At 67.1% G+C, this 55046-nt stretch carries 56 protein-coding genes and 1 tRNA gene (2 of these 57 running past the window's edge); 25 read left to right on the forward strand and 32 right to left on the reverse strand.

From position 1 onward, the window contains the following. Positions 1-385: the 3' portion of a protein sorting system archaetidylserine decarboxylase gene (locus ABJD39_RS08140; RefSeq protein WP_348606902.1), read on the forward strand. 347 nt of this gene lie to the left of the window's left edge; 385 of the gene's 732 nt are visible here — the last part of the coding sequence; the start codon falls outside the window, past its left edge; its stop codon occupies positions 383-385. A 111-nt stretch (positions 386-496) separates the two neighbouring features. Further along, positions 497-985 carry a Holliday junction resolvase Hjc gene (hjc, locus tag ABJD39_RS08145; protein WP_348606905.1) on the forward strand — a complete coding sequence of 163 codons (489 nt, stop codon included), beginning with the start codon at positions 497-499 and terminating at the stop codon, positions 983-985. A 30-nt stretch (positions 986-1015) separates the two neighbouring features. Here hjc and ABJD39_RS08150 read toward each other — a convergent pair whose 3' ends face one another. Next, positions 1016-1816 carry an SWIM zinc finger family protein gene (locus ABJD39_RS08150; protein ID WP_348606908.1) on the reverse strand — a complete coding sequence of 267 codons (801 nt, stop codon included), beginning with the start codon at positions 1814-1816 and terminating at the stop codon, positions 1016-1018. 126 nt (positions 1817-1942) lie between these two features. On the opposite strand from ABJD39_RS08150, the gene ABJD39_RS08155 reads away from it, so the two are divergent. Next, positions 1943-2149: a DUF7472 family protein gene (locus tag ABJD39_RS08155; protein ID WP_348606910.1), complete on the forward strand. Its 207-nt coding sequence runs from the start codon at positions 1943-1945 to the stop codon at positions 2147-2149. A gap of 59 nt (positions 2150-2208) precedes the next feature. Here the strand turns inward: ABJD39_RS08155 and ABJD39_RS08160 are convergent, their stop codons facing one another. After that, positions 2209-3309: a DNA primase gene (locus tag ABJD39_RS08160; RefSeq protein ID WP_348606912.1), complete on the reverse strand. Its 1101-nt coding sequence runs from the start codon at positions 3307-3309 to the stop codon at positions 2209-2211. A gap of 182 nt (positions 3310-3491) precedes the next feature. Between ABJD39_RS08160 and ABJD39_RS08165 the strand changes: the two genes are divergently transcribed. Continuing rightward, on the forward strand, positions 3492-4517 hold the full coding sequence (locus tag ABJD39_RS08165) for a hypothetical protein (RefSeq protein ID WP_348606914.1): 1026 nt from the start codon (positions 3492-3494) through the stop codon (positions 4515-4517). Between the two features lie 100 nt (positions 4518-4617). On the opposite strand, the gene ABJD39_RS08170 is transcribed toward ABJD39_RS08165, so the two are convergent. Further along, positions 4618-5721 carry an aminopeptidase gene (locus ABJD39_RS08170; protein WP_348606916.1) on the reverse strand — a complete coding sequence of 368 codons (1104 nt, stop codon included), beginning with the start codon at positions 5719-5721 and terminating at the stop codon, positions 4618-4620. 168 nt (positions 5722-5889) lie between these two features. On the opposite strand from ABJD39_RS08170, the gene ABJD39_RS08175 reads away from it, so the two are divergent. The 4 genes from ABJD39_RS08175 (at position 5890) to ABJD39_RS08190 (ending at position 9711) form a co-directional block, all read left to right on the forward strand. After that, a complete protein-coding gene (locus ABJD39_RS08175; RefSeq protein ID WP_348613616.1) occupies positions 5890-6858 on the forward strand; it encodes a decarboxylating 6-phosphogluconate dehydrogenase in 969 nt (322 codons plus the stop codon). 96 nt (positions 6859-6954) lie between these two features. Further along, on the forward strand, positions 6955-7536 hold the full coding sequence (locus ABJD39_RS08180) for a 2Fe-2S iron-sulfur cluster-binding protein (protein ID WP_431357838.1): 582 nt from the start codon (positions 6955-6957) through the stop codon (positions 7534-7536). A gap of 135 nt (positions 7537-7671) precedes the next feature. Beyond that, positions 7672-7744, forward strand: a tRNA-Arg gene (locus tag ABJD39_RS08185). A 332-nt stretch (positions 7745-8076) separates the two neighbouring features. Further along, a complete protein-coding gene (locus ABJD39_RS08190; RefSeq protein WP_348606919.1) occupies positions 8077-9711 on the forward strand; it encodes a MarR family transcriptional regulator in 1635 nt (544 codons plus the stop codon). Between the two features lie 854 nt (positions 9712-10565). Here ABJD39_RS08190 and ABJD39_RS08195 read toward each other — a convergent pair. From ABJD39_RS08195 to ABJD39_RS08235, 9 genes are all read right to left on the reverse strand, one after another. Beyond that, a complete protein-coding gene (locus tag ABJD39_RS08195; RefSeq protein WP_348606922.1) occupies positions 10566-11849 on the reverse strand; it encodes a PQQ-binding-like beta-propeller repeat protein in 1284 nt (427 codons plus the stop codon). A gap of 219 nt (positions 11850-12068) precedes the next feature. After that, entirely contained in the window at positions 12069-12449 is a 381-nt protein-coding gene (locus ABJD39_RS08200) for a hypothetical protein (RefSeq protein WP_348606925.1), read from the reverse strand. Between the two features lie 175 nt (positions 12450-12624). Then, positions 12625-13767, reverse strand: a complete 1143-nt coding sequence (locus ABJD39_RS08205; RefSeq protein WP_348606928.1) for a hypothetical protein — start codon at positions 13765-13767, stop codon at positions 12625-12627. A gap of 23 nt (positions 13768-13790) precedes the next feature. Then, entirely contained in the window at positions 13791-14630 is an 840-nt protein-coding gene (locus ABJD39_RS08210) for a hypothetical protein (protein ID WP_348606931.1), read from the reverse strand. Next, a complete protein-coding gene (locus ABJD39_RS08215) occupies positions 14627-15220 on the reverse strand; it encodes a hypothetical protein (protein WP_348606934.1) in 594 nt (197 codons plus the stop codon). Before ABJD39_RS08215 ends, ABJD39_RS08210 begins: the two co-directional genes overlap by 4 nt. A 37-nt stretch (positions 15221-15257) precedes the next feature. After that, entirely contained in the window at positions 15258-17024 is a 1767-nt protein-coding gene (locus ABJD39_RS08220; protein ID WP_348606937.1) for a hypothetical protein, read from the reverse strand. 4 nt (positions 17025-17028) lie between these two features. Further along, a complete protein-coding gene (locus tag ABJD39_RS08225) occupies positions 17029-17541 on the reverse strand; it encodes a hypothetical protein (RefSeq protein ID WP_348606940.1) in 513 nt (170 codons plus the stop codon). Further along, the gene (locus ABJD39_RS08230) at positions 17538-17777 is read right to left on the reverse strand and encodes a DUF378 domain-containing protein (RefSeq protein WP_348606943.1); all 240 of its coding nucleotides are present in this window, start codon (positions 17775-17777) and stop codon (positions 17538-17540) included. The genes ABJD39_RS08225 and ABJD39_RS08230 overlap by 4 nt, the downstream gene beginning before the upstream one ends. Then, positions 17777-18190: a hypothetical protein gene (locus tag ABJD39_RS08235; RefSeq protein WP_348606946.1), complete on the reverse strand. Its 414-nt coding sequence runs from the start codon at positions 18188-18190 to the stop codon at positions 17777-17779. The genes ABJD39_RS08230 and ABJD39_RS08235 overlap by 1 nt, the downstream gene beginning before the upstream one ends. A gap of 116 nt (positions 18191-18306) precedes the next feature. Between ABJD39_RS08235 and ABJD39_RS08240 the strand changes: the two genes are divergently transcribed. The 4 genes from ABJD39_RS08240 to ABJD39_RS08255 all read left to right on the forward strand — a co-directional run bounded on the left by ABJD39_RS08240 (position 18307) and on the right by ABJD39_RS08255 (position 20402). Continuing rightward, positions 18307-18516 carry a hypothetical protein gene (locus ABJD39_RS08240; protein ID WP_348606949.1) on the forward strand — a complete coding sequence of 70 codons (210 nt, stop codon included), beginning with the start codon at positions 18307-18309 and terminating at the stop codon, positions 18514-18516. 237 nt (positions 18517-18753) lie between these two features. Next, on the forward strand, positions 18754-19017 hold the full coding sequence (locus ABJD39_RS08245; protein WP_348606952.1) for a DUF7386 family protein: 264 nt from the start codon (positions 18754-18756) through the stop codon (positions 19015-19017). 164 nt (positions 19018-19181) lie between these two features. Beyond that, positions 19182-19358 carry a hypothetical protein gene (locus ABJD39_RS08250; protein ID WP_348606955.1) on the forward strand — a complete coding sequence of 59 codons (177 nt, stop codon included), beginning with the start codon at positions 19182-19184 and terminating at the stop codon, positions 19356-19358. Positions 19359-19580: 222 nt separating this feature from the next. Then, a complete protein-coding gene (locus ABJD39_RS08255; protein WP_348606958.1) occupies positions 19581-20402 on the forward strand; it encodes an SDH family Clp fold serine proteinase in 822 nt (273 codons plus the stop codon). 45 nt (positions 20403-20447) lie between these two features. Here the strand turns inward: ABJD39_RS08255 and ABJD39_RS08260 are convergent, their stop codons facing one another. Then, on the reverse strand, positions 20448-20723 hold the full coding sequence (locus tag ABJD39_RS08260; RefSeq protein WP_348606961.1) for an RQC domain-containing protein: 276 nt from the start codon (positions 20721-20723) through the stop codon (positions 20448-20450). 680 nt (positions 20724-21403) lie between these two features. On the opposite strand from ABJD39_RS08260, the gene ABJD39_RS08265 reads away from it, so the two are divergent. Beyond that, entirely contained in the window at positions 21404-22450 is a 1047-nt protein-coding gene (locus ABJD39_RS08265) for a tyrosine-type recombinase/integrase (RefSeq protein ID WP_348606964.1), read from the forward strand. Positions 22451-22725: 275 nt separating this feature from the next. On the opposite strand, the gene ABJD39_RS08270 is transcribed toward ABJD39_RS08265, so the two are convergent. The 4 genes from ABJD39_RS08270 to ABJD39_RS08285 form a co-directional block, all read right to left on the reverse strand. Beyond that, on the reverse strand, positions 22726-23457 hold the full coding sequence (locus ABJD39_RS08270) for a GNAT family N-acetyltransferase (RefSeq protein ID WP_348606967.1): 732 nt from the start codon (positions 23455-23457) through the stop codon (positions 22726-22728). 84 nt (positions 23458-23541) lie between these two features. Then, entirely contained in the window at positions 23542-24585 is a 1044-nt protein-coding gene (locus ABJD39_RS08275) for a zinc-dependent alcohol dehydrogenase family protein (RefSeq protein WP_348606970.1), read from the reverse strand. Positions 24586-24731: 146 nt separating this feature from the next. Then, positions 24732-24923: a hypothetical protein gene (locus ABJD39_RS08280; protein ID WP_348606973.1), complete on the reverse strand. Its 192-nt coding sequence runs from the start codon at positions 24921-24923 to the stop codon at positions 24732-24734. Positions 24924-25002: 79 nt separating this feature from the next. Beyond that, positions 25003-26568, reverse strand: a complete 1566-nt coding sequence (locus tag ABJD39_RS08285) for an FAD-binding oxidoreductase (protein ID WP_348606975.1) — start codon at positions 26566-26568, stop codon at positions 25003-25005. 127 nt (positions 26569-26695) lie between these two features. On the opposite strand from ABJD39_RS08285, the gene ABJD39_RS08290 reads away from it, so the two are divergent. After that, a complete protein-coding gene (locus ABJD39_RS08290) occupies positions 26696-27082 on the forward strand; it encodes a hypothetical protein (RefSeq protein ID WP_348606978.1) in 387 nt (128 codons plus the stop codon). A 155-nt stretch (positions 27083-27237) separates the two neighbouring features. Here the strand turns inward: ABJD39_RS08290 and thsA are convergent, their stop codons facing one another. From thsA to eif1A, 4 genes are all read right to left on the reverse strand, one after another. Beyond that, the gene (gene thsA, locus ABJD39_RS08295; protein ID WP_348606981.1) at positions 27238-28887 is read right to left on the reverse strand and encodes a thermosome subunit alpha; all 1650 of its coding nucleotides are present in this window, start codon (positions 28885-28887) and stop codon (positions 27238-27240) included. Positions 28888-29082: 195 nt separating this feature from the next. After that, on the reverse strand, positions 29083-29646 hold the full coding sequence (locus ABJD39_RS08300; protein WP_348606984.1) for a KH domain-containing protein: 564 nt from the start codon (positions 29644-29646) through the stop codon (positions 29083-29085). A 105-nt stretch (positions 29647-29751) separates the two neighbouring features. Further along, on the reverse strand, positions 29752-30708 hold the full coding sequence (gene rio1 / locus ABJD39_RS08305; RefSeq protein WP_348606987.1) for a serine/threonine-protein kinase Rio1: 957 nt from the start codon (positions 30706-30708) through the stop codon (positions 29752-29754). A 77-nt stretch (positions 30709-30785) separates the two neighbouring features. Beyond that, the gene (gene eif1A, locus ABJD39_RS08310) at positions 30786-31076 is read right to left on the reverse strand and encodes a translation initiation factor eIF-1A (protein ID WP_222917723.1); all 291 of its coding nucleotides are present in this window, start codon (positions 31074-31076) and stop codon (positions 30786-30788) included. A gap of 199 nt (positions 31077-31275) precedes the next feature. On the opposite strand from eif1A, the gene ABJD39_RS08315 reads away from it, so the two are divergent. Then, positions 31276-31455 (forward strand): DUF7470 family protein, encoded by a 180-nt coding sequence (locus ABJD39_RS08315; RefSeq protein ID WP_348606990.1) that lies wholly within the window; start codon positions 31276-31278, stop codon positions 31453-31455. Positions 31456-31644: 189 nt separating this feature from the next. After that, positions 31645-33789: a catalase/peroxidase HPI gene (gene katG, locus ABJD39_RS08320; protein WP_348606993.1), complete on the forward strand. Its 2145-nt coding sequence runs from the start codon at positions 31645-31647 to the stop codon at positions 33787-33789. A gap of 64 nt (positions 33790-33853) precedes the next feature. Here the strand turns inward: katG and ABJD39_RS08325 are convergent, their stop codons facing one another. Further along, a complete protein-coding gene (locus tag ABJD39_RS08325; protein WP_348606996.1) occupies positions 33854-34870 on the reverse strand; it encodes a tyrosine--tRNA ligase in 1017 nt (338 codons plus the stop codon). Between the two features lie 100 nt (positions 34871-34970). Then, positions 34971-36101, reverse strand: a complete 1131-nt coding sequence (locus ABJD39_RS08330) for an ORC1-type DNA replication protein (RefSeq protein WP_348606999.1) — start codon at positions 36099-36101, stop codon at positions 34971-34973. Positions 36102-36456: 355 nt separating this feature from the next. Here ABJD39_RS08330 and ABJD39_RS08335 point away from each other — a divergent pair, with 355 nt between their 5' ends. Next, a complete protein-coding gene (locus ABJD39_RS08335) occupies positions 36457-37074 on the forward strand; it encodes a response regulator (RefSeq protein ID WP_348607002.1) in 618 nt (205 codons plus the stop codon). Between the two features lie 58 nt (positions 37075-37132). Here the strand turns inward: ABJD39_RS08335 and ABJD39_RS08340 are convergent, their stop codons facing one another. Then, a complete protein-coding gene (locus tag ABJD39_RS08340; protein WP_348607005.1) occupies positions 37133-39145 on the reverse strand; it encodes a MutS-related protein in 2013 nt (670 codons plus the stop codon). Between the two features lie 215 nt (positions 39146-39360). Here ABJD39_RS08340 and larE point away from each other — a divergent pair, with 215 nt between their 5' ends. After that, complete coding sequence (gene larE / locus ABJD39_RS08345) at positions 39361-40266, forward strand: ATP-dependent sacrificial sulfur transferase LarE (RefSeq protein WP_348607007.1); 906 nt, start codon at positions 39361-39363, stop codon at positions 40264-40266. A gap of 72 nt (positions 40267-40338) precedes the next feature. Here the strand turns inward: larE and ABJD39_RS08350 are convergent, their stop codons facing one another. Next, complete coding sequence (locus ABJD39_RS08350; RefSeq protein ID WP_348607009.1) at positions 40339-40986, reverse strand: histidine phosphatase family protein; 648 nt, start codon at positions 40984-40986, stop codon at positions 40339-40341. 166 nt (positions 40987-41152) lie between these two features. On the opposite strand from ABJD39_RS08350, the gene ABJD39_RS08355 reads away from it, so the two are divergent. Further along, positions 41153-41485 (forward strand): DUF5789 family protein, encoded by a 333-nt coding sequence (locus ABJD39_RS08355; protein ID WP_348607012.1) that lies wholly within the window; start codon positions 41153-41155, stop codon positions 41483-41485. Positions 41486-41551: 66 nt separating this feature from the next. Here ABJD39_RS08355 and ABJD39_RS08360 read toward each other — a convergent pair whose 3' ends face one another. Next, on the reverse strand, positions 41552-42823 hold the full coding sequence (locus ABJD39_RS08360; protein WP_348607015.1) for a twin-arginine translocase subunit TatC: 1272 nt from the start codon (positions 42821-42823) through the stop codon (positions 41552-41554). Positions 42824-43001: 178 nt separating this feature from the next. On the opposite strand from ABJD39_RS08360, the gene tatC reads away from it, so the two are divergent. Then, positions 43002-45779 (forward strand): twin-arginine translocase subunit TatC, encoded by a 2778-nt coding sequence (gene tatC / locus ABJD39_RS08365; RefSeq protein ID WP_348607018.1) that lies wholly within the window; start codon positions 43002-43004, stop codon positions 45777-45779. 198 nt (positions 45780-45977) lie between these two features. Here the strand turns inward: tatC and ABJD39_RS08370 are convergent, their stop codons facing one another. Together ABJD39_RS08370 and ABJD39_RS08375 are read right to left on the reverse strand one after the other, a co-directional pair. Continuing rightward, positions 45978-46415, reverse strand: coding sequence for a hypothetical protein (locus tag ABJD39_RS08370; RefSeq protein WP_348607021.1), 438 nt, complete (start codon positions 46413-46415; stop codon positions 45978-45980). After that, positions 46412-47257 carry a DUF2391 family protein gene (locus ABJD39_RS08375; RefSeq protein ID WP_348607024.1) on the reverse strand — a complete coding sequence of 282 codons (846 nt, stop codon included), beginning with the start codon at positions 47255-47257 and terminating at the stop codon, positions 46412-46414. The genes ABJD39_RS08370 and ABJD39_RS08375 overlap by 4 nt, the downstream gene beginning before the upstream one ends. Positions 47258-47529: 272 nt before the next feature. Between ABJD39_RS08375 and ABJD39_RS08380 the strand changes: the two genes are divergently transcribed. Both ABJD39_RS08380 and ABJD39_RS08385 read left to right on the forward strand, forming a co-directional pair. Continuing rightward, on the forward strand, positions 47530-47739 hold the full coding sequence (locus ABJD39_RS08380; RefSeq protein WP_348607027.1) for a ribbon-helix-helix domain-containing protein: 210 nt from the start codon (positions 47530-47532) through the stop codon (positions 47737-47739). Beyond that, the gene (locus ABJD39_RS08385) at positions 47736-48458 is read left to right on the forward strand and encodes a queuosine precursor transporter (RefSeq protein ID WP_348607030.1); all 723 of its coding nucleotides are present in this window, start codon (positions 47736-47738) and stop codon (positions 48456-48458) included. The genes ABJD39_RS08380 and ABJD39_RS08385 overlap by 4 nt, the downstream gene beginning before the upstream one ends. Positions 48459-48472: 14 nt before the next feature. On the opposite strand, the gene ABJD39_RS08390 is transcribed toward ABJD39_RS08385, so the two are convergent. Beyond that, the gene (locus ABJD39_RS08390; RefSeq protein WP_348607033.1) at positions 48473-49276 is read right to left on the reverse strand and encodes an RlmE family RNA methyltransferase; all 804 of its coding nucleotides are present in this window, start codon (positions 49274-49276) and stop codon (positions 48473-48475) included. Positions 49277-49416: 140 nt separating this feature from the next. Between ABJD39_RS08390 and ABJD39_RS08395 the strand changes: the two genes are divergently transcribed. Together ABJD39_RS08395 and ABJD39_RS08400 are read left to right on the forward strand one after the other, a co-directional pair. Further along, on the forward strand, positions 49417-50016 hold the full coding sequence (locus ABJD39_RS08395; RefSeq protein ID WP_348607036.1) for a hypothetical protein: 600 nt from the start codon (positions 49417-49419) through the stop codon (positions 50014-50016). Positions 50017-50115: 99 nt separating this feature from the next. Continuing rightward, complete coding sequence (locus ABJD39_RS08400) at positions 50116-50985, forward strand: DNA adenine methylase (RefSeq protein WP_348607039.1); 870 nt, start codon at positions 50116-50118, stop codon at positions 50983-50985. Positions 50986-51056: 71 nt separating this feature from the next. Here ABJD39_RS08400 and ABJD39_RS08405 read toward each other — a convergent pair whose 3' ends face one another. Continuing rightward, positions 51057-52775, reverse strand: a complete 1719-nt coding sequence (locus ABJD39_RS08405) for a DUF1508 domain-containing protein (protein ID WP_348607042.1) — start codon at positions 52773-52775, stop codon at positions 51057-51059. Between the two features lie 192 nt (positions 52776-52967). On the opposite strand from ABJD39_RS08405, the gene ABJD39_RS08410 reads away from it, so the two are divergent. Beyond that, positions 52968-53711 (forward strand): DNA polymerase sliding clamp, encoded by a 744-nt coding sequence (locus ABJD39_RS08410; RefSeq protein WP_348607045.1) that lies wholly within the window; start codon positions 52968-52970, stop codon positions 53709-53711. Between the two features lie 177 nt (positions 53712-53888). Here ABJD39_RS08410 and ABJD39_RS08415 read toward each other — a convergent pair whose 3' ends face one another. Further along, positions 53889-54512: a hypothetical protein gene (locus ABJD39_RS08415; RefSeq protein ID WP_348607048.1), complete on the reverse strand. Its 624-nt coding sequence runs from the start codon at positions 54510-54512 to the stop codon at positions 53889-53891. Positions 54513-54761: 249 nt separating this feature from the next. Continuing rightward, on the reverse strand, positions 54762-55046 hold the 3' portion of the coding sequence (locus ABJD39_RS08420) for a hypothetical protein (protein WP_348607051.1). The gene runs 27 nt beyond the window's last position; only the last 285 of its 312 coding nucleotides appear in the window; its start codon lies off the right edge, out of view; its stop codon occupies positions 54762-54764.

Raw genomic sequence — 55046 nt, forward strand, 5'->3', positions numbered from 1 at the left:
CCGCGGCGCCGCCCACCGGCCGGCGTTCGCCAAGGAGTCCGAGCGCAACGAACGGTTCGAGTACACGCTGCGGGAGGAAGTCGACGGGGCGGACGACGCCGCGGACGACGGAGCTTCCGCCGAGCCGGACGGCGGACCGGCCGCCGAGCTGGACGGCGACGCCGGGGGCGTCGACGGCGCGCTCATCGCGGGGTGGTTCGCCCGCCGGATCACCCCCTACGTTTCGCATGGAGATTCGGTCACACGGGGCGAACGGATCGGCTACATCGCGTTCGGCTCGCGGGCCGACGTGGTGCTTCCAACCGGCTACACCGCCGAGGACGTCCGTGTGAGCCGGGGAGAGGCGGTTCGTGCGGGCGAGTCGGTGATCGCACGGCGGGACTGACGATCCGCGAGCGCCGCCGCGCCGCGTCGCGCTCCGCCGCCGGCGTTCACTTACACTCCGGGGTCCCGCGCGACCGTGTGGGTTATGCCCGGCAGCGGTTCACCTTCTCCCATGCCGGGCAACCCGAAGGGCGACCGCCGGGAGCGCGAACTCGTCAACAGGCTCCACGACGCCGGCTTCGCGGTGATGCGCGCGCCCGCCAGCGGCTCCTCCACGGACCGCGAGCTGCCGGACGTGCTCGCGGGCGACGGCCGGGTGTTCTACGCGGTCGAGGCGAAGTCCTCCTCGGGTGACCCGATCTACCTCCGCGGCGAGGAGGTGGAGGCGCTCATCTACTTCTCGCGAAACTTCGGCGCCTCGCCGAAGATCGGGGTACGCTTCGACCGCGAGGACTGGTACTTCTTCCATCCGGGCGACCTCTACGTCACCGACGGCGGGAACTACCGGGTGAAGAAGGAGACGGCGCTCGACGACGGCGAGACGATCGACGACCTGCTGGCCGCCAGCGAGGACACCGAATCCGACACCAGCGTGAGCGAGGTGCTCAACGCCGTCGAGCAGGGCGTTCTCTCGACGGAGGAAGCCGAGGAGATGTTGTAGCTCCCGATTTCAGTTGCCACTCCGCGTCGTTTACATGCCGATCACGGGCGTCTCCGGCCGCTCCGCGGGGTCGAGCCGGCGGAGCCGCGAGGCCGGGAAGCCGTAGCGCTTGCGTCCGGACACGTCCAGCGGGCCGGGGCTGGCGGGGGCGTTGCCGGCGTACACCGCCTCGATTACCGGCTCGTGATTCCCGTAGTCGGCGTTGGTCTCGTAGTCGGCGATCAGCGTCCCCTCCTCGGTCGCGTACTCGTCCGCGCGGTCGGTCGTGACGCCCGTGACGACCAGCAGCTTGTCGGTCTCGCGATCGCGGACGAACGAGCCGACGGCGGGGCGGTGGTCGCCACAGAGGAACGTGCCCGTCTCGCGGGCGGGAACGAACACGCCGTCCCCGCAGACGGCGCAGGCGGCGACGCGCTCGCCGGGAGCCGGCACGCGGCCGATCCCGACCTCCATGTCGACGCGCCGGAGGTGCTTGCAGCGGCTCCCCCGGATCGCGTGGTCCGGGCAGGTGCAGGTGTCGCTCCCGAGGTCGACCACGTAGGTGCCGCCCTCGGTGTCGACGAGGTACCGGTCGTCGTCGCGGAGGGCGTACACCGCCATCGGCTCCGTTCTGGCGCGGGCGGTCCGCCCGGAGTCGCGGGGATCGGCGGCGGCGTCGGCGCCGTTCGGACCGCCCGGCCGGTCGGGTCCATCGGGTCCGTCCGGCGCGTCCGGCACGTCCTCGGGGAGGATACTCCGTCCGCGCGTTCTGTGGCCCCTGTGGCCGCCGACGTACCGGTCTCCGTCGTGGCTCCGGTCCGGCTGCTCGCCGGTGGTGAGTGGGGGTGTCATTGGTCAGTGAAACTACGCGTCGAGCGAACCTAAGGGCTCGGTCGGTGCTTCGCGGACGGTTCGCGGGATCCGGCGCCTGACGAACGCTTCGAAGCCCTTTTGCCGGGTCCACGGATACGGCGGTGCATGGAAATCGACGCCGAGATGCGCCGCATGATCGCCGTCTCCGTCGGCGCAGTCGTCGTCTTTATCGCCCTTCTGATCGCTATCGGGTTCCAGTACACCGACGGACACGACCTCTCGAGCGTCGGCGCGTACTACTTCGTCGCCGCGATCGGGCTGTTCGTCGCGCTGATGGCCGCGGCCGGTGTCCTCCTCGACCGGCGGGAGTAGCGACGCGGTCCGCACCGCCTCCCGCTTTCACCCGTGTTCGCACCACGAGCCGGTACCGCTCAGGCCGCGGCGTCGCCGGCGTCCGTTCGTTCCCTGTCGCGCCAGTCGACGACCTCGTCGGCCTCGCGGAGCTTCCGGCTGTAGTACTCGAGCGGGTGCGGCGCGACGCTGCGGTGGTTGTGCTCGTTCTCGCAGATCCCGTACTCCCCGAGCGTCCGGCACGACGGCGGCGGATACTGCGCGCCGGAGTCGTCGCGGAGGTACGCGAATCGGTCGGCGACGAGATCGGGATCCAGCCCCGACAGCGCGACGGCCTCCTCCGCGTCGAGGTTGAGCCCCGCGAGGAACGCGAGCAGCGAGAAGCGCTCGTACGGGTCGAGGTCGTCGCCGCCCTGGGCCCGGCCGAGCAGTTTCCCGATGCACGGCGGGAAGTACTCGGGCGCGACAACGTCGAGGTCGGCGGCCACGCTCCGATCCGCGAGCAGGTCGCGCAGGTCGCTTATCTCGGCTTCCAGTTCGTCCGCCAGTTCGTCGCCGACGCCCTCGAACGGGAGCCCCTCGGCGACGCGGTCCTCGACGGCCTCCCGGAGCAGACGGTACAGCTCCTCGCGCTCGGTGCGCACCTCGCCGTCGACGAGTTCGCGGTTGACGAGCCGCCAGTCGTCGCCCCAGCCGGGGTCGACGTACGAGAGGTACGCGCCGACGCCGAGCCAGAGCCACTTCCCCTCGACCTGTCCGGGTTTGGGCTCCTCGACGCGGACGGCGCCGTCGAGGTCGAACTCCCGGAGCAGGGCCGGCTGGTCGATTCGAGCGGGCTCGCGGCGGGCGCCGTCGTCGCGGGCGCGCTGGAGGTCCTCGGTGAAGCGACGGTAGGCGGTGGCCGCCTCTGCCTCGGCGTACTTCTCGACGGCCGCGCGGGAGTCGAGCAGCGAGACGAGGATCCGCGCGATGGGGTACGAGAGCAGCTCGTCGCGTGTGTCCCACTCGCGCGGCTCCGCCGCCTCGACGGTGCCCTCGGTGAGCGCGCGCTCGACCCGCTCGCGCCCGCGATCGACGGCGGGGTCGCCGTCGGCGACGAGCGCGGCGAGGTCGACGCCCGACTCGCGGACGGCCTCACGGGCCGACGCGAAGAAGGGGTAGCGGGCGTGGCGCGGCTCCATGGCTGCGTGTCCGTGACGGCGCGCGGGTGTTAAGCGCGACGGTGTCGAGCCCGACGGAACGCCTGCCCCGAGCAGCGCCGGCGCCTGCCACCGCCCGACTGCGGCCACGTCGCCGGTCGCCTGGCGGCCACGCCCGACGAATCGCCGTCGGCGGCGATTTCAGCGGTGGCGGAAACGGCCCGGTGGCTATTGATACGGCGCCCGTCCGACCGATCCGAATGCGCTTCGACTTCGGGAGGCTCGACGCCGACGACGACGTCCTCTCGCTCGACTGGTGGCGGCGGTGGGTGCTGCTCGACGGTTCCCGGACCGTACTCGCCGTGGTGATCGCGGCGGCGCTGTTCGCGTTCCTGGCCGCGGTGAGCCGCTCCGGGTTCACCCCGTTGACGGACCTCCAGCCGATCTTTTACATCTACGGCTCGCTGATATCGGGCAACCTCACGCTGATCACGGTCGTCGTGTCGATCAACCAGCTGCTCTTGGGGCGCCAACTGATGACGCCGGACCAGCTCCGCCAGCAGATCGAGGGGGCGATCGACTACCGCCAAGACGTCGAGGACTCCGCCCGGACGGTCGCGCCGGCCGAGCCGCTGGGGTTCCTCCGGCTCCTCACCGAAAACACCCGCCGGAAGGCCCAGCAGCTCGGCGGGCTCTCGACCACGGAGGCCGGCGAGGCGGTCGACGAGGAGATCGACAATATCGTCGAGGAGATCACCGAGAACATCGACGAGGTCGTCCGGCTGCTCAGCGAGTCGGACCCCTCGATGTTCAACGTCCTCTCGACGACGCTGAGCACGAACTATGCCCGCGAGATCAACCGGCTCCGCCGGCTCGACCGGGAGACGGACGACTTCCCCCGATACCTGAACGAGTGGCGCGAGGACCTCATCGCGAACCTCCAGAACATGGACATCGCTCGGCAGTACTTCAAGACGATCTACCTCCAGGAGGAGCTCGCGTCCCTCTCGAAGGTGCTCCTCTATACGGGACTTCTGTCGGTGTCGGCCATCTCCGCGACGTTGTTACTCTTCACCGGCCCCGGAGGAACGACCGTCACTCGCGGCGTCCTGGAGTACCTCGTGCCGGCGGTCGTCGCCGTTGGGCTGTTCCCGCTCGTCCTGCTCTTCACGTACATCCTCCGGACGGCGACGGTCACCCGCCGGACGGCGGCGATCGTTCCGTTCACGACGCCGACGCAGGAGCAGTGACGGCGATACGAACGGGTCCCGATCCGGCTTCAGGTCGACCGCCGGCCGACTGCCGGTCGCCTTCCGGCCGATTCCCGGTCGACTCTCGACCGATCCCGGATCAGGCCGATCCGAACCCGTCCTCCCACCGGAACGTCCCGTTCCGCTGCACGACCTCGCCGTCGACGAGCATCCGCGAGTCCTCGGCCATGTCCGTGATCATGTCGACGTGGACCGCCGAGTCGTTCCCCGACTCTCCTTCAGGGAGACACGAGTCGTACGCGCGCCCCAGCGCGAGGTGGACCGTGTCGCCCATCTTCTCGTCGAACAGGATCGAGTCGGTGAAGCGGTCGATGCCGCGGTTCATCCCGATCCCGAGTTCGCCCAGGCGTCGGGCGCCGTCGTCGGTGTCGAGCACGTCCGCGATGGCCTCCTCGCCCTGCTCGGCCGCGAAGTCGACCACCTCGCCGTCCTCGAACGTGAGCGACACGTCCTTCACGCGCGTGGCGTCGATGGTCATCGGCACGTCGAAGAACACCTCGCCCTCCGTGGCGTGCGGGGCGGTGAACACCTCGCCGGATGGGAGGTTATGGGAGTCGTACGCGACGCTGGCGGCGGAGTTGACCGCGGTCCGCCCCTCGATAGACATCGTGAGGTCGGTTCGCTCCTTCTCGATGCGGACCTCCGACCCCGCGTCGAGGATCTCCTTCATGTTCGCCATCTCCTCGGCGAGCGACTCCCAGTCGCGGAGGACAGCGTCGTACACGAAGTCCTGATACTCTTCGTGGGCCATCCCTGCCTGCTGGGCCAGCGATCGCGTCGGGTGAACGGTGGAGACCCAGTCGGTGTCCATCCGTGCCTCGCGGGTCGCCGTGGTCGCCTTCCGTGCCGCTTGCCGGCGGTCGCCGTCCACGTCCGCCAGCGCCGTGGTGTTTCGTCCGCCGCCGATGCGGAGGTACACGTCCGCCGCCTCCAGCATCGCCAGCTCCGGCTCGCTGTGGGCGAACTCGCGGTCGTCGTCGCCGGCGCGGAGGAACGCACGGCCCACCTCGCCGGACCCGTACGTCGTCAGCAGCGTCGCGTCCCGTTTCCCCAGTTCCGCGGCCACCGCGACCGCGAGGTCGTGGGCACCCTCGGCGACGTCCATCACGACCTGGTCGCCCGCCTCGACGCGGGCGCTCCAGTCGACGAGTACCTCGGCGTGCTCGCGCACTCGATCGTCCATGTCGGCGGGTGCGACGGGCGAGCGCGTAAGTCCGGCGCTTCCGGGCGGCCTGGCTGCGATCCCGTTGGCTGCGCTGTCGCCTCCACACGCCGTGACGCTGCACGCCGCGATGCCCCTCCCGCACATCGCAACGCCTACGCCGCGCCTCGTCGACGCGCCGGTATGAGCATGCAACTCGGCGTGATCGGGCTGGGTCGGATGGGACAGATCGTCGTCGACCGGGTCCTCGACGCCGGCCACGACGTGGTCGCGTTCGACCTCTCGGCGGAGGCGACCGCCGCTGCCGCGGAGGCCGGCGCCGAACCGGCGGACTCCGTCGACGATCTGTACGAACGACTCAGCGAGGGCGAGCACGGCGAGCCCTCGAACCGAACGGGGAGCGGAGCGACCCGTGAGGACGACAACGGCGGGGATGACGGCGCGCGCATCTGGCTGATGGTGCCCGCCGGCGACCCGGTGGACGCCACGCTCGACGAACTCGAACCGCACCTCACGGGCGACGACGTGGTCGTCGACGGCGGTAACTCCTACTTCGAGGACTCCGTCCGCCGCGCGGAGGCGACCGCCGCGGCGTACCTCGACTGCGGCACCTCCGGGGGCCCCGCCGGCGCCGAGTTGGGCTTCTCGCTGATGGTCGGCGGCCCCGAGTGGGCCTACGAGGAGCTGACACCGGTCTTCGACGCCGTCGCCACCGGCCCCGACGGCCACGATCGGATGGGCCCGGCCGGGTCGGGTCACTACGTGAAGATGGTTCACAACGGCGTCGAGTACGCGCTCATGCAGACGTACGGGGAAGGGTTCGAGCTGCTCCATCACGGCCGCTACGACCTCGATCTGGAGGCGGTCGCGCGGACGTGGAACAACGGCGCGGTCATCCGCTCGTGGCTGCTCGAACTGTGCGAGGAGGCGTTCCGCGAGGAAGGCAACGACCTGGGCGATGTGGCCGACCGCATCGAGGGCGGCTCGACCGGAACCTGGACCGTCCAGGAGGCGCTCGAACAGGAGGTTCCCGTGCCGCTCATCTATCAGGCGCTCGCCGAGCGCTTCGACTCCCGCGAGGAGCGGTTCGGCCGCCGCCTCGCCAGCCGGCTGCGGTACGGCTTCGGCCGCCACGAGGTACCGCGGACGGGCGAGTAAGACCCGCCGAACACGTTCGCCGTCGAGGGATCGCTCCGTTCTCGCCGCCGGTGGATGATCACAACCCTTGTTACCCCCCGCTTCCAAGCCGGGATCATGGTAGACCCCGTGGCTATCGGGTTCGGCGCGGGCCTCATGTTGGTCTTCGTCGCGCTGCACGTCGCCCGCGGCACCGGCTGGGAGGCCACCGCGGACATCTCCGAGGAGGTCATCGAGCGGCGGGCCTCCACCGTCGAGGAGACGGAGTTCCCCGAGCCGGGGAGCCGCGCCATCGGGGGCGGAAGCGCCCCCGCGGGCGCGGTCGAGGCCGGCGAGGAGGGCGAACTGGAGGAAGGCGCGGCCAGCGAGGACGACGCCGGTCCCGGCGACATCCCGGAGGACGAGATCGAGCACTTCGAGGTCGAGTTCGTGAAGGAGGGCGAGACGATCGAGCTCGCCAACAACGAGCCGATCCTCGATCAGGGAGAAGAACACGGCTGGGATCTCCCGTACGCCTGCCGGCAGGGCCAGTGCGTCTCGTGTGCCGGACAGATCACCTCCGGCGGCAACGCCGAGGACTACGTCGAACACGACAACCAGCAGATGCTCGACGACGCCGAACTCGACGAGGGGTACACCCTCACCTGCGTCGCGTACCCCCGCGGCGACTTCACGATCGAGACCGGTAAAGCACCGTAGCCTACTGCGCCCGCTTTCTCGCCGACCCACTTTTCCACGTCGCCGATTCCGCCCCTGACAGCCTCGTGTCTCGCCTGTCGCGGGGTCGTGACGGTTCCGAAGGCTTATTCGCCGGGCCGCGATACTGGGGTGTGAGGGCGGCTAGTTCAGCGGACAGAACGCTTGGTTCCGGACCAAGAGGTCGGGGGTTCAAATCCCTCGTCGCCCGCTACCTCACCCTTCGTTTCGACACTAATCCCAAAGACAGGCATGAGTGTCTGAAACGGCTATATTCTGTTAATACCGATTCGGTGTTGGGGGGTCAGAATCTCGATACCAGTAGCCCCGCTACCGCGCCCCCGTTACGTCTGGCAGTTTCCAGAACAAATCCCGGTGGTGGTGCTTGGTGAAGTCGTTCGTACGTGCGTCGCGCCTCTACAACGTCGCGACCGGCGATCGAATACTACACCCTGCGGCTGAATCCACCGACGCCGAGGTTCACGCGGCGATCGAGGGGGTGGACGAGTGAGAGCCGTCACGCCGGCATGGCACGAGTTCGCCATGCAACTCAACTTCTCCGGCGGGCTCGATCCCTACTTCGCCGCACACGCCGTTGTCCGCGCAAGCGGTGGCTCGCGCAAAATCGAGTTCTCCCACGACGGCGAGACGTGGCTCGCGAAGCTCTACTACCAGAGTTCCGGGATTCAGCATCCCGGTGTCCGACTCCCGACCGGCACCGAGTGGGACCTAGATACCGTCCGCGAGTTCCGGGTCAAGGTCATGCGTCGCGGCGACGAGGATGAGCCCGGCCAGCAGTCGTTCAACGCGCACCTCCGTCCCCGCTGGAAGGGGATGCGCGTCGAACGTTCTGACGGAGAGACCCAAGAGCTAGCGCTCCCGCCAGGAATGCGCGAGGGAGTGAATATCCATGTCACCGGCTCGAACATCCGGCCGACGCGCTACCTCCCGCTCCTTCGTGCCGCCGCTCGAGCTCTTGACCTGAATCCCGACTACTTCACCAAGCCCGACAACTCGAGTACCGTCCGCGACGCCGAACGCTACGTCCGGCTCCTCGAGGACTCCAGCGGTCCCGTCCACGCGAGAGATGGACCGATCGCGAAACTCGGCCACCTACTCGAGAACGACCGGAGCGGCTACCGGAAGGTCGTTCAGAACGACACGGACGGCGAAGGCAACGACGTTCCCGGCTACTACCACACCGTCACGCTCGGTCCAGGGCGCGTCTCCGAAGCGTGGCCGAATCACGAACTCCCGAAGGAGATCAAGCACTACCGAGTCCGTCATGCGGAGTCGCTCGACGAGGATAATCCGCTCCGACATCCGAAGGTCGGCGCGTCCTATCAGGTGAACCGCTGGGATGGATCGCTTGGTGTCACCGATGACGATCTCGCTCGCCTAGAACGCGAGCTAGACGAAGCGGTTCACTCGGTGCTCAGGGAAGCCGGCATCCCGCTCGATCCGCCGGGCGGCGACGGCTCACCTCCCTACCAGCCGGACCCGTACTTCCCGGCGACGATCGGCGAGCATGTCGAACCGCCGAAACTGAATCTCGCCGAACTCGAATCCGAGCAAGAACACGTCGTCATCCGTGAGCTAGCGAAAACCGGCGGTGTCTCTCCCGTCGAGGGAGAGGTTATCGAGTATCTCCTCGCGGACGGCGGTACCTCGAGCGCTGCCGACATCGCTGAAGAACACGGCCGCCACGTCGGTTCGGTCCGGCGGGCGCTCCGGCGCATGGACGATCTGATTGACCGCCAGTACGGCGAGGTAGCCCTCGCATCTAACCACATCGCAGAGATGCTCCATTCAGCCGTGTCCGAACTCCGCGACGCGAGTAGTCGCCTCTCCGAAGCGACCGGTGAGGCGTTACTCTCGGCGACACGCGGGCTCGATGAGACCACCAGCGCGCTTCGGACGTGGCTCGCTGCGCACGACTGTGAGACGGACTCTCGCGGTCAGGCGGTCAAGAAACTCCGACTCGGCGAGTTCGATCCTGCCGGGAAGTACGGCTACGCAGAGGTGATCTCCGAACTCCGGAAGGGACTCCGCTATTGGACCGACGCCGGCCGTGATCCGGCCGCGTTCAAACACGCCACCGTTCTGTTCCGTCGGACCGACCGGCGGAAGCGTCAGGCGATCGACGCTGCTCAGCTCCTCGAGCTCCGCGGCGGATAGCCGGCAGTCGCCCCGTCGGTTCCTGGTGAGCGGGGGCCGACGGGTAGTGACCACTCTCTTCGGAACCCTCGAAAACGGCTGATTTAGGGCCGATTCAGCCCATACCCCCGTTTCGTTTGGAGTTTTAGAGCGCCGATCGCCGGACTCGAGGACCGCTCTTCGCACTCGAACCGAACCCGGGGGGTTCTATTCCCGCTTAGGGGTGTGGCTAAGGCCACCCCATCAACAGACCACCGCGACCGCATCGCGGTCGCCACGCGAAGCGCCCCCTGCGGGTGCGCGAAATTTTTGAGCTTCAGCCGATGAAACAGCCTCTAAGTGGATCTGCAAGTATAATACTTCTCGGTAGTAGGACACTATCTAATTAGTTCAGGAGTCTGAGATCACACGTGACTGTCCTGTTCCTCTCTGCAGGTTGGTACCCTCGTTCATCGAAGATGTGGATGCTTCTTGCGGGAATCAGCTGTTTTCTTGGGGCCGTGTTTTTCGGTCTCTCAGCCGGTATTTCAGCAGCAATCTCTGCACCGCTGTTTTGGTGGCTCCTTATCGAGCGACCGGCGAAACCAACGTATCCACGCGGGGTGTTGTTCGGGATCCTAACTGTTGTGTTGGCTCATTTGTTGAATCTTCCCGTGGCCGGTTTGCTCCATCTTCCAGTGATTCGGGGTGATGTTCCTGTAACAGTAATTCCTCCACTTCACCAGCAGATGGCCTGGTTGAGTGCGAGTCTATTCTTTGGTGGTCCCCTCACTTTCCCCATTGGGATAGTTCTGGGTCTCGTTCTCGTAGCGACCCGTCGTCGTTCCCCGAGAAAGGTCTGACCTGAACTTACCTAGTGGCTTCGATCTCTATGCTCATCGAACCGCGTAGACATACCCGTCGCTGTCTCCGGCGATCACCATGTCGTTGACGAGCGCTGGCGACCCCAAGATATTGTTCGTTTGGGCCTGCCACCGCTGGTCTCCAGTCGCAAGATCGACGGCAAGTAAGCCGTTCGTCAACCCCATCACGACCGTTTCACCGGCGACACTCGGTGCTGCCAAGAGCTCGGTCGCCGCCGGGAGTTTCCATCGACGCGCTCCGGTTCGTGCATCGATTCCGACGAGCATTCGGTTCCCGAAGCTGGATCCTGCCACACCGACGACCACGTCGTCCGTGATGGCGGGTGAACAGCTCACGTGGTCGTCGTTCCCGTACGTCCATTTCACCGCCCCGTCGGTCAATGAGAGCGCCTGAATGCCGTCGAATCCGACGACATACACCGTTTCATCTCGGATCGATGGTGCCGCTACGATAGATCCTGAGACCTCGTGGGTCCATACCACGCCCCCGGTGTCTACATCGAGCACGAAGAGGTAGCCGGCTGACAACGCGACAGCGACGACGTCGTCGTGAATCACCGGCTGTCCGCGGATGTACACATCGCTGCTCTCCTCGATCGGAGACGACGCGAGTCGAGGGAGATCAACCTGCCACAGCGGAGTTCTCGTTGCGGTATCGATCGCGCAGAACGTGTTGTCGATGGTGCCGACGAACACACGGCCGTCCCTCGCGGCCACCTCCGCGTACATCCACTCTCGATCGTCACCCATCGGGTGTGGCTCAAGAACGGACGGGGTGAGCGTCCATCGTTCCCGTCTCGACTCGCTGTCGATAGCGACGAGGTACTGTTGTGCTGTAACGTACAATGTGCTGTCGTCGTACGTCGGTCCGTAGATATCCCACCTTGGAATATCGAAGGTCCATTCAATGGATCCACTCGTCGCATCGAGCGCATAGAGTGTGCCCTCGTTATCGCGGGTATAGACGACCCCGTCGTGAACGATCGGACCACTCAAGATGGAGTAATTGACTTCGGTCGCCGGCTCATTGGGATCAACTCGGAACCGCCAGAGCAGATCAGGGCAGTCGCTCGGCCCATCGGCGTCCGGGTTGAATCCGGTGTTCCCGAGGTCGTACTGGAACGAGTGCCACGACCCCGATACGGACTTCGGCTGGGGCGCTTCGCTACCGGAGCCGTCGGTCGTCTCGGATGTACAGTCGATATCGCCGAGAGACCGAGAGGGCCGGCGGCTCAGACATCCCGCGAGAGCTAGCGAGGAAAGTCCGGCAGTCGTGATGAGTTCGCGCCGATACATCGTATCTATCTCGTTCTTGACACAGAGATATAATTAGTATGTGGGCATATCCGAAAACACTCTGAATGACGTGCTGAGGCTGGCAAGAGGCCGTGTCACGTATTGTTAATTATCGACGGGGGCTCGTAGACACTCTTGTCTGGCCGAATTGCAATAAATAGTATCTGTACGTAGCGATCTAACGTCCGGTTCTGCGAGTCCCTGTTACAATCTGTAGGGCTACCCAAGCACCCGAGACGGAGCGATCTTCACCTGCTCGCCTTTCTGATGTGCCCCCGCTCCGTAGAATCGGAGCCGGAGCGACCGCGCCCGGACCGTCCGCGTTTCGAGCACGCGAATCCCACGCCCGACCGGTCGATACGCGACAAACACGTATCCACCAGAGGCGCGCACAAGCCGCGTGTGCTGTTCCTTCCAGAGACGGAACCGCGGCGCCTTCCGTGTCACCATCACCGCCTTCACATCCCACGGGTCGCCCTCCGAGTCTCTCGCGTCGTGCCACGACGAGTGATCTACCTCAAGTCCGTACCGCTCGCGAGCCACCTTCTCCGCCAGCGCCCCGTACCGAGCTGCGTTCTGCGAGCGATTCGTCCTCACCATGACGTCTTTTGACCCATGACCTTACTTCGAGCCCGATTCTTGACCGTGACCCCGACTTTCCCACACCAATCACCCCGGGTTTCCGCCCGGTGCTTCCGCAGACCCACCACGTAGTAAGTAGGTATATGACAGCCGGGGGGAGGGGAGCGGACGGAATGCACGGAACGCGGCGCTGTCATACGGTTTCACCTTCCGACGGTTCCAGTACGTCCTCGAGATCGTTCCACTCGCCACGCTCCCACTCCTTCTTCCGGTCAGTCGCCCACGACGTGCCGTATCCGGCCTTCGCAGCCGCATCTTTCTGCGAGATTCCCTCTGAGTCCGACCACGGCTTACTATCCAGCAGGTACGACCGGACGCGCTCGCGACGGCGAATCTCGTCCGGGCTCGGTCCATCCTCTGTATCGTCATCGTCGCCGTCCGCTCCGAGGATAGCGAACTCAGATGCCTCATGCTCCGAGTAAGACTCTCGAGTGTCTGTGAGTCCCTGATAGTCCGCACCGTCCTCGAAGGTGTCTTGTCCGCCTTCGGTTTCGAGCAGCCGGGCGAATCCCGGATCGTCGCGTTTCGGCTTTTCAATAGCGAACGTCGCGAGCCGCCGGAACGCCGCCGCCGTCCGCTTGCGCGTGTGGTTCACCATCAGCACAGAGCCGCGTTTCGCATGCGGCCCGTGGCTTCCCTCCTTCTTCCGGATGAACGTCAGCGCGTTCGCGAACGTCTCTGCCTTCGGTCCGTCCTCACCGTAGCCCGAGAGTTCCTGCGCTGTCTCGTCTATCACCGCGAGCACTTGGCCTTCTATCTCTGCCATCGCCTCGAGCATCTCTCGGTCGGAGCGAACGATACGGTCGAACCCGTCCCACGCGGTATTTCCGATGATATGGCCACCGGTTCTCGCCGCCCAAGTACGCGCCACGTCGAGCGTCGTCGCTGTCTTTCCCGAACCCGGCGGTCCGAGTATCAGACCGATCGCGCCCTCGTGTTCGAGCTGCTCGGCGGCCGTCGTCAGCAAGTCCTTCCCGTCGCGGTTCCGGTTCGTCAGCCCGACCATCCCCTGCATTTGCGAGACGTTCCCCTCCGTGAAGGCACGATCTGCCATACGCGTGCTCGCCGATCGGATGATGTTCCGCGCGAGCGCCGACTCGAGAAACGGTCCGTGTTCCTCAGGTACAAGCCCACTCTCCCACAGACTCGCGTAGTAGTTCAGGAGATCGAGCGTCTCCGCGTCGTCGATCAACCCCGCGAACTCGCGCACCCACTCGTTCGGTTTGTCCTCGAGCGCGCCTCGGAGGAACTCGCGCCCTTGCGCCGCCGCGTACACGCTCGAGTCCGACCCCGAGCGACTCATTCGATCGTCCCTCCGTCGTTGGCGATCGGTCCGGTCGGCTCGAGCGCCTCGTCATCCTCGAGCAGATCGAGCGAGAACATCTCGCCGTCCCCCTCGTCGCCGATATCTAGCTCGCCCGTCCCCTCGTCGTCAGGTGCGAGGTGTGACGGCAGCGACTCAGCCGGGAGTTCCTCGGCGATCACGTCGTCGATTGTCTCGTCACCGAACGACGGTGATAGGTGCGGCTCCAGCGCCGCGTTCTGGTCAGTCGCCCGCCGCGCATCGAGGCGCCGAAGGATCGACGGGATACGCCGCCGCAGCGCCCGAGCGTGTCTCGCGTCCTCCTCGTACTGGTCCCGTAGTTCGCCGACCATCGCCCGCACGGCCGACTCCTCCGTTTCCCCGAGTACGCGAGACGCGGGCGCTGCCTCTCGCCAGTTCGCCACCGCCGCGTTCGTCTCCGGGTTGTAGATCCGTGCCTCGTAGGTGTCCAGCGGGGAGTCCGTCCACGGGTACAGCGTCCCCTCGTGAACGTCCAGTTCCTCCCACGCTCGATCGTTCAACTCCCACGCGCCGAGTCCCTGATCGGTCGTCTCGTCCAGCGCGACGATGATATGTCCCGGCGGGTCCGGGAGCAGATCGGCTATCTTGTCGCCTACCGTCCACGCGACGGCGACCGTCCCCGCGACCGCCAGCACCCCGAGCGTCCACCACTCGGGAAGCGACGGGATCGACGGATACCCCGCCTCGATCACGTCCGTCTCAACCAGCGCGACGTACCCGCCGCCGACCGCGAGGATCGTCCGTAGGTTGTCCGATACCGCGTTGATGAGTGATTCTCTCGCGGTCATGGTCATGCGATCCGGTCTATCTCGGGGTCGTCCGATTCATCGAGTTTCTCTCTCGACCGCTTGAACGAGTAGTATCCCGTTCCCACGGCAGCGCCCGCCGTGAGTGCTCCCGCAGTCGAATACGCGACTGTTGGACTTCCCGCGTCCACCGAGTCCGTCCGGAGCAGCGCCGCGCCCTTCGCCGACGCAATCGTGATCGCATAGGCCCCGTCGAACTCCACGGGTTCGAACGTGATCCGCGTCCTGTCACTCCCGAGCGAGTAACCCCGCGTCGGGATCTTCGTCGCCGTCGCGCCGCTCCCCTCAGTCATCGCCCGCATCACCGCTCCTGTGTCGGTGATCTTGATGCTCGTCGGGTAGTCCGCTTCCAGTTCTAAGACAAAACTCCCGTCCGTATACTCCCACGTTCGAACCTTCACCACCGGACCGAGTTCTACCGCTATCTCCGGACCCTCCGGTGTCTCGGTCGGCACCGTCTCGTTCGCCTCTTGCGCGCTCGCCGTTTCCGCTCCGGCAACCGTCGCGGCCGCTCCACCGAGCGCCGCGAGGACTGTTCTCCGCGTCGTTTCTGTCGCTTCTGAGTTCTCTGAATTCATGGTCCTGGTCAAGAAAATGGGTCCGCCGAGAGCTAGCTCACGGCGAGTAGACCTTGAGCGCGATCAGGCCGACGACCGCGACGATGGCTGCCACCGCTCCGACTCCGATACCGAGTGCCGCCGCAAGTGCTTGCAGCGGTCCGTCCCCGCCGCCGCTCGTTCCCCCGCCGCCGGGTTTCGGCTCGCGGCTCTCGATCTCCTCGCGGAGTTCGAGGATGCGATTCATCTTTTCGAGTTGTTCGCTCGTGTTGCTCGTCTTGTAGACGATCTTCGTGGTTTTCACCTCGGTTATCTCATCCCCAGATTCGCTTGTGATTGACGAGACTGTGAACTCGCCGTCGAGTTCCTTGGTGTCGCCACCCGTGTGAGCGAGCAGCACCGGCCCGTCGATGTTCGACGTGTTGTACGTGGTTCCAGCCTGCCACGAGCCATTCGGCGCGTTGCGCGCCATCAGGAAGCCATTGTACGTCGCGCCCTTGTACTGGACCTCCATCGTCCCGGTTCCGTTGAGTTCCGGGGAATCGAGCCCCATCGATGAGAGCGCGGCCACCACATCGTAGGTGGAGTTCGTACCGTTGACGGCCGATTGGCCGTAGCGGAACATTTGGGTGTTCCGCGAGAGCACGTCAGAAGCGTCGATTTGGCCGCTCTGATACGCTTCCCACGTATTGTTGACGAACGGGTCAACCTCATCTTGAAGGGCGTTATTCTGCTCCTCAATCCGGTCCCAACGACTCTTGTAGTCGTTGAACCAGATGTACTGGAGATCGTCGTAGTTGTCGTTCGGTTTCAGGACCTTGTAGCCCGTCGCGTTCGCGACAGCGTAGACGTTGTAATTGCTGTCGTAGGTCTCCTTATACGCTGTTCCGGTTTCAGGAGTCGCCCACGCAACGGCGCTGGTCCCAGAGTACATGTAGAACTCCGCGCCGATCCTCCACGTCGAGGCAGTCGAGCCGTCGACGAGAGTGACGGTCCCCTGTCGATCAGGGTGAACTAGACGGCGCTCTTCATCACCGACGTAATCGTTGCCGCCGGTCGAGTAGTAGTCGCCAGTTGGCCAAACGACATTCCGAGCGGTAAGTTCGGATTCGTTCTCGGCGACCGAGATCGTCGTATTCAGCGACGCTGCCGACTGGTTCCAACTCTCGATCAGGTTCTTTTGCTTGACGACGTAGTATTCTGCAATAGCCTGTCGCGCCTTGGACTTCGCAACGGCCTTTGACGAACCGTTCTGGTAGGCCTCAGCGATAGCCATCTCAGCCTGCATCCACGCAGATGCCTCGGTGTCGTTGAGGTAGTTATCGTAGATGGCCGTCTCGGTGGCCGTCTGTGCGTCTTGTTCGAGCGCAGCGTTGTAGATGTCCAAGTGCGTCTGATTGGCGTCTGACTCCTCCATCGTCTGGATGGCCTCAGCTCGGTGTGATTCCGTGCATTTGCCATCGAACAGGAACTTGTCAGCGGCGTAGCCACCGAGTCCGAACGAGAAGGTCGCGAGCCGTTGTGTCTCGGTACAGTCGTGTGTCGCTGCCGCCGGTCCAACCGGTGACCCGGCGAGCGGCGCCCCGAGTGCCGCCGTCACGAGCAGCCCGGCGACGAGCACGCCGCCGACTCGCTCGCGCCGCGGCGTGATCGAGGCGACGAGCCCGCGCAGATCAGCGTCGATCCCGAAACGAACCATGACCATGACCAGGGCCACGACTGAGAGGACAGTCGGAGCGATCCACTCACCCCGGAGAGTTAGGAGCCCGGCCGCCGCGAGCGATGCGACGGCCGAGTATGTCAGACCGAGTCGATGCCAGTGCATCGGGTTACTCCTCCTCTCGACCGAGCACGAGCACGGCGCCGATCAACAGCACCGCGACGATCCCGCCCGTTCCAACCGACGAAAGCGACGAGCCGAGCCCGCCGCCGCTCGAGCCGGCGACCATCTCGATCGTCCCGACTTCCGCCGAGACGTTCTCGGTCGAAGCGGTCGAGTTGTCCACGTGGACCATGACCGTGACCTCAGAGTACGCCGAGGCGTTCACGTCCGTGTACTCTACGAGCGACGCGTTCCCCGAATCCACGGTGACGTTCCTGGTGTCGAGCGTCCCCGTCTCGTTCCCGTCCGCGTCGATCCCGACGAACTCCACCGTGAAGTTCGCCGATGTGTTCACGTCCAAAGTCGCGTTCAGGTCCGCGTACACCGAGCGTGTGTCGCCGTCGACGGCGACCGTCTCGTTCGCGATCTCCACGTCGGCGGCGACGGCGCCGCCGGTCGCCCCGATCAGGCCCGCCGTCGCGACGATCACGACCGCCAGCAGCGCGAGCCCGCGCTTCATGCGTCCCCACCTCCGAGCACCTCGATCCCGAAGTGTGGTGCGAGCGACAGCGCGCCCGCCGCGCCGATCACGATGTAGACGAGCCCGGCTGCCCCGCCCCCGAGTAGCTCGGTTACGATGTTGAGATCGGCCGCTTCCATCAGGCCCCAGTTTATCGCCCCGAACCCCGAGAGTAGCCACGCTGTGACCTTGACCGCCGACTCGTCGCTGTCGTAGGGGTTGCGAAGGTCCGCCATTAGCGCATCCACCCCAGTCCGATCTGCGCGACAGCGACGCCAGCGATGTAGATCACTCCCCACAGATCTTGTGACTGGAAGAACGAGGCAACATCAGGGAACAGCACCCATCCGACGAGCAGCGCGGCCGAGCCGATCACGGCGTAGGCGTACACGTCGTCCATGTCCTCTTTCATTTTGTCGAGCCCGTCCGCACTCAGCAGGTCCGTGTGATCGTTCGTGACGACGACCGCCGCGAATGTCCCCACGGTGACGAGCCATGCGATTGATGTACTGATTCCTGCGACTGTGAACCCGTCAGACATGGAAACGCCGAACGCTTCCACACTCGCGATCCCGGTCATCACTGCGGCCGAGAAGATCGCGAGCACCAGCGCCCCGATGTCCTCCGCGTCGAATTCTTGGTATGCCATGCAGCGAGCGTCCGTACTAGAGATGCGCCCGTAGCAACCCGCGAATATGGGGGACGAGTAGCCGACGAGTGTCCTATTGTACGGTCACTAAGTACACCGGATGAAGGTGTGAGCGTATGGGCCTGCGCTCACTCAGCGACCGAGACGGGACCGCCACGGTGTCGCTCGATAAGTCCGACCTGGAGTTAGACGGCGTGCTCGAGGATGGGGAAGTTCCGAGCGGGAAGCACGTTCACTACCAGCGGCTCGCCCCCGGCGTGTACGTCATCCGCGACGTGCGTGACGGAGAGGTTCCGCCGCTTCCGGCCGGTGTCTCCTCGGAGTAACCCCGCGCGGAGGGGGTCTGAGCCGCGACCCCGTGGGGTCCCACTCAGAAGTAACGCTCACCCCCGATGTGCATACCTCGCGCTTCGCGGCCGAGGTGAATCGTGCATATTCTGGCGGGGTTGCGCGCTGACAGCCGGCCCGATCACAACCAACCTGCGACTCGCGTTCATAAGTATCGGCCCGTTAAGCAACCCGAGCACCGCGGCCTTCGACCCCCCGTGCATACTCGTGACTACATGACCGACCGAACCAGCCTGAAGTTGACCGACGAGCGGAAACGAGAGTTCGAACGAGCTGCCGAGATTGTTGCCGCCGGCGCCGACGACGATCCGCCGCGGTCGAAGGTGATCGACGCCGCACTCCGACACCTGATCGAGTCGAAAGAGAACATTGAGGACGCTCGCGATGAGGTCGCCCCTACGACGATTCAGAAGGTGGCGAACACGTCGATCATCGGATTGAGGTACCGAACTCGCGTCGAGAGTCGCTTTCGAAGGTGATCTAATTACAACCCTTGGGAGATTAGAGCAAACAGGCAGTCAGTTATACTTGGGATATAGGTGGAATATGGTGAATCATCCCCCAATTTCAAACACTGATACACTGATCGAAAAGCCCATAACTAAGCCCGTTCGGTGTTTAGGTCGTCATAGGGGCTGACATGATGGACAACGAAGAACTATTCGAGAAGATGGAGGGTGAATCGGATGATGACAGTTTCGGTGTTGCGGACTACAACGAGCTCGTAGAAGAATACGAGCGGGTTTCAAAGAGAGCTGAGCGGATCGAGGCCAAAACAAATCCTGTCAACAACAGCGCCAGATTTACTAATAGGTCGTGAATAAATTCAGGCGGAATGGCAAGTTGGGGCGAAATTCTTAACGAGATCCGAAGCCGGACACAGCCACGCGATTCAACACCTCATGACAACATCCGTCGTCATTACCTGAGGCAGCTACACGAATACACCGACAGAGACGTACTCCTCTACTCTAGCGGGTGGACGCATATTGACCAGTCCTCTGCCCAGTTTTCGATCAAGGAGAATGATCTCCAAGGGCTGATGGAGGCCTTCTACGGGCTCGATGGAAATGAGCTGGACATCATTCTCCACAGCCCAGGTGGTACCCCCACAGCTGCAGAAGGTGTTGTAGACTACCTCAGGTCCAAGTATGACGACATCAGAATCTTCGTCCCCCACGCGGCGATGTCGGCAGCAACGATGATTTGCTGTGCTGCGGATGAAGTCGTGATGGGCAAACACTCCTTCTTAGGTCCAATTGATCCGCAGATCACTCTCGATACGCCGACGGGATTAAGATCGGTTCCTGCACAAGCGATTCTCAGCCAGTTTAATGATGCAAAAATGGAAATCCAAGAAGATGAAAGTAACCTCGCTCATTGGACCCCTATCCTCCGGCAGTATGGACCTGGTTTGCTTTCTGAGTGTGAACAGGCACTCAACCTCTCTGCCGAGCTTGCAGAGATGTGGGCGAAGAAGTACATGCTGGCTGGGGAGCCAAATGCAGAGGAAAAGGCGGATAAACTAGCCAGTACCCTATCCGACTGGGATATATTCAAAAGCCATGGGAGGCATATAAGCCGAGATAGAGCCTCTGACTTTGGGTTCAACGTTTCCGCTCTTGAGGATGATCAAGAGCTTCAGGATATAATTCTCTCTATCTATCATATCGCTACTCACACCCATCACATGGAAGATGTTGCAAAGATCATCGAAAACCATGAAGGAAACGCGTACGTGTCTGGCCTCCCTAATCAGGGCCAGCCACAAGGAGGGTCAAACGCTGTACGTGGAGGCCCCAGCAACTTCCCCATTCCTCCTCAAGGGCCCTCACAGGAAGACGTGATCGACGGAAATGAGTAAGACCCGCTACTAATTGGAGACTCAAAGATTAATTTCGGTTATAGATTACTCCTCATCGGTTTTGAGGTCCGAAGAAGTTATTTCTCCCGCTAGGTACGCTCGGCCCTTCTCTGTTATTTTGTAGTAACCACGCTTCTCGTCTATCTTTTCAAGCAATCCCCTTTCTGGCAGCTTCCGCATCCGGCGTGCTACAGTCTCCTTGCTCTTGTCCAGAACCCCATATGTCTGAGTGAGGTTATACCAGACAGGGGCTGGAGGAAGCGCCAGACCTTGATCCTGAGCCGCGAAGAATTCTAGAATAGCGTCATCTACCTCGTTCATCCCTGGTACCCTCGGTCGCATATACTCTCGTCAACTATACTCTGAATCAACCCACCGAACTGCAATCTACTCGTGCCCATATGGCCTATTTCTGTGCTATATGGAACACAATTATAAGCATACGCCACATCGAGGGTATCGAGCACGATTCATCCGGGCTGCGTCGCTATCGACGTGAGTCCCTGAGAAGCAAGCGGACCGACGGTAGGGGCGTCGGTCCGGGTGGTCGCGCCAACGACCGATCCATGTACACCAGGGGAATGCGCGGGGAAATAGACCCCGCACCGACGAGAGAACCGCTTCACTTCCGCCGATTCGTACACTTTCACCGCGCACGGACGGCTCGCGACTATCCCGGCGAGTCCCTTCCGGTGCTAACTGCATGCCCATTGTGATGATGCAGGTAGTCGAATCGCGTCCCTATCTGAAGTGGGACGCAGAGCGCAACAGAACGTTGTGTAGGACGTGCCGGCGGTACGTGACCGTCGGTCCGGATGGAACCGAGTACGGCCACCAGCGGCGCGGGCGCGGTGCAGACGACCCGCTCCCTGAGGAGTATGACGGTCGGTGTCCGCATCGCCCCGAGTCGGTTGAGCCGACCGGCGGCCCTCGCGGTGGTCCGGGGTACAACCCGCTGCGCGATGAGGACGGGAATTTTGCGGGCTCGGAGGTCAGCCACCGTGCCGACTGATGACCTGCGCCCGATCTCTCCCTCGGAAGCGGTTGAGCTCCACCTCGAGGCGATGAAAGACGACTCTGCGAAGTGGACGCGTCGATCTCACCAGTCCCACCTTCGGGCATTTGTCGAGTGGTGCCGCGAGGACGGCGGAGTTGACGACATGACGGAGTTGGGCGGGCGTGATCTGTTCCGATTCCGGGTGTGGCGTCGAGAGGGTGGTTACTCGAAGGGGCAGAACGACGAGATCGCGCCGAAGACTCTGGATTCCGCGTTGAGTGTGATCCGGTCGTTCCTTCGGTCGTGTGCAACGTTCGACGCAGTCCCCGAGGATCTATATCTGAAGGTCCCGCTGCTGGATCTCTCGGAGGGGGAGCGCGTCAGTGATACGACGATGGTCCCCGAGCGGGTGCCGCCGATCCTCGAGTACTTGGAGCGGTACAAGTACGCGAGTCGGGTCCATGTGCTGTATCTCTTGATGTGGCATACGGGCGCGCGCCTGAGCGGAATGCGGGGGCTTGACCTCGAGGACGTGGAGTTGGAGAAGGCGGATCCGTCCATTCGGTTCAGGCATCGTCCAGAGACGGATACGCCGTTGAAGAATGACGAGAAGAGCGAGCGGGTGAACCGGATCAGCGACCGGGTGGCTCAGACTGTTCTGGATTACATCGAGGGTCCGCGGGTTGATCAGCTCGATGAGAACCAGCGTGCTCCGTTATTCACGACTCAGCATGGGCGTATCTCGCGCGGTGCTGTCCGGAATGCGTTCTATGCGTGGACGCGGCCGTGTGAGGTTGGTGAGGGGTGTCCTCACGATAAGGACCCGGAGACGTGCGAGTGGACGTACTACGAGAAGGCGAGCAAGTGCCCGTCGTCACGGTCTCCGCACAATATGCGGAAGGCTCGGGTGACGAAGTATCGGAATGACGGAGTGCAGCGGGGGGTGGTGTCGGATCGGCTTGACGCGTCGGCGAATGTTCTGGATGAGCATTACGATCGCGCGTCTGAACGGGAGAAGGCAGCTCGTCGATGGAGGCAGATTCAGCGATGAGTCGAATTGCTATCGTAACGCCGGCTTGCGATTGGGGCGGGGTGGCGGCAGGGGGATCATCCAAATCCCTCGCCGCTCGTTACCGTACCCTTCGTTTCGACACCAATCATACCCCCGTCTCGAGGCTCTGAAACGGCGGAAATCGGAGAGTCTCCACTCGGTATGGATGGGGCGAACTCACGGTACCGGCCACTGACGTAGCGACTCCCGCCGCGTCCGGCCGCACGCTGTCTCTCGGCGTTCCGATCGTCGCGGCATCTCCCGTCCGTCCGGTTTCAGAACGTGTACGCCATCATCGCCTCGTCGACGTACTCGCCGTCGATGGTGTAGTGGTCGCGCCGGATCGCTTCCGTCTCCCAGCCGTGGTCGCCGAGGAACTCCAAGGCGGCGGCGTTCGTCACCGGGACGCTGTTGTACACCTTCCGGAAGCCGTTGGCCTCGGCCCAATCGAGCCCGCGCTGCAGGAGCCGTCCCCCGATCCCCGCCCGCCTGTGCTCGGGGACGACGCCGACGGTCTGTTTCGCGGTCTCGCGCACTCGCGACACCTGCGGCAGGTCGAGGTGCGTCCATCCGACCACGGCCCCGCCGACCGTGGCGACGAAGAACACCCGCGACTCCACCGCGTTGTGCCGCGTCACGGTTTCCTCGTACAGCAGCTGCTCGGCGATACTCTCGGCGACGACGTACGTCTCCTCGTCGGTCACCGCACGGATCGCCGCGACGAGTCCCTCGAAGTCGTCCTGTCCCGCCGGCCGGATCGTGAACGACGTGTCGGTACCCTCGTACTCCTCGACGGCGCCGACGTCGAGCGCCACCCGAAGCGTCCCGCCGTCGTCGTCCAGGTATCCTCGCGACTCTAGGCGGTCGAGTTCGCGCTCGAACTCCTCGGCCGGCGCCGAGACGGTCTGCTGGACGATGTGGCGATTCGCCGTCCCGTGTCGCTCGACGTACTCGTAGATCCGCTTGCTCACCTCGGACTCGAACGTGGGTCGCTCTGCGACCTCCATACGGGTACGTTCGCGCCCCGGGGCTTAGCGCTTGCCACGCGGTAACATAACTCACTCGCCGTCGGTGTGGTTCCACCTCGACGTTCACTCCCAGGGTTTCACCAGCACCTTCACCGCCTCGCGCTCGTCCATCATGCGGTACCCCTCGGGGACGCCGTCGAGGCCGACCGTCTCGGTGAAGATCGGCGACGGATCGAGCGTCCCCTGAAGCACGTCGGCCATCAGGTCCTCGGCGTACGCACGGACGGGCGCGACGCCGCCGCGGAGCGCGACGTTGTCGCCGAAAAACGGGAACAGATCGAGGCCGCCCTCCATCCCGTGGGGGACGCCGACGTACCCGACGGTGCCGCCCGGCCGAGCGACCTCGACGGCCGTCTCCATCGCGGAGGCGGCGCCGACGCACTCGAGCACGTGGTTCGCGCCGCCGTTCGTGATGTCGAGTACCGCGTCGACGGCCGCCTCGCCGCGCTCGGCAACCGTGTGGGTGGCGCCGAACTCCTCGGCGATATCGAGACGGTCTTCGTGGTGGCCGACGGCGACGATGCGCTCGGCGCCCAGCCGCCTCGCCGCGGCGACGCCACAGAGGCCGACGGCGCCGTCGCCGACGACGACCGCGTCCGCGCCGGCCTCGACGCCCGCCGAGCGGGCGGCGTGGTGGCCCGTCCCCATCACGTCGGTAAGCGGGAGCAGGGACTCGAGGACCTCCTCGTCGTCGGCGTAGCGGTCCGGCACCCGGACGAGCGTCCCGTCGGCGTGCGTCGAGCGGACGTATTCCCCTTGTCCGCCGCCGTTGGCGCCGCCCCAGGAGTCGCGGTTCTCACACGAGGTGTGCAGGCCTTTGCGACAGAACTCACACGAACCGCAGGAGATAGCGAAGGGGGCGAGCACGCGGTCGCCCGGCTCGACCGAGCGCACGTCCTCGCCGACTTCCTCGACGATCCCCATCGGCTCGTGACCGACGCCGGTGCCGGCGTCGCGGTCGCTCTCGCCGCGGTAGAACCACAGATCCGACCCGCAGACCGCGGTGTGAGTCACGCGGACGATAGCGTCGGTCGGCTCCTCGATCTCGGGCTTGTCGACCTCCTCGACCCGGATGTCGCCGGGGCCGTGAAACACTGCTGCGCGCATGAGCGAGCCGACGGTCGCCGGCGGTTTCAACCCATGCCTGGCGGCGACGCGTTCAGCGGCCCCCGGGTCCGGGTCATCGTCCTCGACCGACGAGATCCGCCGGTGTTCGGAACTCGGGCGGGGTTCGGACAGGACTCGGGCGGGGCTCAGGCGGGGATCGGACGGAGTCTTTGACGGACTGTCACGAGGGCGTCGCAGTCGGGACACACGAGCGACTCGCCGCCGCGACGCTCCTCGACGATCCAGTCGCCGCCGATGGGCGCGGCGTGACCGCAGTCGGGACAAAACAGCGTGTTCTTGGGAGGCGGTCGTCGAGTCTGCGTGGAGGGTGTGTCCATACTAAACCGATGTCCTCTGGACGGATAACGGCGTCTCTCCGGATCTCAGCGCTGAGACCGTCAGATCTGTGTGGGTGACTCACAGCCGTCCGCTCGGTGAGAACACACCGTCGGGGTCCCGGCGTCGCTTCACCTCTCGGAGCCACTCGTAGTTGTCGCCGTACACGTCGCGGGCGGCGGCCTCGCCGCGCTCGGTTCCCGAGAAGTTCGGCAGCTCCCCGGTCACTGCGCCGATCTCGCGAACCGACTCGGCGGACTCTCGCGCCCACGAGACGTGTTCGTCGTCGCCGGCCGGGTCGGCCCAGCACGCCTCGAAGTTGAGCACCACCTCGGCGTCGCGCTCGGGCACCGCCGTCTCCGCCGGGTCGACGTCCGCGATCGCGCCGCCCATCGGCCAGACGACGACGGTGCTGTCCGGCTCCGTGTCCGGATCGCCCGGGAACGCGATCATCCGCTCGGCGACGAGGTCGGCGAGGTCGTCGGTGAACGTCTCGACGGCGACGGACTTCCAGTAGTAGCGGTCGCCGGCATCCGAGTCGCCGCCGAGGTACGCCTGCAGCTCCCGGTACGGCACTCGTTTCGCGTGGTCGAACAGCGGATCGATATCGTCGCCGCCGAGCGCTCGAAGCGGCGCCAGCGCCCGTTCTCCCGCGTCGGGATCTCCGGCGTGGGCGCCGAGGACGCACAGCGCGAGGTCGCCCGCACGGTCGTCGGGGAACCCCGGCCCGTCGGGCACCCGCGCGACGTACGGCGAGACGTTCGTCTCTCGGGGGGCGTCCCGGAGCAGCCGACGGTACTCGCGGAGGAGGGCCGCGATCCCGTCGGCGTCGTCGACCGAGAACCACGTGTCGCACATCGCCACCTCGTCGGGGACCGACACGAGGTCGAACGCCAACTCGACGGCGACGCCGAAGTCGCCGCCGGCGCCCCGCACTGCCCGGAACAGGTCCGGGTTGGAGTCCGGGCTCGCGGTGACGCGCTCGCCGGCGGCGGTCACCAACTCAACCCGCCGGAGACGGTCGCACGCGAGGCCGTGCGCCCGAGAGAGATAGCCCGTGCCGCCGCCGAGCGTCAGGCCGGTCACCCCGACCTCCGGGGCCACGCCCTGCGGGGTCGCGAGGCCGTGCACGGTCGTCGCCGTGTCGAGTTCGCCGATAGTGACGCCCGGCTCGACGACGGCGACCTCCGCGTCCGGGTCGACTGTCACCTCTCGCATCGCGCCAACGTCGCACACGAGGACGCCGTCGCCGGTCGAGGTACCGACCGAGGAGTGTCCGCCCGAGCGCGTCGCGATCCCGAACCCGGTCTCCCGAGCGGTCCCGACGACGCGGGCGACGCCCTCCGAGGTCGTGGGATACGCCACGGCGGCCGGGGACGCGGAAACGAGCCCGTTCCAGACGCGCCGGGCGTCGTCGTAGCGCTCGTCCGCTGGCGTCACGACTGCCCCGGGGAACAGCGTCCGCCAGTCGCCGACGGCGTCGCGGGGCGCGGGTGTCCCATCGCCGTCGAGCGCGGCCGCCAGCGACGCGAGCGCGTCGCCGTGGGCGTCGGCGACCGCGCGGGCGTCGTCGCGACCGAACGGCGACCCCCGCTCGGCCGTCCGGTCGAAGGTATCGCCCGCGATGTCCTGCGATTCTCTGCTCATACCACCCAGTATATCTGTGGGGACGAAAAGCCATCGCGGGCGCGCCGGGCGCGTCGATCGGCCGGCGCCCGGCGCGCCCGCGCCCGACAGCGCAACGGCTATCGGTCCGCCGGCCGGACCGGCGCACATGGACAGAAGACGTGCGCTGGCGTACGCGCGCGTCGGGGTCGCCTACCCCGTCGGTAGCGTCGCCGCCGCCGTTGGGCTCGCGTGGGTGCTCGGGTGGGACCCGGGGATCGTCGTCCTCGCGCTGTCGATGGCCGCCGCGGCGACGCTGGCGGGTGTCACGCTTTCGGAGACGAGCGGGATGCGGCCTCCGGAGGCTGACCGGGGACGTGAGCAGCAGCGCGGGATCCTCGGCCTCGGTGGGAATGGCGGCGGTGGCGGCGCGGACGACGACCTTCCGGATGTGGCTCGGAGCCGTCGAGCACGCTTGCGGGTGTTCTCGCTCGGGCTGTTCGTGGTCACCGTCGCGCTCGTGTTGGTGCTCGGCGGCGTGATACCGGGGCTGTAGGCGGGACGGGCCCGGGGCTGTAGGCGAGACTGTTCTCGGTGCGATCGCGACACGGAGAGCCGCGGCTCGCGGTCGCGGCGTCGAAAGAATCGAAGATCGGTCGAGAGACGGTGCGTGTCGGCGTCGTGGGGTATGGTGTTGGCTGGGGGCCTACTTCACATCGCGCCGCCCATGCCGCCCATACCGCCCATGCCGCCCATGCCACCGCCGCCCGGGGGCATCTCGTCGTCGCCGCCGGCGTCGGAGCCGCCGCCCTTCAGGTCGCCGGCGGCGATGACGTCGTCGATGCGGAGGATCATCGTCGCCGCCTCGGTGGCGGACTCGATGGCCTGCGTCTTGACACGGCGCGGCTCGAGGACGCCCTCGGCCTCCATGTCGATCACGTCGCCCGTGTAGGCGTCGAGGCCGGCGCCGAACTCGCCGCCGTCGTGGCGGGCGCGCAGGTCGACCAGCGAGTCGATCGGGTCGAGGCCGGCGTTCTCGGCGAGGGTGCGCGGGATGACCTCCAGCGCGTCGGCGAACGCCTCGACGGCCAGCTGCTCGCGACCGCCGACGGAATCGGCGAAGTCACGCAGTTCCAGCGCCAGCTGGGTCTCGGGCGCGCCGCCGCCGGGGAGCACCTGCCCGTCCTGCAGCGTCGTGCGCACGACGCCGAGCGAGTCGTCGATCGCGCGCTCGACCTCGTCGACGACGTGCTCGGTGCCGCCGCGGAGCACGAGCGTGACCGAGCGGGCGTCCTCGACGTCCTCGACGAAGATGCGCTCGTCGCCGCCGATGTCCTTCTGGGCGACGGAGCCGGCGAAGCCGAGGTCGCTCTCCTCGAGGTCGTCGAGGTTGGCGACGACGCGGCCGCCCGTCGAGCGGGCCAGCCGCTTGAGGTCGGAGTCCTTCGCGCGGCGGACGGCGAGGATGCCCTCCTGCGCGAGGTAGTGCTGGGCCATGTCGTCGATGCCGTCGCCGACGAAGACGACGTCCGTGCCGACGGCGGTCAGCTTGTCGACCATCTCCTTGAGCTGCTGTTCCTCCTGGTCGAGGAACTGCTGGAGCTGATCGGGGTCGGTGACGTTGACCTCGGCGTCGATCTCGGTCTCCTTGACCTCGATGGCGCCGTCGAACAGCGCGACGTTGGCGTCCTCGACCGCGTAGGGCATGTTCTCGTCGACGCGCTCCTTGTCGACGATGACGCCCTCGATGAGCTCGGAGTTACCGATGGAGCCGCCGACGACCGTCTCGACGGAGACGTTGTCGGTGTCGACGCTGCCGTCGTCGTCGCGGACGGCGAGGACGGCGTCGACGACCAGCTTGGCGAGCGCGTCGCGAGCGGACTCGGCGCCCTTGCCGGTCATCGCCGTCGCGGCGATCTTCTCGAGCGTCTCGCGGTCGTCCGCGGTGACGTCGATGGCGCGGTCGTCGAGGACCTCTCTGGCCTTCTCGGCGGCCTGGCGGTACCCCTGCGCGATGGTCGTCGGGTGGACCTCCGAGTCGATGAGCTCCTCTGCCTGGTCGAGCAGCTCACCGGCGATGACGACGGCCGTCGTCGTGCCGTCGCCGACCTCGTCCTCCTGAGTCTCGGAGACCTCGACGATCATGTTGGCCGCCGGGTGGTCGATGTCCATCTCCTTCAGGATGGTCACGCCGTCGTTCGTGACGACGACGCCGCCCGAGGAGTCGACGAGCATCTTGTCCATCCCCTTCGGTCCGAGTGTGGTGCGGACGGACTCCGCGACGGCCTTGCCGGCCGTGATGTTCATCGACTGGGCGTCCTTGCCCGACGTTCGCTGGCTCTCCTCCGAAAGTACGATCATGGGCTGATTGCCCATTCGCTGGCGCTGAGACATGAGTCACTCAGTGATTGTTTCCGATTCTATAAAAAGGTATCGGCGAAGGCTCGTCAACACCTCGCACGACCCTGATTCGAGCGTGTGTGACGAGTTGTCAAGGACAGTTTATATACCGTATCGCGGGCCGCAGAACTGTCGCTGGCGGGCTCGCCGCGTTCGTTACCGCGGCTCCTCGGCGTTGCCGGAGGGGGCCGAGAGGTCCGGCGCGCCGTGGATCTCGTTGTGCTTGCGCTCCAGGAACGAGTAGACTGCACCGTGAGGGGCGCCGTCGAGGATCATCCCCGTCGCGCGGCGGACGGCCTCGACCTCCTCGGGCTGACCGATGACGCCGAGGGTGGTTCCCTTGATGACGACTTCGGCGCCCGAGAGGTCCTCCATCAGCTCCCGAGTGCGGCCGTTCTCGCCGATGAGGCGGCCCTTCTGGCGCTGGAGGTCGTTCTTGTTTCGCGTCTTCGATGCGAGGTCGACCAACTCGAACCGTCGCAGGTCGTGCTCCAACAGCGAGAGGGCGACCTCGGGGGTGAACCCGCGCCCGATGGCGCGGACGATGTCGGGAGCGACCAGGCCGGCGACCGGGTCGCCGACGGCGTCGATGGCGACCGACCCCGACTCGGAGTCGATGTCGAGTCGAACCTCGGCGCGGTCTTCGATCTCCCGCATCGTCTCGCCGCCCTCGCCGATGAGCACGCCGATGCGGTCCTGCGGAACCTTCACGTGCTGCATACACGTGATTTCCGGCCGGACGCGGTTAAGCGTTCCCTCGGGAACCCGCCGCGTGAGCGGGTCACACGCGCGAACCGTCGACTGTCCGACGGCATCGCACCTCGACTACCCGTCGTCGCCGTCGCGGTCCGCGGGGTTCGGATCCGGCGGGTTCGAGTCCGGTGGATTCGGGTCCGTCGCGGGATCGGGTTCGGCGCTCGGCTCCGCCTCGGGCGTGGTGACGTACCCGTGAAGGTCGTCCGCGTCGGTGTCGAGCCCCTGTCTGGAGAAGAACGAGGCGACGTTGTGGCAGTCGCGCTTCAGGAACTCGTCGGCGTTCGGGTGGTGGACGGTCACCGCCTGTCCCAGATCGATGACGACCAGCTCGCCGTCGTGAATGATGAGGTTGTACTCCGAGAGGTCGCCGTGGACCAGCCCCGCCGAGTAGAGCCGGCGCATGTACTCGCGGACGACCTCGAAGGCGGTCTCGGGGTTCTCCACGTCGACCTCCGCGAGCCGGCGGGCGCGGTCTTCGGCGTGGCCGACCAGTTCCATCACGAGGACGTTGCGCTGGACGGCGATCGGCTCCGGCACGCGCACGCCGGCCTTGCGAGCCCGCGAGAGGTTCGAGAACTCCTTGCGCACCCACGCGACGACGACCTGCTTCTTGTCGGAGCCGATCCCCTCGAACCGGGGGTCGCCCTCGAGGTAGTCGCGCATCTGCCGGAAGTTCGAGGTGTTGATCCGGTACACCTTCGCGGCCACCTCGCGTTCGTCGGCGCCGAGCGCCTCGTACACGTTCGCCTCCTTGCCGGTGGAGACCGGGCCGCCGAACGCGACGATGTGGCCGTCGCGGGTGAGCTTGTACAGCGCCGCGAGGGTGGCGTCGTCGAACACCGACGCCTCGACTTTGAACTGCTCGGTGTTCTTGACGCGCTTGCGGAACTCGTCGAACTCGTCGTCCTGTCTGCGGGCGATCTTGTCGGCCTCGGTCTGGGCGATGTCGTCCAGGTCGAGGTCCTCCCACTCGTCGCCCGGTGCGTCCGCCTCGTCGGGTTCGACGAACCCGAACTCTCCGGTCATCTCTGTCCTACGTACGCGCTCGGGAGTGAAAAGCACCGGTACCCCGCGGGCGCCGTCGCGCCGCGACCGGGGACGACTCAGGCGATGTGGCCTTCGTCGCGAAGTTGGTCCGCGTCCTGGCTCTCGTAGCGGTGCTCGATGTCCGCCTTCTCGTCTTGCCAGTCCCAGGGACTGACGAGGACGAGGTCGCCCTCGCGGATCCAGGTCCGTTTCTGCATCCGTCCGGGGATCCGCGCGGTGCGTTCGACGCCGTCGTTGCACCGGACCTTCACGCGGTTGGCGCCGAGCATCTCAGTCACCTCGGCGAACACTTCGTCGTCGTCGGGCATTCGGAGGTTCTTGCGACCGGTCCCGTCGCCGTCGCTCATACTCCTGTGTTCTCACGTCCGACAGTTAAACTCGGTGGGTGCGCGGTCGACCGGCGGGAGACCGCGGTGCGAGCGGGGAACGAAGTGACCCGCGAGGGGTGCGAGGCCGAACGTAGTGGGGCTTCGACAGCGAACGGTGAGCGAACGTCGCCCGCGCGGAACCCGCCGGCCTTTTCAGGAGCTACCGCCACGACCGGGTATGATCGACAAACTCGGAACCGCCGGCATCGCCGGCGCGGTCCTGCTGTTCGCCGGCCTCGCGCTCGTCGCGTGGTCGGCGCCGATCGTCGCGGTCGGCCTCGCGCTGGTGCTGGCCGGCACGGGCCTCGTCGTGAAGGGTCTCGCAACCAATCTGCTGCGGCAGTTCGGCTTCGCCTGAGCGGCGAGCGGGGGGGACGGCGCTCGACCGTCGGCCGACCGTCGGCCGGCCGTCGACCGGCCGGTGGCGCCGCCGGTCCGTTCGGCGCCGCGGCGACCGTGTTCTCAACATATATGTGTGTTTCGGAAGATCGCGAGGCGCTCCTATCGGAGAAGGAGCCTTCCGTGCGAGTATCGACGGTTCCGGACGATGAACAGGACCAGCCGCGACTGGTGGCCGAACCGACTGAACCTGGAGATCCTCGACCACAGCGACAGCCAGCGGGACCCGCGCGGCCCGGACTTCGACTACGCCGAGGCGTTTCGGGAACTCGACCTCGACGAGGTGAAGGCGGACATCGAGGACGTGCTGACGACCTCTCAGGAGTGGTGGCCGGCCGACTACGGCCACTACGGGCCGCTGATGATCCGGATGGCGTGGCACAGCGCCGGCACGTACCGCGTCTCCGACGGCCGCGGCGGCGCCTCCCGCGCCGGACAGCGGTTCGCACCCCTCAACAGTTGGCCCGACAACGCGAACCTCGACAAGGCTCGGCGGCTGCTCTGGCCGGTGAAGCAGAAGTACGGCCGCACGCTCTCGTGGGCCGACCTGCTGGTGCTGACCGGGAACGTCGCCCTGGAGTCGATGGGGCTCGAGACGTTCGGCTTCGGCGGCGGGCGCGAGGACGCCTTCCGGCCCCACGAGGCCGTCGACTGGGGGCCCGAGGAGGAGATGGGGGTGAGCTCCCCCGAGCGCTTCGACGAGGAGGGCGAACTCAAGGCCCCGCTCGCCAACTCCGTCATGGGACTCATCTACGTGAACCCGGAGGGGCCGAACGGCGAGCCGGACCTCGAGGGGTCGGCGCACAACATCCGCCAGACGTTCGAGCAGATGGCGATGAACGACGAGGAGACGGTCGCGCTCATCGCCGGCGGCCACACGTTCGGGAAGGTCCACGGCTCGGACGACCCCGACGCTCACGGGCCCGAGCCCGAGGCGGCGCCCATCGAGTCGCAGGGGTTCGGCTGGGAGAGCGACCACGAGACCGGGCGGGGGGCCGACACGATCACCAGCGGCATCGAGGGCCCCTGGACACGGACGCCGATCAACTGGGACATGGGCTACCTCGACAACCTGCTCGACTACGAGTGGGAGGCCGAGCGCGGCCCCGGCGGCGCGTGGCAGTGGGCGCCGACGGACGAGGCGCTCGCGGACACCGTGCCCGGCGCGCACGACCCCTCGCGGACGCAGACCCCGATGATGCTGACGACGGACGTCGCGCTGAAGCACGACGAGGACTACCGGGAGGTGCTCGAGCGCTTCCAGGAGGACCCCGAGCTGTTCCGGGAGGCGTTCGCGAAGGCGTGGTACAAGCTGATACACCGGGACATGGGTCCGCCCTCTCGGCTCCTCGGCCCGGAGGTCCCCGACGAGGAGATGCTGTGGCAGGACCCCCTCCCGGACGTCGATCACGACCTGATCGGCGAGACGGAGGCGGTCGAGCTGAAGGAGGCGGTCCTCGACTCGGATCTCACCGTCCCCCAACTGGTCAGAACCGCCTGGGCGTCGGCGTCGACGTTCCGCAAGAGCGACAAGCGCGGCGGCGCCAACGGCGCGCGGCTCCGCCTTCGGCCCCAGCGCGATTGGGAGGTGAACGACCCCGAGGAGCTGTCGACGGTGCTCGACACCCTCGAGGGGATCCGCGAGGAGTTCAACGGCTCGCGCTCGGACGCGACCGAGGTGTCGCTCGCCGACCTGATCGTGTTGGGCGGCAACGCGGCCGTCGAACGGGCGGCGAGCGAGGCCGGCTACGACGTGGACGTGCCGTTCGAGCCGGGCCGGACGGATGCCTCTCAGGAGCAGACCGACGTCGACTCGTTCGAGGCGCTCGAACCGGAGGCCGACGGCTTCCGGAACTACCGCGGGGAGGAGGCCGAGCGGCCGGGGGAGGAGATCCTGGTGGACCGATCGGAGCTGCTGGACCTGACGGCGCCCGAGATGACGGTGCTGGTCGGCGGCATGCGGGCGCTGGACGCGAACTACGACGGCTCCGACCTCGGCGTCTTCACCGACCGGCCGGGGACGCTGACCAACGACTTCTTCGTGAACCTGCTCGGCATGGAGACCGAGTGGAAGGAGTCCGACGAGGCCGAGCACGTCTACGAGGGGTACGACCGCGAGACGGGGGAACTCGTGCGGACGGGCACACGTGTGGACCTCGTCTTCGGGGCGAACGCCGAGCTTCGAGCCATCGCGGAGGTGTACGCGAGCGAGGCCGAGGAGGAGAAGTTCGTGAACGACTTCGTGGATGCGTGGACGAAGGTCATGCGGGCCGACCGGTTCGACCTCGACTGATCCGATCCCGGCGGGGGCCGATCGGACCGCGGCGAGGGGGTCCCGGGCTCGACCCGTCGGCCGACTACTCTCCGTCCAGTTCTCGCAGCACTTCCCGTCCCGGAGCGATGAGCTCGTTCAGGTGGTCCGCGAGCGCGCCCTTCGCGTCCGCGGGGTGAAGCTCGCCCGACTCCAGGTCCGCCGCCAGCGACTCGTAGTCGTCGTACTCGAGGTCGCCGCCGTACTGCTCGGGACGCTCGACGACGACCGTGTCGAAGCGCGGGAACACCGAGTACTCGAAGATCTCGAGCACGGGGTTCTCGCGCTCGTTGCCCTCGTCGTCCGGGTCGGGATCGCGCGTCGGCGGGCAGAACGCGCCGTTGATCTTCTCCTCGACGTCCTCGGCGGAGTCCTCCATCGAGATGGTCGTGCCCGACGAGGAGGACATCTTGCCGACGCCGGTGTCGAGATCCGCGAGGATCGGCGTGTGCAGACACGGCCGGGCCTCGTAGTCGTGGTCGCTCTCGCCGTCCATCGCGGGGATCTGCTCGCGGTGGAGCATGTGGACCTTCCGCTGGTCGAGGCCGCCGACGGCGAGGTCGAGGTCGAGGTAGACGATGTCCAGCGCCTGCATCAGCGGGTACACCAGGTGGCTCACCTTCGCGGTGTCGCCGCTCTGGATCTCCGCCATCGCGCGCTGGGCGCGATTGAGCGTCGTGGACACCTCCAGTTCGTGCGTGTCGAGGACGTACTCCTCGTCGAGCTGGAACTCCGAGCCGTAGACGAACTCCGTCGACTCGGCGCCGAGGCCGTACGCGAGGAACTGGTCGCGCATGCGCTCGGCCGTCTCGCGGATCTCGGCGAACGTCCCCTTGTCGTTGAGGTACGCGTGCACGTCCGCGAGGAGGACGACGACCTCGAAACCCGCCTCCTGCAGGTCGATGAGCTTGTTCGCCGTCAGCATGTGCCCGATGTGGAGGACGCCCGACGGCTCGTATCCGACGTACACCCGCTTGCCTTCCGGGTCCTCGGCTAGCGCGCGTACCTCCTCCTCGGTGACCACCTCGGTCGCGTTCCGGGTGATCAGATCGTGGGCATCCATACCCGAGGGTGTCGCGTGGGCCGAGTATGTCTTTCGGATGTGTGCGAGCCGTTGGCCGGCGGTTCCGTTCCGGTCGGTCGGCGGCTCCTCGTCTCCTTGACTACCCCTCGAGCCGTTCGAGCACCGGCTCGGGGTCGTACGCGAGCGAGATCGACCGCGAGCGCCCTCGGCCCTCCACCTCGGCGTACTCCGTCTCCACGATCCCGAGCTGGTCCAGCTTGTTGACGATCTCCGAGTAGCGCGTGTAGCCCAGATCGGTCCGGTCGTGGAACGCCTCGTACACGGAGCCGGCCTGCTCGCCGTCGTGCTCCGCGAGCACCTCCACGAGCGCCGTTTCCGACTCCGAGAGGCCCCGAAGACTGCGCGAGAGGTGGACGTACTTCGACTTGTCGTACGCCTCCTCCACGTCCTCGATGCTGATCGTTCTGGAGGCGCGCATCTCGGCGTTGAGCCCGGCCCGACGCAGGAGGTCGATGCCGACCCGGAGGTCGCCCGACTCGGCGGTCAGCTCCGCAACCCGGTCGAGCTCGGTGGCGCCGAGGACACCGTCGTGGAAGCCGCGTTTCGCCCGCTCGCGGAGGATGTCACCCACCTCGTCGACGTCGTACTTCGGGAAGTACACCTCCTCGGGCCGGAACACCGACTGTACGCGCGAGTCCAACTCCTCGATGACCGACAGCGACAGGTCCGAGGAGACGCAGATGACGCCCACCTTCGCGCCGGCGTGGGCCTCGTGAGCACGCAACAGCGAGTACAGCGCGTCCGAGGCCTCGTTCTCGTAGAACAGGTAGTTCACGTCGTCGAGCGCGACGACGAGCACCTCGTCGTCATCGACGAGGCGGTCGGCGATCTGGCCGAACAGCTTCTTGAACGAGATGCCCGACGAGGGAGGCTCGTAGTCGAAGATGCCCTCGAAGATGCGCGAGAACACCGCATACCGGGTCGAGTCGACCTGGCAGTTCACCCGGACCGTGCGCACGTCTGTCTGGGCGCGCAGCTCCGAGAACAGCTTCTGTACGGAGGTGGTCTTGCCGGTGCCCGGCGGGCCGCGGACGACGGTGTTGAGCGGGCGCGACCCGCGCGCGGCCGGTCGGAGCGCGTACTTCAGCGACTCCAGTTGGCTCTCGCGGTGGCGGAACGTCTCGGGGACGTAGTCGATCTCGAAGACGTGTTCGTCCCGGAAGACGGACTCGTCCCACGACAGCATCCCGTCTTCGGGGTCCCCGGCCATGATACCGGACCCTCGCTCGCCCGACCACTTAATCGTTCCCCGGCGGCGGAGTGAAAGTGAAACCGCCTTCGAGACGCCACGCCCAGCGGAATTCGACCGGAACGTGGTTCAGTACCGCCCCGGTCGTCGACGCGGTGATCGTCCGCTCTTCCCGGACCACCCGGGACACGATGAGATCACGGTTTCCCAGTCTTGTCGGGCGCTTTCGTCGGGTGAATCCGGCTTAATCCGGCGAACGCGTCGACCGGGTTAACGAGGGTACCGATCGTGGGGTACCTCAATGAGGGAGGAGTCTATCGGAGAGCCGAGTGTCGGGGAGCCGACTGCGGGGGATGCCAATCCGGGGAGCGATATCGTGGGTGAGGAACGAACTACATCCTCGACGCACGAGAGCCGTCCACACGTGCTCGTCGTCGACGACGACGCCGATGTCCGCGACCTGTACGCGGACCAGCTCACCGGCGAGTACGACGTGTCGACGGCGGCGTCGGGGGCGGAGGCGCTCGACGTGCTCGACGACTCGGTCGACGTGGTCCTGTTGGACCGTCGGATGCCCGGACTACACGGCGACGACACGCTCGAACGGATCCGCACGTCCGGAGTCGACGTACGTGTTGCGGCCGTCTCCGGCGTCAGCGTCGGTCTCGACGTGGTCGGACTTCCGGTCGACGCGTACCTCGAAAAGCCGGTCGACTCCGCCGACCTCCGGGACGCGGTCGACCGGCTCGTCCGGGTCGCCCGGTACGACGACCGCGTCCGTCAGTACTTCGCGGTGATGCACAAACAGGTCGCCCTCGAGGACGCGGGAATCGACCGAGTCGACGGCGAGTACGGCGAGCTCGCCCACCGTCGCGAGGCGCTGGAGTCTGGGATCGACGACCTGCACGCGCGGCTCGACCACGAGGACTACGAGCTCCTGTTTCGCGGCCTCGAGGACGACGGTCACGACTCTCCCGCCGACCTGTACGCCTGACGCGTTCACCGCCGCTCGGGTCGCTCTCCTTCCCTCCTCTCATCTCCTCCCCGCCTCCTCAGAACTTCTCCAGCAGCCCCTCGTAGAACGCGGGGTCGGCGTCCGCGCCGGACCCGTCGGGGTCGTCGGCGCCGGCCTCCCGCGCCAGCTTCTCGACGATCAGCTCCGGCGTCGACCGGGCGAGGTGGTCCTTTCGCGGCGAGCGGTTCACCACCAGCTCGCCGTCCTCCAGGCCCACCGCCTCGATACCGTCGACCGCGACGTCGACGGCGGCGGCCTCCCGGATCTGCCGCGCGAGGTGGGAGACGAACACGCCCGTGGCGCCCTGCTCGTCGAGGGCTTCGAGGATGCCCGCGATGATCTTCGCGGAGGCGCCCGGTTCGGTGATCGACTCCAGCTCGTCAACGAGCACCAGCCGGCCCGACGCCCCCGACACGAGGTCGCCGAAGTCGCGCAGCGTCGACTCGAACGCGCCGGCGTCGAGCGTTCCCTGCGACTTCGCGTAGTAGTGCAGCTCCGAGACGCGCCCCACGCGGGCCGAGTCGGCCGGAACGGGCAGGCCCATGTGCGCGAGCGTGACGATCAGCGCGACGAGATCGAGCGTCGAGGTCTTCCCGCCGGAGTTCACTCCCGACAGGAGCGTCACCCCCGAAACCGTGTAGTCGACGGGTTCGGCCTCGTCGAAGGACACGTCGAGTAGCGGGGAGCGCCCGCCATCGATCGCGAACCCGGTCCCCTCGTCGTCGATCTCGGGGACGACGCAGTCGAAGTCGCGGGCGAAGCGTGCGACCGCAAGCTCCACGTCGAGTTCGAGCGCGTCGGCGACGAGGTCGTCGGCGGGCTCACGCAGCGCTGCCAGATCCTCCGCCAATCCCGACTTGAGCGCCGCCGCCCGTCGATCGCGAGCGGTCTTCAACTCGGTGCGCAGGCGGTTCAGCGGCTCCTCGTTGTGCTCGGTCGGGAAGGTCGGGTCGCCCGCGAAGACCCGCTCGGTGAACTCCGCCTCGCTTTCGTCCAGCCGGAGCGCGTCCGCGAGGTGGTCGCGTGCGCTCCGGATCGCGGCGTCGTACTCGTCGGCCAGCTCCCGCGAGAGCAGGCTGTCGACGCGGGCGCCCTGCTCGACCAACGAGAGGAAGTCGGTCCCCTCGATGGTCACGTCCTGCTCGCGGATGGCGTCGCGGAGGTGATCGTTGGCGACCGACTCGGCCGTCGAGACGGCGGCGTCGAGGTCGTCGACGGCGTTCGACAGCCGCTCCAGTTCCTCGTCGCCGCGGACGGTGCCGTCGTCGTCCAGCCGCGAGAGCGCGTCCCGTAGCGCCTCGGGTTCGAGGGCGGTGTCGATGCCGGCGGCCTCGTGCACGTCGAGCGCCGCCAGCAGTTCCGCGCGGTTCTCCGCGAAGAACGCGAGCAGCCGCTCGGGAACGACCTCCTCCGGATGGTTCTCCGGGTCGGTGATGACTCGAACGTCGCCCTCGACGTCGACGCCGGCGAACGCCTCGTCGACCGCGACGACGGTGGCGTACGAGCGCGCGAGTTCCGCGAGGTCGCGGGCGTCCTCGACGACCTCGACGGAGAGCTCGGGGAACGCGTCTTTCACGGCGGCGTACCGCTCGGCGTCGGCGGTCGCGAGCGCCCGCTCGCGCACCCGGAGCCCCCGCGGCTCGGTCGGCTGTTCGACGCCCGAAAGCGCCGCGAGCACCTCGTCGCTCGGCTCGCGCTCGACCGCCTCGGCGGCCCACTCGCGCACCTCCTCGATGCGCGAGGTCGTCGCGGAGGGGTAGATCGTCCGCAGGCGCTTCTCGGCGTAGTCGGTGACCGCCCGTTCCTGCAGGAGGCCGAGGGCGTCCTCGTACACCTCGCGGGCGCGGTCGGTCGCCAGCCAGCCGCCGGGGTCGTCGTGGCGTTCCCGGATGGCGCCGCGGGCGATGGCGGCCGCCCGGCCCTCGGTGAGGCCACGTGCCCGGGCGAGCGTCGCCACGTCGCCGCGGCGCAGCGCCGCTTCCGCGCCGTCCAGATCCGCGAGGGCGTCGGCTGTCTTCTCGCCGACGCCGGGGACCGACGTGAACTGCATTCGGCACCCGGTAGCGCGGCGGGGGTCAAAACCGTGCCGGGGGCGAGGCGGGAGCGTAGCGACCGCCTCGGAGACGCGAACGGCGAACGGAGTGAGCCGTGAGCGGGGCGTACGCGGTCGAGGAACGAAGTGACTCGCGACCGACGCGAACACGTTCGTACCGTCGCCTCGCCCCGTTCGGACGACTTTTGGGCCGTCACCTCCTCGTCCCGGTCATGGACGACGACGTGGCGGCGAAAGCGGCGGCCGCGCGCGAGCACCTCGCCGAGCGCGACGGCGTGCTCGTCGCCTTCTCGGGCGGCGTGGACTCGTCGGTCGTGGCGGCGCTCGCACGCGACGCCCTCGGCGACGACGCGGTCGCCTGTACCGCGAAAAGCGAGACGCTTCCGGCCGAGGAACTGGACGACGCGGCCCGCGTCGCCGACGACATCGGCATCGACCACGCGATCGTGGAGTTCTCCGAACTGGACGACCCGAACTTCGTCGCCAACGGCGACGACCGCTGTTACCACTGCCGGACGATGCGTCTCTCGCGGATGTACGAGGCCGCCACGGAACGCGGTATCGGCACGGTCTGTGACGGCACGAACGCCTCCGATCCCGGGGAGGGGCACCGGCCGGGGCTCGAGGCCGTCGAGGAACTCGACGTGGTCTCCCCGCTCCTGCAGGCGGGCATCACGAAAGCGGAGGTCCGCCAGATCGCCGAGCACTACGACCTCGACGTGGCGGACAAGCCCTCGATGGCGTGCCTCTCCTCGCGTATCCCGACCGGGCTGGAGGTGACCGAGGAGCGACTCACCCGCATCGAGCAGGCCGAGCGCCTGCTGCGTACGTGGGGGTTCTCGCAGTTCCGCGTCCGCGACCACGACGGCCTCGCGCGCATCGAGGTCGGCGCCGACGAGTTGGAGGCCGCGTTGAATCCGGACTTCGTCGCGGCCGCCCGCGACCACATGCTGGAGCTCGGCTTCGACCACGTCACGCTCGACCTCCAGGGGTACGAGACCGGGAGCGTCAGCCCCGCGAGCGAGGCGGACGCCGATGGCGAGGGAGAGAACGCCGTGAATCGCGACGGGGAGCCGGTCGTCGAGGACGTGTTCGCGCGCGACTACCCGACCTCGTAGGGTCGCGTCGCCGCCGCCGTTCAGTCGATCGCGCCGGCCGCGTCGACGGCCTGTCCGCCGCTCACGGTTCGCTCAGTAGTTCTCCTGGGTCGTCGCCTCCGCCAGGAACGAGGTGACGTTCCCGCGGACCAACTCGGTCGTCCCGGCGTCGCCTTCGACCCGGATCTCGTTGACCGCGCAGTTTCCCTGCTCCTGATCGAGCACCGCGGCGACCACGTCCAGTCCCTTGATATCTCCGGTGACGGCGTACAGCGGGCCGCCGTGAGCGATGACGGCGAGGGTCTCGTCGGGGCCGAGTCCCGCACAGAGGTCCGCGAAGGCCCCCTCCACGCGCTTCCACATGTCGAGCAACGACTCGCCGCTCTCGGGCGTCGTCTCGGCCGCGGCGTACCCGATCTCCGAGAGGGTGTACTCGGGGTACGTGCCGAACAGGTCGTCGTAAGTGAGTCCCTGAAACCGGCCGAAGTCGCGCTCGCGCCACCGGGCGTCGAACGTCGTCTCCGCGCCCGTCGTCCGCGAAACGGCGCGGGCGGTCTCGGCGGCGCGCTCTAGGTCGGAGGCGACGATCCGGTCGACGGCGTACTCGGCGTCGAGAAACGTTGCCAGCGCGGTCGCCTGCTCGCGGCCGCGTTCGGTCAGTTCCGTCGGCGCCCAGCCCTGGACGCGCCGGTCGCGGTTCCACGACGTCTCGCCGTGGCGACACAGCAGGATCGTTCCCATCGAGCGTGGATGGACGGGGAGACGAGAAAAGACCGCCGGCGAGGATGGCCGGCGCGGCGGGTCCCCTCGTCGCCCGACTCCGTTCCACCTACGCCCCGAGAGCCGACTGGGTTCCGATCGTGTCACACGACCATACCGTTATCGGGCTCGGTCGCCAATCGGGCATATGGCCGACAACAAACAGGGGCGGGAAGACCAGGCCGCCGACGAGGAGCAACGCCAACAGGAGCGAGACATGAAGGAGGCGCGCACCAGGGCCGAAGAACCCGAGCCCGTGGGCGACGATCCGGAGGACCAGTTGGGCGAACTCGACGATGCGCTCGAAACACACGGGTACCCGGCCACGACCGACGAGTTGGTCGAGGAGTACGGCGAGTACGAGGTCGAAACGCAGGACGGGGTGAAGTCGCTCGACGACGTGTTCGCGGGAACAGACGACCGGACGTACGGCTCCGCCGACGACGTTCGGAGTCGGATCCTGGGACTGCTCCGTCGCTGACGGGCGCGTTCCGAACGTGCCGAGTTTCGAGTCGAATACGTGTGGCGGGCGGGAGCCGGGCCGCGGCTAGTTCCCGGTCCAGCGCAACAGCGCGAGCGTCCCCTCGAACAGCGCGATCATCGTCGCGCCGACGATGATGGGCGCCATCCCGGTCGGGTCCGGCGAGACGATGAACGCCAACCCGACGAACGCCGACCAGAACAGCAGCCGGCGGTCCTCCATCCACTCGCGGGTCACCAACCCCATCATGATGGCGAGCTGGATGAACAGTGGGATCTGAAAGACGATGGCCATGTAGCCCATCAACAGGAGGATGAGGTTGAACGTCTCCCGGAGGCTGAACGCCAGCTCGGCGCTCCCCTCGGTGTAGCTGATGAAGTAGTCGAAGATGACCGGGAGGACGATGAAGTGCGCGAACGCGACGCCGATGATCCCGAGGATCAGGCTCGTCGGCACCGCCGCGAGGTAGTAACGCCGCTCGTGTGGGTACAGGCCGGGACGCATGAAGCGGTACGTCTCGTAGACGAACACCGGTAGTCCCACGAGGAGCCCCGCGAGCGACGCCACCTTCAGCTTCGTGAGCAGGAACTCCAGCGGGCTGTAGATGCGCGGTTGGTTCTGCTCGAACCCGACGTGAGAGTCCCACAGGAACTCGATGATCTGCTCGGCGCTGGGGACCGTCGGCGAGACGGTGCCGATCAGCAGCACCACGACCACGACGACGCCGGCGATGCCGAACACGATGCCGAGGCGGCGCATCATCTCCTCGATGTGCTCGGCCAGCGGCATCTCCTGGTCGGTGTCCGGACCGCCGCCCTCGCCACCGAGCGCGCCGACGCCCTTGTTCACCGCTTGCATCCCCTTCTCGGCCGCGCTCAGTTCGCCCCCTCCGTTCGCGGCCGGCTGTCCGCTCTCGCCGGATCGCTCGCCGGCGACCGCGTCGGGAACCGGCTGTGAGTCGTCGATCTCGGGAGCGTCGCCGGCGATCGGGGCCGGCTCGAGCGCCTCTCGTTCGGATTCGTCGTCGCGGTCGCGGTCGCCGTCGGGACCCATGTCGCTGTCGTCGTGGCCATCGCTGCTCTCGCGGCTGCCACCGTCGCTCGTGTCCGAGTCGGGGCCGTTCGCCGGCTCGTCGGATTCGTCGTCCGACCCCTCGCCGTCGTCGGCGTCCTCGAAGGGACTGCGGCGGTCGATCCCCCGTTCCTCGTCGGTGGGTCGGTCCTCGGACTCGGATGGCTCGTCGGACTCAGCGGAGTCGGCGGACTCGGCAGTCCCGGCGTCGTGGTCGCCGTCGCCCTCGGTTGACGGCTCCTCGGGCGGATCCGAGTCCGCGGTCATGGGTTGGGTTCGCCCCCGGTCCGTTATAGGCCTTTTCTGATGGCGCCACCGGGGGCGGCCGCGGTCCCACGACCGGCGGGCCCTCAACCCGCCCGGGCGACGGATCCCCGCGGGTCCCGCCGCCGACGCGACGCGTCTCTTGAAAAGGTTGATAACCGGCAAGTCGCTCTCATGCGGTATGTCGAGCGCGCTCGACGAGGACACCCAACAGACGTTGGCGGACGGCAGGGCCGCCGCCGGCGCGATGCTTCGGTCCGCACAGAAGGACCTCCAGAAGGTGTTTCTCGTCTTTCTGGCCGGGTTCATGGGGACGTTCTACGCCCTCCGGCTGTACGTCTGGGACTTCCTGAAGTCCGTCACGCGCGCGCAACTCAGCGAGGCCGCCGGCCAGGAGGTCGAGATCATCGCACAGACGCCCTTCGACGTGATCCTGCTTCAGGCGAAGATCGGCCTCATCGTCGGGATCATCGTCGGGATCCCGCCGCTGCTGTACTTCTCCCGCGACGCGCTCCGCGAGCGGGGCGCCTGGCCGCAGACGCCGGTCGCCCGCTGGAAGCTCGCGGTCATCGCGGTGTTAGCGGCCGGTCTGTTCGCGGGCGGCGTCGCCTACGGCTATCTCGTGTTCTTCCCGTTCATGTTCGCGTTCCTCGCGAACAACGCGCTCTCGGCGGGCATCCTCCCGACGTACTCCATCGTGAAGTGGGCGCAGTTCATCGCGCTGCTCACGTTCTCGTTCGGCTTCGCCGCCCAGATGCCGCTGGCCATCACGGCGCTGTCGTACGCCGAGATCGTCCCCTACGAGACGTTCCGCGAGAAGTGGCGCCACGCGGTCGTCGGAATCTTCGTGTTCGGCGCCGTGTTCTCGCCGCCGGACCCGTTCACCCAGGTGATGTGGGCGGCGCCGCTGCTCCTGTTGTACGGGGCGTCGCTGTACCTCGCGAAGGTCGTCGTCACCGCCAGGCGCGGGAGCGAGCGTATCGATGCGGCCGCGACCGCGCGGCTCCACTGGAACGTGCTCGCCGGCGTCGGCGTCGCCGCCGCCGCCGCGGTCTACCTGTTTTACACCCGCGGCGGCGCCGCGGCGGTCAATGACCTCGTCGCGGGGTCGGGGCTGACGAGCTACCAGTTCGCGACGGGCCTCGCGCCGCCGGCGTTGGCGGCGCTGGCTGCCGGCGTCGGAACCGCCGTGGCGGCCACGACGCTGGCGTACTTCGTGTACGCCGAACTCGACGAGACCACGGCCGTCGTCGGCGACGCCGGCGACCCCGACGCGATCGACCTCCTGGCGCTCGACGAGACTGGCGTTCGCGCGGCGCCGCCGGAGACGTTCGACGGCATGACCGAGCCCGAGGCCCTCGAGGCTGCCTCCGCCGCCATGGAGGCCGACGAGCCCGGCAAGGCGCAGGCGATCCTCGACCGCTTCGACGAGGCCGCGGCGGCGGGGACCGCCGGCGCGACCGACGAGGAAACCGCCGGGAACGAAGCCGCCCGGTCGGGTCCGCCCCGCGATCTGTTCGCCGACGACACGGGCGTTATCGGGGCGACCCGCCGCGGTGCCGGATTCGTCGACTGGCGCGGTCGGTTCGGCTCGCTGTGGAACGTCCTGCTCGGTATCGCGGGGGTCGTCGCCGCGGTCGGCTACGTGCTCGTCGAGCGGCCGGCGCTCGCGGACTCGATACTCGTCGAGTACGGCACGAGCGCGGCCGCGATCCTCGCGGTCGTCGGGGTGAGCGGCACCGCGGCACTCGTCGCGTTCGTCGCCGCCGGGATCGCGCTCGCGGTCCTGTTGGGCGTGCTGCTCGCCGTCTACTTCGCGTACGTCGCGGGCACGGATCCGACGGCCGTCGACATCGAGGTGCTCACCGCGGAGGAGGTTCGCCGCGCCCCCGACACCGTGTTCGCGGGTATCTCCGAGCGACGTGCGAACTACCTCGCCGACCGCGCGGCCGCCGCCGGCGACTCGGCGAAGGCGCGTGCGGTGCTGGACCGCTTCGACGAGATCCAGTCGGCCCGCGAGGCCGCCGACTCCTCGGAGACGGCCGGCACCGCCGGAGGCGCTGACGGCCCGTCGATCCCGGGCCTGTCGGACGACGCCAGCGACCGGACGTCGCGGGCGACCGGGACGCTCCTCGAGGGGATCACCGACGGCGAGCGCGACGAGGACGACATCGGCGGCTACTACGACGACCTCGCGTTCATCGCCGCCTCGCTGCGCTCGCGGCTGTTCGTCCTGGTGTCGGTGTTCGGCCTCACGCTCGCCGGCGTGTTCGCGTTCCTCTATCTCGGCGGGATCGGCGACGTGAAGAACAACTTCGTGAACCGCATCCCCGAGGAGATCGTCGGCGTCGGCGCCGAGAACTTCGGCGTCATCGTGCTCCACCCGGTGGAGGCGCTCATCTTCGAGGTGAAGATCTCGACCATCGCGGGCGCCGTGGCGGTCCTCCCCTTCATGGCGTACTACGCGTGGCCCGCGCTGCGCGACCGCGGCTTCGTCCGCGGCCGCCGTCAGGTCGTGTTCGGCTGGGTGGCGGCGCTGTTGGCGGGCCTCCTGGGCGGGCTCGCGCTCGGCTACACCGTCATCGCGCCGGCGGTCATCTCGTGGCTCGTCAGCGACGCGCTGGCGGCGGGCATGGTGATCAGCTACCGCATCAGCGACTTCGCGTGGCTGGTGTTCTTCACCACCGTCGGGATCGGGTTCCTCGCGGACGTTCCCATCCTGATGGTCCTGCTCAACACCACGGGCGTGTCGTACCAGGCGATGCGCTCGCGCTGGCGCGAGGTAACGGTCGCCATCATGCTCGTGGCGGCACTGTTCACCCCGGCGGACGTGTTCACGATGTTCCTCGTGACGATTCCGCTGATGGCCGCCTACGGCGTCGGCCTGCTGATCCTCTGGGTGATGACGCTCGGCGGTCGGCGCAACCTCGTCGAGCCGACCGTCGATCTGACTCGCTGACGCCCCGGACAGCCTCCGAGTCAGTCCACGTCTCACCAAGGCGAGTGGGAGCCCGCTGCTCAGGACGATCCCGACGTCGATCCACGCTCGCAACTCGTTCGCGTTCTTCGATCTCCCCGGTCCCCTCCCCTCCTGGTCACCCCATCACCGGTTTCCGACGGGTCGTTCGGCCGAACCTGTCAGGCGGCGACTGCACGCTCACGATTCGATCCAGGTCACGACACTGGCATCCGGAGCCGTCCCCTGTGGACAGATGACGGTCCCGGTCCGGTGTCCCATCGCAGGAACGTGCGTGAACAGCAGAGAGCGTTCGGTGCTTCCGCACCGAACCGCCACCTCGACCGAACTGAGGCCGGTTTCCCCTTCGTTTTCTAGACTGACTGTCACACGAATGCTCCCCGCTTGTGGGCGTTCGGACGGCAATCGCTCGACGGAGTCGATGGTGGCGGTCGGCTCGGCGGCAGTGGGCGCGACGATGGCCTGCGACGCGATATACCCGAGCAGACCAACGAGCAGGAGGGCGCTGACGACCATAATGCTGGCCTCGAGGAGATCGCCGCCCGCGATCCCCTCTTCGGTCGCGGTGTCGTCGTCAGTATCGGACACGTCCGCCTCGGACGGTTCGTCGGATGTCATCCGAGGATCACCCGTGCGCCGCTTGCGCCGACGGCGGCGGGAAACGCGAGGACGACCGTCCGACGCGCCCAGGTCGCGACCGGTTCGCTCTCGATACCCCCGAGCGCGACGAGAAGCCCGAAGGCGACGAGGAGTCCCACCACGGTGACGATACAGGTCTGGCCGACCCGTCGCCAGCGCGAACGACCCTGTAGCCGTCGGGACTGGCCGCGAAACTCGAGTTCATAGAGCATCAGATACGTCACACTGAGCGTGACGACGAGGAGTACACCGACTCGCGTCCAGTCGATCTGTGCGGCGATCAGCCCGATCTCGTCCGTCGGAGCGATGGGGGCGGCAAAGAAGATCGCTCCCAGCGCGAACACGCCGAGGTTCTGCGGGAACCCCGCCTCAGGTATCTCCTCCTGATCGCCGCTGAGTAACTCGTTGGCCAACGCCGCGCCGACCGCGAGCGGGACGACCTGTATCAGTCCCATCCGGGCCACTACGGGAAACGGCGTTTGGAGATCGATAACCCCGAGCAAAGCCAGCGTCGTATACCCGATAAAGAGGCTCTGGAAGACGACCTCGGCGAACTCGACCCAGAGGGGTGATCCGCCGTTCCGGCGCAGTCCGGTGTCGGTCCCTCCCGCCTCGGTGTCCTCGTCGGATCTGAAGCCGACGCTGCGCGTGATCAAAACGACCAGCGCGAGGCCGGCGACGACGAACCCGAGCAGGTGAACGACCGGAACGTCGACGGCCAGCCGCCAGGTTTCGACAGTGTAGGCGAAGGAGATGCCGAGGACCAAGAGCGCGCCCGCCATCCCCCGCCCCTGCTCCCGCAGTTCCGCGCCGAGTTCCATTGTCTGAAGATACACTCCCGTAGTGAAAGTTGTAGTGAGAGTTGTAGTGAGGTTGTTCCGGTATCGGCGGAACACCGACGCCAGCACGGAAGGCTCGGCCGAGGACGATCACACGCCGTTCGATCGCCGGACCGACGTGAGATCCGTAAGCAGTACCGTTTTAATGGTCCGATTCAGATATTCCACAGAGAATACCATGGGAGCAGACCATCACAGCGACCGCAGTACTGCCGTCCGAATCGCGACGTACATCTCTGAGTGGTGATAGCGGTATGCCCAAGATAAGCGTCGAGATGCCCGGGGAACTCCTCACGGATCTCGACGAACACGTCGGTGACGACGGCAAGTTCGTGAACCGCAGCGACGCGATCCGCGCGTCGGTGCGCAAGACGCTGGACGTGCTCGACGAGATCGACGCGCGCCACGGTCGGCTGATCGACGAAGAATCGGGGGGAGACGGGGCGGAGGAAGACGCCGAATGAGCGGTGTCGACGGCGCCGCCGCGGAGCCGCGCCGGCTGCACGTACCGATCGCGGCGGTCGTGCTCACCGCGCTGTTCGTGTCGGCGCTGGTTACCGCACAGGTAATCTCGGCAAAACTGCTCGCGGTCTCGTTGCCCGTGCTCGGCGCCGTCACCGCGCCCGGCGGGACGCTCGCGTATGCGGTCACGTTCTTCGCCTCCGACTGCCTCTCGGAGCTGTACGGCAAGTCGTACGCCCGGAAGGTGGTGAACGTCGCGTTCGCGATGAACTTCGTCCTGCTGACGCTGGTGTTCGCGACCATCGCGACGCCCGCCGCGCAGGGGTCGGTCGACCCCGCCGCCTTCGAGACGGTGCTCGGACTGTCGGGCAACGTCGTGCTCGGCTCGCTGGCCGCCTACGTGATCAGTCAGAACTGGGACGTGATCGCGTTCCACCGCATCCGCGAGTTCACCGACGGCGACGCGTTGTGGCTGCGCAACGTCGGATCGACGGCGTCGAGTCAGCTCATCGACACGGTCGTGTTCACGCTCGTCGCGTTCGCGGTCGCGCCCGCCGTCCTCGGCGTCGGCGCGGCGCTGCCCACCCCGGTGCTCGTGTCGCTCGTCGTCGGGCAGTACGTCCTCAAGCTCCTCATCGCGCTGGTCGACACGCCGTTGGTGTACGCGGCGGTCGCGCTCGTCCGCCGCGACGAGGACGGCGCTGCCGCTGTGAGCGCCTGAAGCAGGAACGGGAGTCAGTCGACGCGCTCGGCGAAGCCGAACCGCGGCTTCACGTCGTCGACGACGACCTCGACGGTCTCGCCGGCCTCGGCGCCGGGGACGAACAGCGTGTAGCCGTCGACGCGGGCGACGCCGTCGCCCTCCTCGCCGACGTCGGTCACCTCGACCGTGAGCCGGTCGCCTTCCGAGACCGGGGTGTCGGTGCGTCCGCGAGCGATCAGGTAGCGCTCGGAGGAACGCTTCCGGCTCGCCTCGGGCGTGTACGCCCGGACGTACTGGAACTCCGCCTCCACGTCGTCGCGGAAGTCCGCGAGGTCGGGACCGTCGAACACCTTCACGACGAAGTCGCCGCCCGGCTTCAGGAGCTCCAGCGCGGTGTCGAACGCCTGCCGACTGAGGTGGATCGAGCGGGCGTGATCCAGCTGATACTCGCCGGTCATGTTCGGCGCCATGTCGGAGATCACCACGTCGACGGGGCGCTCGGGATCGTCGCCGTCGTCGGGGTCCGGATCGACGCCGAGCGCCTTGCGGAGGTAGTAGCGCGTGCGCTCCTCGGTCATGTCGCCGCGGACCGTCTCGACGTGCGGGTGATCGAGGTCGTCGATGCGCTGGAGGTCGACGCCGACGACGCGGCCGGCCTCGGTCACCGCCTCGGCGGCGATCTGGAGCCAGCCGCCGGGGGCGGCACCGAGGTCGACGACGGTGTCGCCGGGGTCGAACAGGCCGATTTCCTCGTCGATCTGGCGGAGCTTGTAGGCCGAGCGGGCGCGGTAGCCCTCCTGTTTCGCCCGGTTGTAGAAGTCGTCCTTGCGAGCCATGGTCAATTACCCGCCTGTTTCGCGTGGACGCGGGTAACTCGTTCGTTCGGCGGTCAGCACCGTCGCCGAGGCGGCCTAGACGCCCTCAAGGCGATGGTGGATCGAAACGACCACCATGCTCCCGCCGTCCGCGTCACCGTATGTCCGCGTCGATCGCGTCGACGTACTCCGCGGCGTTCGCGCCGGAGCTGTTCGTGCTCGTGTGTGGGCTGGCGGCCGTCTGCTACGAGTGGTGGCGATCGGACTGGCAGTCGTGGATCGGGATCGCCGCCCGAGTCGGTGTACTCGGGTTCGGCTGGGCGGTCGCGTTCGCCGTCTACCAGGGGATCCCCCGGATCCTCGCCACCGCGCCGGCGTGGGCGACGGACGCGACGGGAAGCGTGGGGCTCGGCGTCGGCCTGCTCGTCATCTGGGGCTGGTGGCGACGCGCCGACTGGGGACCGATCGTCCCAGACTACGCGCTCCTGCTCGTCGCCGTGACCGTCCCGCATCTCCTGATCACGCCCGTGTGGGACGTGTCCAGTCACGTCCTGTACGCGGTGGTTCCCGCCGGCTTCCTCACGCTCGTCGACCGGCGCGCGGCGCCGCTCGCGCTCGTCGCGCTCGGGATGGTTGTCGCCCGTCCCCTCACGGGGGCCCACACCTGGGGCGAGTCCTTCGGCGGGTTGGCGCTCGGCGTCGCGGCGCTGGCGGCGTATGCGTCGAACACCGGCGTCGGCGACCCGTCCTCGACGACGTAGCCGCCGGGATGCCCCACCGCGGGTGGTGCACGCGTTCGGCTCGCCGACGTGACGCTTGCCAGCGTTTAAGAACGGCGGCGCGCGAGTGCCACCAACAGCATGGTCGAGCCGATCCTCAAGTGGGCGGGGGGGAAACGCCAGTTGCTCTCCGAGATCACGGGGCAGTTCCCCGCCGACTTCGAGCGCTATCACGAGCCGTTCGTCGGCGGCGGCGCCGTCTACTTCCACCTGGAGCCGGAAGACGGTTCGATCAACGACCTCAACGACCGGCTGGTGACGCTGTACGAGGTCATCCGGGACCGCGATCCCGAGGACCTGATCGCGGAGAACGAGACGCACGAGCACTCCGAGGAGTACTACTACGACGTCCGCGACGAGTTCAACGACCTCCACGAGGTCGACGACAAGACCGACGACCAACGCCTCCGTGAGGCGTCGCTGTTCGTCTATCTCAACCGGACGTGTTTCAACGGGCTCTACCGCGAGAACAACAGCGGCGAGTTCAACGTCCCCGTCGGCCGCTACGCGAACCCCGACTGGGTGCAAGCCGACCGGATCCGCACGCTCCACGAGGTGTTGCAGCACACGACGATCCACAACGAGGACTTCGAGTACGTCCGTGAGGAGGCGGCCGCCGGGGATCTGGTCTACTTCGATCCGCCGTACGAACCCGTCTCGACGACGGCGGACTTCACAGACTATCACGCCGAGGGATTCGGCAAGGAGGACCAGAAACGCCTCCGCGACCTCGCTGTCGACCTCGACGAGAAGGGCGTCTCGGTCGTCCTCTCGAACTCACCGCCGGTCGCGGAGCTGTACGAGGAGTACGACCAGTTCACGGTCACCGTCGTCGGCGCGACCCGATCGATCAACAGCGACGGCGACAACCGCGGGGAAGTCGCCGAGGTGTTGATAACGAACGTCTCGGACGCCGAGAAGCGGCGGACGACGCTCTCGGAGTACAACTAACGTCGCCCACGGGATCCGGAGAGATCCCCAGCGAAGTCGTTTCCCACTCGGTTCCACCCGACCGCGGCGGTCTACTCCTCCTTCTCGGTCTCCACCTCATCGTCAGGCAGTTCCTCACTCTCCTCCTCGACGGGTGCGTTCGGCGCGTGTCGCTTCACGCTGTTGACGGCGTCGAGCGCCTTCGACCGGGAGGTGTACCCCTCGCCGGACGTACCGAGGATCGTCCCGTTGCGGTGACGCAGCCGCCAGCGGAACTCGCCGGCGGCGTCCTCGTACACCTCGACGGCGGCGGTGGTCATCGTGAGCCGGTCGGCGTCGGGGGCGTACTCGCTGACGCGCTCGATCGCGTCCGTCAGCTTCGACCGGGAGCTGTACCCCTCGCCGGAGTCCGCGATGGTCTCCCCGTTGGCGGCGACCAGTCGCCAGCGGTGGCCGCCGGCGGCATCTTCGAACGTCTCGAACCGGACCCCGGAGTCGGCGTCGACGGCGGCGTCACCGGCCACCTCCTGGACGCGGTCGGCCGCCCGGCGGGCGTTCGACCGGCTGGCGTAGCCTTCGCCCGAGTCGCCGAGGATGTTCCCGTTGCGGTGGACGAGTCGCCAGCGGAACTCGCCGGCTGCGTCCTCGTACACCTCGATCCCCGCCGGGTCGAACTCCAGGTAGTCGGCGGGGCCGATGGCCGAGCGGACCGACTCGATGCCGTTCTCGGCGGCCGACCGCGAGGAGAAGCCACGGGTCCCCGCCGCGATGGTCTCGCCGTTGTCGTGGCGGAGCCGCCAGCGGTACTCGTCGTCAGCGTCGCGGTAGAGGCGGAACCGCGCGCTCGGGTCCTCGGCGACGGGGTCGGCGACCGGCTCGGGATCCTCCTCGTCGCGCTGCCAGACGACCGCCGCGCCCAGCGAGTTACGCTTGACGCTGCGCATCCCGCGGCGGGCGGTCCGGTCGGAACTGTACCCCTCACCCGAGGTCGCGATGATGTTACCGTTGCGATGGACAAGCCGCCAGCGCCACTGCCCGGACTTATCGCGGTACACGTCGAACGTCGCCGAACTCTTCGAGAGCGCGTTGACGTGCGACGCCGCCGCGTTGAGGTCGTCGCGTACCGACGCCGTCTCCTCGCGTGCGGCTGCAGTCTCCGCGGTCACGGCTTGGGTTTCCCCGCGGGCCTCCTCGGCCGCGCGATCGGCCTCCGCGGTCTCCGCCCGCGACTCGTCGAGCTCGGATTCGAGGGCGTCGATCCGGTCATCACGCTCGGCGACCGCCGCCTCCAGCTCCGTGATCCGCTGGTCGTCCGCCTCGTCGTCGGCGCGGGCGTCGGCCAACTGCTCCTCGACGGCCTGTCGAGCACGGCTCTGACCGACCGAGATCGGTGCGAGCGCACCCGAGAGGGTGATAAGCGCCAGCCCGAGGGTGTACACCGCGACGACCCCCTGCGCGCTCCCCGAGCCGAGCGCCCACTGTCCGGGGAAGACGGTCAGGAACCACGCCATTGCGGCCAGACAGACGAGGAGCCCGACGTATACCAGCCGCTTGGCGGTCCGGTGGAACGACTGGCCGACCACGAGGCCGGCGAAGGCGGTCGCGAGTCCGACCCCGGAGAGGAGGTACGCGATCCCCCGGGTTCCGGTCTGCCCCGCCCCCATCGACGTGAGAAACACCGCCATCCCCACGACCGCGATAACGGTCCCGGCGACGAACAGCCAATACCCGTACACCTCGTCGCTCGTGAACGGTTCGCCGAACCGCTCTCGGTACGTCGACGCGAGCACGCCAGCTCCTGATTCACTCATGGTACTAGCTACCGATTCACAGCATATTGTCTTCAAACTATGTTCTCCCTGTCACCCGATCGAACGACTGACACCGGACGACCCCGGGCCGTGGCGACGCCGCCGTCCGCAGCTACGTCGGCGACCGAGGTCGCCCGGAACCGGAACGGGAACCGCGGGTATTTTTACGGGCACACTCGTAGCCCGCGATATATGTTCAAGGCCATCGTGAGTGCGTCTACCCTCCGCGACGCGCTCGACTCGGTGAGCGTGCTGGTCGACGAGTGTAAGATCCGGCTCAACGAGGACGAACTCGCGATCCGCGCCGTCGATCCGGCCAACGTCGGCATGGTCGACCTCACGCTCGAGGCCGCCGCGTTCGAGTCCTACGAGGCCGACGGGGGGGTCATCGGGGTCAACCTCAACAGGCTCGAGGACATCGCCGGTATGGCTAACACCGGCGACCTGATCCAGCTCGAACTCGACGAGGAGACCCGCAAGCTCCACATCCACATCGAGGGGCTCAGCTACACGCTCGCGCTCATCGACCCCGACTCCATCCGCCAGGAGCCGGACATCCCCGATCTCGATCTCCCCGCCGAGATCGTGCTGGAGGGTGCCCAGATCAACCGCGGTATCACCGCCGCGGACATGGTGAGCGACCACATCCGCCTGCGCGTCGACGAGGCCGAGGAGGCGTTCTTCATCGAGGCCGAGGGCGACACCGACGACGTGGACCTCCGGCTCGACCGCGAGGACCTCATCGACCTGCAGGCCGGCCCCGCCGACTCGCTGTTCAGCCTCGACTACCTCAAGGACATGAACAAGGCCATCCCGAAGGACGCGGAGGTCCGGGTCGAACTCGGCGAGGAGTTCCCGGTGAAGCTGCACTACGAGTTCAGTGAGGGGATGGGGCAGGTAACCTACATGCTCGCGCCGCGCATCCAGAGCGAATAGACTGCCGTACCGGAACCACCTCTCGGAGGGTTTCCCGCGGATCGTTTTCCCCGCTGCCGCCGCTGCCTCCGTCACTGCCCGGTCGTCGTCGCCCGCCGGCTACGCCGTCCTCAACCCTGTCGCCGTCGATGTATCGAATCCGGCTCCCTCGCCGCCGATCCTCCGTTGCCCTCGATTCTACGTCGCCGTCGATTCACCGATGAGCGCCCATGTCGCGAGCGCCTGACGGACGAGGAGTCGGCCGCCGAGTGCCACCGTCGCCAGCGCGAGCGTCGTCGCGGCGACCGCGGGCCAGTTCGTCGTCGCGAGCACGCACGCCGGGGTCTCGGCCGCACACGACCCGAACAGCTCGCGGTCGAACGCGGCGACGCGGACGACAGCCGCCCCGCCTCCGACCGCGGCCGCGCCGGCGAGCGTCCCGCCGGCGATTCTGCGGGGTCCCGTCGCCGACGGCTCCGGCCGGTCGAGGACCGGGCCGGCCCATCCCGAGAGCAGCGCCGACACGAGCAGGAGAACGACTGCCGGGGCGAACAGCCACCCGACGGTCAACATCCCGACGACGGCGAACCCGGCAAGCAGCACCGTCGAGACCCACAGGAGCGCCCGTCGCCCTGTCCACGCCGCGGCCGTCCCGACGAGCGCGTCGAGCACTGCCCCGAGCAGCCAGGCGGTCACGAAAACGTCCGCGAGCGGTCGGGGCCACAGCACCGCGACGGCGGCGACGGCGGCCGCGAGGCCGGCGAGCACGCCGAGGAGGCGACTCGCGTTCCGCCGCGCGTTTGCGGGGGGTGAGGGGACCATATGTGCGTCTCGACTGTCGGATGAGTAATACGCTCCGGCCTATTCCGTCGCGCGCGAACTCCCGAGGCGGAACCGACGGTTTCTCGGTCGTGTCGGCCGCGCCCCCGAGCGTGACGACCGCCATCTGGTTCGACCTCGACGGCACGCTCGTCTCGTTCCCGGACTACGGAGCGGTGCTCGCGACCGCCTGCGAGGCGGTCGGGATCGGTGAAGCGGTGGGCCGGTAGACCGGGAACCCAGCCCGGCGGCTTACGCCGGCTCGTCCCGACGGGCGGCCGGAACGCTGACCGCCCCCGACACCAAGGCGGCGCTCAGGAGGCACGCGGCGGCGGGCGCGAACGCGAAGCCGACGGTCGCCGCGGCCGCGAGCGCGACGCCGGTCATCGCCAGCGCGGCGCCCCACAACAGCCGCCCGCTGTCGGTCCACGCGGCGCCCGAACCGACGAGCGCGGCCGCGGCGGCGCCGGCGACCAGCAGGGCCGCGAAGACGTCGACGAACGGCCGCGGGGAGGGGATCGACGCGGCGGCGCCGAT

Source organism: Halobaculum rarum, from assembly GCF_040025155.1.
GTDB lineage: Archaea > Halobacteriota > Halobacteria > Halobacteriales > Haloferacaceae > Halobaculum > Halobaculum rarum.

Excerpts from the sequence above, each read along its gene's own strand:
- ABJD39_RS08155 (WP_348606910.1), top strand. The coding sequence starts at position 1,943 with ATGGAAATCGACGCCGAGATGCGCCGCATGATCGCCGTCTCCGTCGGC.
- ABJD39_RS08405 (WP_348607042.1), bottom strand. The coding sequence starts at position 52,775 with ATGAGTGAATCAGGAGCTGGCGTGCTCGCGTCGACGTACCGAGAGCGG.
- ABJD39_RS08200 (WP_348606925.1), bottom strand. The coding sequence starts at position 12,449 with ATGGTGAGGACGAATCGCTCGCAGAACGCAGCTCGGTACGGGGCGCTG.
- rio1 (WP_348606987.1), bottom strand. The coding sequence starts at position 30,708 with ATGACCGGAGAGTTCGGGTTCGTCGAACCCGACGAGGCGGACGCACCG.
- ABJD39_RS08210 (WP_348606931.1), bottom strand. The coding sequence starts at position 14,630 with ATGACCATGACCGCGAGAGAATCACTCATCAACGCGGTATCGGACAAC.
- ABJD39_RS08400 (WP_348607039.1), top strand. The coding sequence starts at position 50,116 with ATGGTCGAGCCGATCCTCAAGTGGGCGGGGGGGAAACGCCAGTTGCTC.
- ABJD39_RS08350 (WP_348607009.1), bottom strand. The coding sequence starts at position 40,986 with ATGGGAACGATCCTGCTGTGTCGCCACGGCGAGACGTCGTGGAACCGC.
- ABJD39_RS08285 (WP_348606975.1), bottom strand. The coding sequence starts at position 26,568 with ATGAGCAGAGAATCGCAGGACATCGCGGGCGATACCTTCGACCGGACG.
- ABJD39_RS08160 (WP_348606912.1), bottom strand. The coding sequence starts at position 3,309 with ATGGAGCCGCGCCACGCCCGCTACCCCTTCTTCGCGTCGGCCCGTGAG.
- ABJD39_RS08330 (WP_348606999.1), bottom strand. The coding sequence starts at position 36,101 with ATGGCCGGGGACCCCGAAGACGGGATGCTGTCGTGGGACGAGTCCGTC.
- ABJD39_RS08150 (WP_348606908.1), bottom strand. The coding sequence starts at position 1,816 with ATGACACCCCCACTCACCACCGGCGAGCAGCCGGACCGGAGCCACGAC.
- ABJD39_RS08240 (WP_348606949.1), top strand. The coding sequence starts at position 18,307 with ATGGGCCTGCGCTCACTCAGCGACCGAGACGGGACCGCCACGGTGTCG.
- ABJD39_RS08355 (WP_348607012.1), top strand. The coding sequence starts at position 41,153 with ATGGCCGACAACAAACAGGGGCGGGAAGACCAGGCCGCCGACGAGGAG.
- ABJD39_RS08170 (WP_348606916.1), bottom strand. The coding sequence starts at position 5,721 with ATGGACGATCGAGTGCGCGAGCACGCCGAGGTACTCGTCGACTGGAGC.
- ABJD39_RS08260 (WP_348606961.1), bottom strand. The coding sequence starts at position 20,723 with ATGAACGAGGTAGATGACGCTATTCTAGAATTCTTCGCGGCTCAGGAT.
- ABJD39_RS08360 (WP_348607015.1), bottom strand. The coding sequence starts at position 42,823 with ATGACCGCGGACTCGGATCCGCCCGAGGAGCCGTCAACCGAGGGCGAC.
- ABJD39_RS08195 (WP_348606922.1), bottom strand. The coding sequence starts at position 11,849 with ATGTATCGGCGCGAACTCATCACGACTGCCGGACTTTCCTCGCTAGCT.
- hjc (WP_348606905.1), top strand. The coding sequence starts at position 497 with ATGCCGGGCAACCCGAAGGGCGACCGCCGGGAGCGCGAACTCGTCAAC.
- ABJD39_RS08340 (WP_348607005.1), bottom strand. The coding sequence starts at position 39,145 with ATGCAGTTCACGTCGGTCCCCGGCGTCGGCGAGAAGACAGCCGACGCC.
- ABJD39_RS08390 (WP_348607033.1), bottom strand. The coding sequence starts at position 49,276 with ATGGCTCGCAAGGACGACTTCTACAACCGGGCGAAACAGGAGGGCTAC.
- ABJD39_RS08395 (WP_348607036.1), top strand. The coding sequence starts at position 49,417 with ATGTCCGCGTCGATCGCGTCGACGTACTCCGCGGCGTTCGCGCCGGAG.
- katG (WP_348606993.1), top strand. The coding sequence starts at position 31,645 with ATGAACAGGACCAGCCGCGACTGGTGGCCGAACCGACTGAACCTGGAG.
- ABJD39_RS08225 (WP_348606940.1), bottom strand. The coding sequence starts at position 17,541 with ATGAAGCGCGGGCTCGCGCTGCTGGCGGTCGTGATCGTCGCGACGGCG.
- ABJD39_RS08245 (WP_348606952.1), top strand. The coding sequence starts at position 18,754 with ATGACCGACCGAACCAGCCTGAAGTTGACCGACGAGCGGAAACGAGAG.
- ABJD39_RS08250 (WP_348606955.1), top strand. The coding sequence starts at position 19,182 with ATGGACAACGAAGAACTATTCGAGAAGATGGAGGGTGAATCGGATGAT.
- ABJD39_RS08270 (WP_348606967.1), bottom strand. The coding sequence starts at position 23,457 with ATGGAGGTCGCAGAGCGACCCACGTTCGAGTCCGAGGTGAGCAAGCGG.
- ABJD39_RS08370 (WP_348607021.1), bottom strand. The coding sequence starts at position 46,415 with ATGACATCCGACGAACCGTCCGAGGCGGACGTGTCCGATACTGACGAC.
- ABJD39_RS08290 (WP_348606978.1), top strand. The coding sequence starts at position 26,696 with ATGGACAGAAGACGTGCGCTGGCGTACGCGCGCGTCGGGGTCGCCTAC.
- ABJD39_RS08280 (WP_348606973.1), bottom strand. The coding sequence starts at position 24,923 with ATGGACACACCCTCCACGCAGACTCGACGACCGCCTCCCAAGAACACG.
- ABJD39_RS08175 (WP_348613616.1), top strand. The coding sequence starts at position 5,890 with ATGCAACTCGGCGTGATCGGGCTGGGTCGGATGGGACAGATCGTCGTC.
- ABJD39_RS08190 (WP_348606919.1), top strand. The coding sequence starts at position 8,077 with ATGCAACTCAACTTCTCCGGCGGGCTCGATCCCTACTTCGCCGCACAC.
- ABJD39_RS08375 (WP_348607024.1), bottom strand. The coding sequence starts at position 47,257 with ATGGAACTCGGCGCGGAACTGCGGGAGCAGGGGCGGGGGATGGCGGGC.
- ABJD39_RS08275 (WP_348606970.1), bottom strand. The coding sequence starts at position 24,585 with ATGCGCGCAGCAGTGTTTCACGGCCCCGGCGACATCCGGGTCGAGGAG.
- thsA (WP_348606981.1), bottom strand. The coding sequence starts at position 28,887 with ATGATCGTACTTTCGGAGGAGAGCCAGCGAACGTCGGGCAAGGACGCC.
- tatC (WP_348607018.1), top strand. The coding sequence starts at position 43,002 with ATGTCGAGCGCGCTCGACGAGGACACCCAACAGACGTTGGCGGACGGC.
- ABJD39_RS08255 (WP_348606958.1), top strand. The coding sequence starts at position 19,581 with ATGGAGGCCTTCTACGGGCTCGATGGAAATGAGCTGGACATCATTCTC.
- ABJD39_RS08220 (WP_348606937.1), bottom strand. The coding sequence starts at position 17,024 with ATGCACTGGCATCGACTCGGTCTGACATACTCGGCCGTCGCATCGCTC.
- ABJD39_RS08230 (WP_348606943.1), bottom strand. The coding sequence starts at position 17,777 with ATGGCGGACCTTCGCAACCCCTACGACAGCGACGAGTCGGCGGTCAAG.
- ABJD39_RS08415 (WP_348607048.1), bottom strand. The coding sequence starts at position 54,512 with ATGGTCCCCTCACCCCCCGCAAACGCGCGGCGGAACGCGAGTCGCCTC.
- ABJD39_RS08180 (WP_431357838.1), top strand. The coding sequence starts at position 6,955 with ATGGTAGACCCCGTGGCTATCGGGTTCGGCGCGGGCCTCATGTTGGTC.
- ABJD39_RS08300 (WP_348606984.1), bottom strand. The coding sequence starts at position 29,646 with ATGCAGCACGTGAAGGTTCCGCAGGACCGCATCGGCGTGCTCATCGGC.
- eif1A (WP_222917723.1), bottom strand. The coding sequence starts at position 31,076 with ATGAGCGACGGCGACGGGACCGGTCGCAAGAACCTCCGAATGCCCGAC.
- ABJD39_RS08380 (WP_348607027.1), top strand. The coding sequence starts at position 47,530 with ATGCCCAAGATAAGCGTCGAGATGCCCGGGGAACTCCTCACGGATCTC.
- ABJD39_RS08325 (WP_348606996.1), bottom strand. The coding sequence starts at position 34,870 with ATGGATGCCCACGATCTGATCACCCGGAACGCGACCGAGGTGGTCACC.
- larE (WP_348607007.1), top strand. The coding sequence starts at position 39,361 with ATGGACGACGACGTGGCGGCGAAAGCGGCGGCCGCGCGCGAGCACCTC.
- ABJD39_RS08235 (WP_348606946.1), bottom strand. The coding sequence starts at position 18,190 with ATGGCATACCAAGAATTCGACGCGGAGGACATCGGGGCGCTGGTGCTC.
- ABJD39_RS08385 (WP_348607030.1), top strand. The coding sequence starts at position 47,736 with ATGAGCGGTGTCGACGGCGCCGCCGCGGAGCCGCGCCGGCTGCACGTA.
- ABJD39_RS08215 (WP_348606934.1), bottom strand. The coding sequence starts at position 15,220 with ATGAATTCAGAGAACTCAGAAGCGACAGAAACGACGCGGAGAACAGTC.
- ABJD39_RS08410 (WP_348607045.1), top strand. The coding sequence starts at position 52,968 with ATGTTCAAGGCCATCGTGAGTGCGTCTACCCTCCGCGACGCGCTCGAC.
- ABJD39_RS08315 (WP_348606990.1), top strand. The coding sequence starts at position 31,276 with ATGATCGACAAACTCGGAACCGCCGGCATCGCCGGCGCGGTCCTGCTG.